We start from the raw sequence: 46,206 nt of genomic DNA on the forward strand, positions 1-46,206 counted from the left end.
CCTGGCGATACCGGCCTCCCCACCGCGTGCTCCGGCCCTGCGTCGTGAGGGCCAGTCAGGAGGATAGGGCGCGACCCGCGGGCTGCGGCGCATCGGCCCGTCGTGCCGCCCCCGGGCGCCGAGGCCGTGCCCGCCGCGGCGCGCGAGCAGGCGCTGGCCGCGCTGGCCGAGTTGCGGGCCGCCGCCGGGTACCTCGGTGACCCGGACCTGTTCCACCGCCCGCGGCCGCGGGCGCGGCTGCACCACGCCCTGGTGGCCGGCACCGACCCGGCCCGGCTGGCCGAGCAGCTCGCCGCGGCCGCCGAACAGCGCGTCGCGGCAGGCCTGTTGGCGGTCGGCTCGGTCCGTGCCGAGTTGCTGGAGCGGCCCGGGCGTCGGCCGTGCTTCACCCCGGACGCGCTCGCCGAGCTGCACCGCCTGCTGGTGGCGGCCGACCCGGACATCCCCGGTCCGGGCGGGTTCCGGCGCACCACCGCCCGGGTCACCTGGCCGGACGGGAGCCGGTTCGTGATCGCGGTGGCGCCCGGCCGGGCGCTGCACGGTCAGCTGGAACGCTGGTACCGGTGGGCGGTCGCCGGCGCCTCCCCGGCGCTGGACGCCGCCGCGTTCGGGATGCTGCGGCTGTTCACCGTTCACCCGTTCCCCGACGGCAACGGCCGGATCGCCCGGCTGATCGCCCAGTGCGACCTGGTGGGCACCGGCCTGCTGCCCGGTCTGCTGCTCGACCTGGACGGCTGGGCGCAGGTCCACCACGCGGCGCAGGACGAGGCGATCGTCGCGGCGGCGGACGGCGACTGGGCCCGCTGGGGCGAGCTGTTCGCCCGTGCCGTGACGGAGACCGCCAGGCACCGGAGCGCGACCATCGCCACCTACCGGCAGCTGCTCGGCGCGGCCGAGGAGCGGGTGGCGGGCGACCCGGCGGCCCTCGCCGTGCTCGGGCAACTGCGGTACGCCCCGGCGCTGTCGGCCGATCGGCTGCGCGGCCGGATCCCGTACGATCCCGCGCCCGCGCTGGCCGCGCTGCGGTCCGCCCGGATCCTTGCCCCGCACCCGCGGCTGCCGGGCGCACTGGTCCACCCGGGCCTGCTGGCGGTGCTGGATGCCCCGTACTGCGGCCCGGACGGGGATCAGGCCGGGTAGGCGCGGGTCTGGGCGGCCTTGACGGCGGCCCAGACCGAGGAGCCCGGGGCGAGGTCGAGTTCGGCGACCGCCGCCGGGGTGAGGTCGGCGGCCATCGGCAGGGCGCCCGAGAGGTCGACCCGGACCTGGTCGCCGTGCAGGTCGAGACCGTCCACGGTGGCGGGCCAGACGTTGCGGGCGCTGGAGTCGGGCCGCTCCCGGTGCAGGGTGACCGCGGCGGGCGGGAAGGCGACGAAGGCCGCGCCGGTGAGCTCCTCGGTGGTGACCAGTTCCGGGCCGCCGTCGGGCAGGGAGACGGTGTGGCCCGCGGCGGTGCCGCGGTAGAGGTTGAGGCCGACCAGCCGGGCGATGTAGTCGGTGCGCGGGTGGCGGGCGATCTCGGCGGGGGTGCCGGACTGCACCTGCCGGCCGTCCTCGATCACCACCAGCCGGTCCGCCAGCACCATCGCGTCCAGCGGGTCGTGGGTCACCAGCACCGCCACCGCCTCGAACTCCGCCAGGTGGCGCCGCAGCTGGGAGCGGACGTCGAGCCGGGTGCGGGCGTCCAGCGCGGCCAGCGGCTCGTCGAGCAGCAGCAGCCGGGGGCGGACCGCCAGCGCGCGGGCGAGCGCGACCCGCTGGGCCTGGCCACCGGAGAGCCGGCCGGGCTTGGCGGCGCTGTGCTCGGCCAGGCCCATCCGCTCCAGCCAGGGCAGCGCGGCGGCCCGGGCGGCCGCCTTGCGCAGGCCCTGGCAGCGCAGCCCGAAGGCGACGTTGTCGAGTGCACTGAGGTGCGGGAAGAGCAGGTAGTCCTGGAACACCACACCGACCGGGCGTTCCTCCGCGGGGGTGTGCAGCCCGGTGGCCGGCTCCTCGAGGGTGACGCCGTCCAGCCGGAGGTGACCGGAACCCAGCGGCAGCAGCCCGGCCAGGGCGCGCAGCGCGGTGGACTTGCCGGCGCCGTTCGGGCCGAGCAGGGCGACCGTCTCGCCGGGGGCGGCGGTCAGTGCCAGGTCGAGCCGGAAGGCGGTGCGTTCGACCCGCAGCAGGGCGTCGAGCGCGGGGCGGGCGTCGGGCGCGGTCGGCGTCATGGGTGCGGGCTCCTGGGGGAGGGGGCCGGGGGCCGGTTCACGTGGTCGACAGCCAGCGCTCGCGCAGCCCGGCGAGGACGGCGACGGACACCGCGAGCAGGACCAGGCTGAGCGCGATGGCGGCCTCCGGGTCGCGCTCCATGGCGAGGTAGACGGCCAGCGGCATGGTCTGGGTCCGGCCGGGGAAGTTGCCGGCGAAGGTGATGGTGGCGCCGAACTCGCCGAGCGCCCGGGACCAGGCCAGTACGGCGCCGGCGCCGATGCCGGGGGCGATCAGCGGCAGCGTGACCCGGCGGAACGCGGTCAGCCGGGAGGCGCCCAGCGTGGCGGCCGCCTCCTCGTACCGGGGATCGGCGGCCCGCAGCGCGCCCTCCACGCTGATCACCAGGAACGGCATCGCGACGAAGGCCTCGGCGACCACCACGCCGGCCGTGGTGAACGGCAGCGTGATGCCGAAGGCCGAGTCGAGCCACCGGCCGACGATGCCGTTGCGGCCGAGCACCAGCAGCAGGGCCACACCGCCGACCACCGGCGGCAGCACCAGCGGCAGGGTCACCAGGGCGCGGATCACCCGGCGGCCGGGGATCTCGGTACGGGCCAGCAGCCAGGCCAGCGGCACCCCGAGCACCAGCGACACCACGGTCGCCGAGGTGGCGCAGATCAGCGACAGCCGCAGCGCCTGCCACACCTCGGGGCTGGTCAGCTGCTCGGGCAGCGAACTCCACGGCGCCCGGACCAGCAGCCCCACCAGCGGCAGGACCAGGAAGACCAGGCCGAGCAGCGCGGGCAGCAGCAGCGGGTAGGGGATGCGGCGGGAGCGCCGGCGGCGGGTGGCCGCCGGCGCTCCGCCGGTGCTCGGTGCTGCCTTGCGCAGGGGTCCGGACAGGGTCACGGGGTCTGGAAGCCGGCCGCGGTCAGGACCTGGGTGGCCTCGGCGGACTGGATGTAGGCGACGAAGGCCGCGGCGGCCGAGGCGTTGGGGGCCTTGGTGAGTGCGGCGATCGGGTAGTCGTTCACGGCCTTGGCGGCCTCGGGGAAGTCCACGCCGTCGATCTTCGCAGCATCGGCCTTCACATCGGTCTTGTACACGAGGGAGGCGTCCACCTCGCCCAGCTCGACCTTGGTGAGGGCGCCCTTGACGTCCTGCTCCAGGGTGACCGGGGTCAGGTTGACGCTGCCCGCGGCGAGCGCGGTGACGGCCGCCGAGCCGCAGGGCACCTCCTTGGCGCACAGTGCGACCTTGACGCCGGTGAGGTCCGCCAGGCCGGCGATGTGCTTGGGGTTGCCCTTGGGGACCGCGATGGCCAGCGTGTTGCGGACGAAGACCTTGGGGCTCTCGGCTCCCTTGGCGTCGGTGACGGTCTTCATGGTGGCCGGGCTCGCGGCGGCGAACACGTCGGCCGGGGCGCCGGAGTTGATGCTCTGGGCGAGGGCGGAGCTGCCGCCGAAGTTGAAGGTCACCTTGGCGCCGGGGTTGGCGGCCTCGAACTTCTTGCCGAGCTCGGTAAAGGACTCCTTGAGCGAGGCGGCGGCGAACACCGTCAGCGCGCCGGTCGCCTTGGGGGCGGCGGCGGAGGCGGTGGAGCTGCCGGCCGGCGCCGACGCGGTCGCGGCCGGGGTGGCGGCGTCGCTGCCGCAGGCGGTGAGGCCGGCGGCGAGGGCGAGCACGGAGGCGGCGGCGAGCGCGGCGCGGAGTCTGATGGAGCTCATGGGATTTCCCCTTCTGCCGCGCCGGGGGTACGGCGCGGGGGTATGGCGGCAACGCTGATCATACTGTCGCAAATACCACCGGAAAATCCTCTGTTTCATCGCACAGGCCAGGACCACCGCGCCCGGATGATCGCATGTGCGATAGCGCAAGCCGAAAATCCCTGGCCACCGTGGTGGCCCGCCCGCGAGAGTGTCCGCACGGCGCGGCCGAGGGCCGCGCCCGGACGGGGAGGAGTACCCGGAATGTCGACACTGCGCGTCACCGCCGAACGGCTGACGATCCATGAGCACCCCAACGCGGACGCCCTCGAGCTGGCCCAGGTCGGGCTCTACCGCGCGGTGGTCGCCAAGGGCGCCTTCCGCAGCGGGGACCTCGCGGTGTACATCCCGGAGCAGGCGGTGCTGCCGCCCGCGCTGATCGAGGAGCTCGGCCTGACCGGCCGGCTGGCCGGCAGCCGGGCCGACCGGGTCCGGGCCGTACGGCTGCGCGGCGAACTCTCCCAGGGCATCGTCTGCCGCCCGCGCGCGGTCGGCGAGGACGACCTGGTGCAGGCCCTCGACTCCGGCGCGGACTTCGCCGAGCTGCTCGGCATCGTCAAGTGGGTGCCGCCGGTCCCGTCCTCGATGAGCGGCGACGTGGAGCCGGCCCCGGAGCTGCTGCCCTGGGTGGACATCGAGAACCTCAAGCGCTTCCCCGGCGTCTTCGAGCCCGGCGAGCCGGTGGTGGTGACCGAGAAGCTGCACGGCACCTGCTGCCTGCTCACCTTCCACGCCGGCAGCGGCGAGGTGCAGGTGTCCTCCAAGGGCATCGGCGCCCAGTCCCTGGCGCTCAAGGAGGACGGGCGCAACCTCTACTGGCGGGCGGTGCGCGCGCACGGCGTCCCCGAGGCGGCGGCCCGGCTGGCCGAGCGGCTCGGCGCCGACCGGGTGGGCGTCTTCGGCGAGGTGTTCGGCGCCGGGGTGCAGGACCTGGCGTACGGCGCGGTCGGCGGCGGCGAGCTGCCCGGCTACGCGGTGTTCGACGTCTCGGCGGTCGTCGACGGGCAGCTGCGCTGGCTGGACTCCGCCGAACTGCTGGACGGAGAACTGCCGCTGGTGCCCCGGCTTTGGAGTGGCCCGTTCGACGCCGACCGGGTGCTGGCGCTGGCCGACGGCCGGGAGACCGTCTCCGGGCGGGACCTGCACCTGCGCGAGGGCGTGGTGGTCCGTCCCGTCACCGAGCGGCACAGTCCGCTGCTCGGCGGCCGGGCCATCGCCAAGGTGGTCAGCGGCGCGTACCTGACCCGCAAGGGCGGTACCGAGTTCGAGTGACCGGGCGGGCCGGCGGGCGCCGGGCGCGCTCTTCTGCGGTGATGAACCGTCAGTTAGCGTGGTGCGGATACGTACATCCGTTCCAGCTCGGAGGTGTCATGCCGGCCACCCGCGCTCCCGGCCCGCCCGGTCTCCCGCTCCTCGGCTCGATGCTCGACCTCAAGCAGGACCCGTTGCGGGCATACCTCGACGCCCGGCGCGACCACGGTGACGTGGTCCGGTTCTCGGCCGGACCGCCCGGGCTGCGGGCCGAGTTCTACCTGGTCTGCTCCCCGGAGGGCGCCCAGCAGGTGCTGGCCACCCAGGCCGCCAACTTCCGCAAGGAGAACGTCTTCTACGAGGAGATCCGGCAGACCTTCGGCAACGGGCTGCTCACCTCGCAGGACGCCGACTACCTGCGCCAGCGGCGGCTGGTCCAGCCGCTGTTCACCCGGCGCCGGGTGGACGGCTACGCGCAGGCGGTCGCCGCCGAGTCCGCCGCGCTGGCCGAACGCTGGGAGCGGACGCCGCGCGGGGTGGTCGACGCGGCCGACGAGATGTCCAGGTTCGCGCTGCGCACGGTCGCCCGGATCCTGTTCGGCGCCGACGTGGAGGCCGCCATCGACGTGGTGCGCACGGCCTTCCCCGTCCTCGGCCGCTACGTGCGCGGGCGGGCGCTGTCCCCGCTGCGCACCCCCCGCAGCTGGCCGACCCCGGGCAACCGGGAGGCGGCGGCCGCCGAGGCGGCGCTCCACCGGGTCTGCGACGACATCATCGCCCGCCGGGCCGGGCGCAGCTCGGACGACCTGCTCGGGCTGCTGGCCGAGGCGCGCGGCGAGGGCGGCGAGGCGCTGGACGCCACCGAACTGCGCGAGCAGGTGCTGATCTTCCTGCTGGCCGGCCACGAGACCACCGCCACCTCGCTCACCTTCGCTCTGCACCTGCTGGGCCGCCACCCCGAGCAGCAGGAGCGGGCCGGGGCCGAGGCCCGGGCGGTGCTCGCCGGCGGCCGCCCGCCCACCGCCGAGGACCTGGCGTCCCTGCCGTACCTGACCCGGGTGCTCAAGGAGGCGATGCGGCTCTACCCGGCGGCCCCGGTCATCGGCCGGCGCGCGGCCGCGGCCTGCGTGGTGGACGGCGTGGAGATCCCGGCCGGTGCGGACGTGCTGGTCGCCCCGTACGTGACGCAGCGACACCCGGACCACTGGGAGGACCCGGAGCGCTTCGACCCGGAGCGTTTCACCCCCGAACGGGAGGCGCGCAGGCACCGCTACGCGTGGTTCCCGTTCGGCGGCGGTCCGCGGGCCTGCATCGGCCAGCACTTCTCGATGCTCGAGTCGGTGCTCGGACTGGCGGTGCTGCTGCGGGAGTTCGAGGTCTCGGCGGTCGACACCGAGGTGCGGCTGACGCACGGGATCACGCTGGAGGTCGACGGCCCGGTGCGGATAGGCCTGACCAGGAAGGGATGACGGGGGCGGGGCGTACGGGCCTGATGTCCGTGCGCCCTCGGTCGTTCCGCGCGGCCGTCGCACGCGGGGGCGCACAACGGCGGGGCCCGCGCGCCGCCCACAGGGGGGCACCATTCGAGCACAGCCGACCCTTGGCACGGGCGGCTTTTCGCATGTTCGGGTGAGCATCTTTCAACGCTCGGTAGCGTCCAGCGCATCCGAGAACGAAAGCGCACATGCGCCGGGCATATGACCCGACGTGCGGAGGCCCCGATGGGAACGATCGACCACCTGAGCGTCGGCTGGCTCACCCCGACCCTCTCCTACCTGATGGCCTGCACCGGCGCCGCGCTCGGCCTGCGCTGCACCCTGCGGGCGCTCGCCGCCACCGGCCCCTCGCGGCGGAACTGGCTGCTCACCGCGGCCGCGGCGATCGGCACCGGGATCTGGACGATGCACTTCGTCGCCATGTTCGGAGTCACCGTGGACGGCACCGAACTGCGCTACAACGTACCGCTCACCCTGCTCAGCCTGCTGGTCGCCGTCCTGGTGGTGGGCCTCGGAGTCCTCGTGGTCGGCCACGGCCGCCACCGCGGTCGCGCCCTGCTGGCCGGCGGCACCGTCACCGGCGTCGGCGTGAGCGCCATGCACTACCTCGGCATGGCCGCCGTCCGTCTGCACGGCACCCTCTCCTACGCGCCCGGGACCGTCGCGCTGTCCGTCGTGATCGCGATCGGCGCCGCCACCGCCGCGCTCTGGGCCACCCTCACCATCCGCACCCTGCCCGCCGCCGGCGGCGCCGCGCTGGTGATGGGACTCGCGGTCAGCAGCATGCACTACACCGGCATGGCCGCCGTCCACGTCCACCTGGACCCCGCCCGCACGGGTCTGGACGGCGCCACCCCGATGCAGTTCATCTTCCCGCTCGCGGTCGGCCTCGGCTCCTTCCTCTTCCTCACCTCCGCGTTCGTCGCCCTCTCCCCGAGCGCCCAGGAACGCGCCGCCTACCGGGAGGCCGGCGAACTCGCCGTCGAGGACCTGCGCGCCACCGGACTCGACCGCGCCGCCTGAGCCCGCCCACCCACCGCCACCCCGAAAGGCAGCCACCCATGCGTGTACGCCGCGGCACCTCCCGCAGCGCGCCGCCGGCCTCCCCGAGCGCGGCGCGCGGCCCCGTCCGGCCCGGAACCGGCGGACAGCGCCGGGGCGCCCACGCCGGCCCGCCGGCCCGCGAGGAGCGGACCGGCCGCCCGGCCCCGGCCCGGGCCGTCCCCCGGACCTCGCCGGGCCCGGCGCTGCGGCCCCGCACCGTCCGCGCGAAGATCCTCGCGCTGCTGATGGTCCCGGTGGTGTCGGTGATCGCCCTGTGGTCGTTCGCCACCGTGACCACCGCCCAGGACGTCGCCGCACTGCGCCGCGTCCGGTCCGTGGACCATGCGCTGCGCGTCCCGGTCGAGGCCACCGTGGCCGCCCTGCAGGCCGAACGGGCCGCCGCCGGGGACCTGCTGGCCGCCCCCGGCCCGGTCCGGGAGAGCGCCCTGCGCGACACCGCCGCCGCCACCGACCGGGCCGCCGCCCCGCTCGCCCTCGCCCCCGGCTACAACCGGGCCGACGCCGAGGGCCTCCCCGCCGCCACCGCTGACCGGGTGGACGCGCTCACCGCCGCGGTCGCCGGCCTCGCCGGTCTGCGGACCAGGCTGCTCGCCCGGACCGTCACCTGGGCCGACGCCTACGGCGCGTACGGCACCGCGGTGGACCGCGCGCTGGAGGTCACCGGCGCGGTCGCCGCCGAGGCGGACCGGCCCGGCGGCTCGGACGCCCGGGTGCTGCTGGAACTCGCCCGCTCCCGCGAACTGCTCGCCCGCGAGGACGCGCTGCTGCGGCCCGGCCAGGCACTCGGCCGCCTCCCCGACGACCAGCTCCGCGAGTTCGGCGCCGCCGCCTACGCGCGCCGGATGTTCGAGCAGACCGCCGCCGGCGACCTGCGGCCCGCCGACCGGGCCGCCCTGGTGGCGGTCGTCGAAGGCGGCGACCACCAGGACCTGGTCCGCTTCGAGGACGCCGTCCGCGACTCCGCCGACGGCCGGGCGGCCGCCGCCGCGGTCGCCCCCGACCGGTGGGCGGTCGCCGCCGACAGCACCGCCCGCCGGCTGGGGACCGTCCAGTCCGCGGCCACCGCCGCGGCCCTGGAACGCGCCGACCCGTACGCCGTCGGCCTGCTCACCCCGGCCGGGGCCGCCGTCCTGCTGGGTCTGTGCGCGGTGGTCGCCTCGCTGCTGATCTCGGTGCAGATCGGCCGCGGGCTGGTCACCGAGCTGATCGGCCTGCGGAACTCCGCCCTGGAACTGGCCGGACGCCAACTCCCCGCCACCATGCGGCGGCTGCGCGCCGGAGAGGAGATCGACGTGGAGACGGAGGCCCCGCTGGGGCCGCACGGGGACGACGAGATCGGCCAGGTGCACGGCGCGCTCGGCACCGTCCGGCGGGCCGCCGTCACCGCCGCCGTGGAGCGGGCCGAGGTGCTCTCCGGGGTCTCCGGGGTCTTCGTCAACCTCGCCCGGCGCAGCCAGGTCCTGGTCCACCGGCAGCTCACCCTGCTGGACGCGATGGAGCGCCGGACCGAGGACCCGGCCGAACTGGACGACCTGTTCCGGCTCGACCACCTGACCACCCGGATGCGCCGCCACGCGGAGGGCCTGATCATCCTCTCCGGCGCCGCCCCCGGCCGGGCCTGGCGACGGCCGGTCCCGCTGGTGGACGTGGTCCGGGCCGCCGTCGCGGAGGTCGAGGAGTACGCCCGGGTCGAGGTCCACCGGCTGCCGCCGGTGGCGCTGGCCGGCCCGGCCGTCGCCGACCTGACCCACCTGGTCGCCGAACTGGTGGAGAACGCCACCGGGTTCTCGCCGCCGCACACCAAGGTGCACATCCGCGGCGAACCGGTCGGCAACGGCTACGCGCTGGAGATCGAGGACCGGGGTCTGGGGATGGGCCCGGAGGCGCTCGCCGACGCCAACCGCCGGATCGCCGCCACCGAGCAGACCGACCTGTTCGACAGCGACCGGCTCGGCCTCTTCGTGGTCAGCCGGCTCGCCAAGCGTCACGAGGTCAGGGTCGCGCTGCGGCCCTCCGCGTACGGCGGCACCACCGCCGTGGTGCTGCTGCCCACCGTCCTGCTCCGGACCCCGGAACCGGCGGTGCGCCCGGACGCCCCGGTGGCCACCGCGGCGTCCGGCGGGCCCGGCCCGGTGGCCGCCGCACCGGCCCGGACCCCGCTCCCGGCCGGGCGGGCGGAGCCGACTCCGGTCCGGCCGCCCGCCACCGCGGTGCCGTTCGGCGCCCGGGGCGCCGAGCCCGGGGTGCTGCGGCCCACGCCGTTCCGGGCGGCCGTCGGGCGGACCGCCCGTCCGGTGGTGGTCCCCGCCCCGGCCGAGGTCCCGGCGGGCCCCGCCGCCGAACCGCCCGGAGCACCCGCGGAGGCCGGGGACGCCGGGGACGCCGAACTGCCGAAGCGGGTCCGCCAGGCCGGCCTCGCGCCGCAGCTCCGCGGGACCCCCGCCCGCCCGCGGTCCCGCAGCGGCGGCCCCGCACCGCTCGACCGCGACCCGGAGCAGGCCCGGGCCGCGATGTCCGCCTACCGGCAGGGCTGGGTCCGCGGCCTGGCCCCGCACCGGGCCGCCGCCGACCCGGACACCCCCACCGGCCCCACCGCCTCGGTCCGCCCGATCGGACCGGAAGGAGAGCACCGATGATCGGCACCACCCGCCCTGTGGGCGAACTGAACTGGCTGCTGGACGAGTTGGTGGCCCGGGTGGCCGACGCCCGGTTCGCGGTGATGCTGTCCTCGGACGGCCTGGCGATGGGCACCTCGGCCGGGATCGGCCGCGAGGACGGTGAGCACCTGGCCGCCGTCGCCTCCGGCTTCCACAGCCTGGCCAAGGGTGCCGGGCGGCACTTCGAGGCGGGCGAAGTCCGGCAGACCATGGTCGAGTTGGAACACGGGTTCCTGTTCGTCGCGGCCGCCGGCGAGGGCAGCTGCCTGGCCGTCTTCGCCGGGGCGGGTGCCGATCTCGGCCTGATCGCCTACGAGATGGCCCGGCTGGTCCGCCGGGTCGGCGAGCACCTGTCCACGCCGCCGCGCAGTCCGGCCGGGGACTGAGCGGGGTGCCGTACCCGCCGCGCCGCCCGCCAGGCCCACCGCCCGTGCCGCCGCCCCCACCGCATCCGCCCGGGCCCCCACCCGTACCGCCGCCCGCGCCGCCTGATGCGCCGTCGCCCGACCGCTGGTACGACGAGGACGCGGGTCCGATGGTCCGACCGTACGCCGTGACCCGGGGCCGGACCGGCGCCGGCGGCCCGGAGTTCGACCTGATCGCGCTGGTCACCGGGCACGTACCGGCGGGCGCCGACCCGCCGGTCGGCCCCGAGCACGCCGTCATCCTCGACCTCTGCCAGGGCGAGCCGCTCTCCGTCGCGGAGATCGCCGCCGAACTCGACCTCCCCCTCGGCGTGGTCCGGGTGCTGCTCGGCGACCTGCTGGACGCCGGCCACATCCGGGTCGGCCGCCCCGTACCGCCGGCCCTGCTGCCCGACGCACACATCCTCCAGGAGATCGTCCATGGACTCCGCGCACTGTGACCCGGCATCGCCCGGGACCCCCGCGCCGGTCGCGTACCCACGGCCCGCCGACACCCCGGACCTGGCCCTGAAGATCCTGGTCGCGGGCGGGTTCGGGGTGGGCAAGACCACCCTGGTCGGCTCGGTCAGCGAGATCCGCCCGCTGCGTACCGAGGAGCAACTCAGCGCCGCCGGGCGGGGCGTGGACGACCTCGGCGGGGTGGAACGGAAGACCACCACCACGGTCGCGATGGACTTCGGCCGGATCACCATCCGCGAGGGCCTGTCGGTGTACCTGTTCGGCACCCCCGGACAGGACAGGTTCTGGTTCCTCTGGGACGAACTGGCCCAGGGGGCACTCGGTGCCGTGGTGCTCGCCGACACCCGGCGGCTGACCGACTGCTTCCCCGCCGTCGACTTCTTCGAGCACCGCGGCATCCCGTTCGTGGTCGCCGTCAACCAGTTCGCGGGCAGCCGGGTGCACCGGGTCGAGGACGTCTCCGCGGCCCTCGACCTGGACCCGGCCACCCCGGTGGTGCTCTGCGACGCCCGGCGCCGCGACTCCGGCAAGAACGTGCTGATCAGCCTGGTCGAGCACGCCGGACGGGTGCACGCCGCCCGGCTGCTCGCGGAGGTGGCCGGCTAGGAATTCGGCTACCTTCCGGCCCGGTTGAAGGTCGGTCAGGCGCCGGGCCCGGGTCAAACCTGTACGGACAACCCTGTTTGTTTCGACGCCGTCCGCCCGGTGTTCGCGCGGTGTCGGCCTGATCGTGTGCCGGTGCCGTTTGGCTGTCGGCCGGGTGAGCGCGCTCCCGCGCCGCCCGCAGACCGACGAGGGCAGGCAGCATGAGCAGGCGGACCGTGGCGCCCGGGGACCGACCCGGCGAGGCCGCCCGGCGGACGCACGCGGGCCCCCGCGGCCGCGCGCGGCGCCGGGCCGCGGCCCTGGCGGCCGCCGCGGCCCTGCTCCCGGCGCTGCTGGCGACAACCGCCTGCGGCGGCCCGGCCGGTGCCTCCGACGGCGATGGCCAACTCACCGTCATGACCTGGGCGCCGTCCGGCACCGGCTCCGCCGACCGTCCCGGGGTGACCGCCCTCGCCGAGGAGATCGCCCGCGAGGTCAACGCCAAGGGCGGCCCGGCCGGACACCGGCTCAAGGTGCTCACCTGCAACGAGCACAACTCCGCCGCCGGCGTCACCGACTGCGCCCACCAGGCCATCGCGGCCCACGCGGTCGCGGTGATCGGCTCGTACAGCCAGTACGGCGACACCTTCATGCCGCTGCTGGAGGAGGCCGGCATCCCCTACCTCGGCGGCTACGGGCTCTCCGGCTCGGAGTTCAGCAGTCCGCTGTCCTACCCGGTGGCCGGCGGGACACCGACCCTGATCGCGGGCAGCGGCCGGCAGCTCGCCGCGGCCGGCTGCAAGGCGGTGGCCCTGGTCCGCCCGGACAACGGCATCGGCGACACCCTCACCCGCTACCTCTCCGGTGCGATCTCGCCCGCCGGGATCAAGCTCGCCGACGTCAAGGTGGCGGAGAACGCGGCCAGCGCGGCCGCCGTCCTGCCGATCGCCCAGAAGGCGGTCGGCGACGACCGGTCCGGCAACTGCGTCACCGTCGCGCTCGGACCCGAGCAGACCCTGCTGCTGCTCGACGCCTACCGTCAGCTGGCCCCCAAGCGCACCCAGCTGGCCTCGGTGATCGGCAGCATCCAGCAGGCCGTCATCGACACCACCGGAGGTGCGAAGAGCCCGCTCAACGGGTCCTTCGCGACCGGCTGGTACCCGCCCGAGTCGTCAAAGGTCTGGGACGACCTGCGCAGCACCGCGGGCAACGCGGCCGGCGCCGGCGGCCGGCCGATCGACACCTCGGACCTCGCCGTCCAGACCACCTGGGTCGCCTACCAGACGTTCCTGCAGGCCGTCGACCGGATCTCCTCGGCCGGCCAGCCGCTCACCGCCAAGGGCATGCGGGCCCAGCTGGACAGCGGCGACTCGATCGACACCGGCGGAGTCACCCCGCCGCTCAACTGGGGGCAGGGCGACATGCTGCCGAGCGCGGAGTCCCCCCGGCTGACCAACACCTGGGTGACCTTCCAGCAGGTCAAGGGCGGCCGCCTGACCGAGCAGCAGAGCGGCTTCGTCGACGTCCGCTGGGTCCTGACCGGCGGCAAGCCGCCGCAGTGACCCGGGGTGCGGGCGGGCCCCGGCCGCCGGCCGGACGGCGCCCCCGGCGGCGGTGCGTGGGCGACGCACCGAACCGGCCCGCTGTCGGCCGATGCGAGGACCGGCGTCGTACGCTCCAAACGTGATCACCTATCAGCACCGCAGGCTGGCCGCGCTCGCCGACGAGAGCCGTTGGCCGGAGCTGCTCGACGCCTACCGGCGGACCCGGGCGGCGGCCGTGGCGCGGCACGGGCAGGCGGTGGGGGCGGCCGAGGCGGCGCCCTTCGGTCACCTGATCGCGTACGGCGCGCCGCCCGAGCTGGCCGCCCGGCTGTTCGACCCGGACGGCGGACCGGACACCGCCGCCGGCCCGGCCGACCACGACGCCGGACCGCTCTGGGAGGTCCTGGCGACCCGTCACCCCTGGCGGCGGCTGGCCCCGCTGCTGGACGCCGCGCCCGTCCGGCGGCTGGTCACCCACACCCGGGTGCTGCTCGGCGAGGACCTCACTGCCGATGCCGAACCCGACCCGGAAGGCGTCCCACTGACCCTCGCCGGCTGGGAGGCGGCCGGCCGCCAGGAGGGCGGCCTGGTCCCCGAGTACCTCAGGGACGGCGGCGCCCTGCGGGTGCCCGCGGCCCTGCCGGCCACCCGCGAGGGCCTCGGCCAGGTCGACCTGCCCGCCCCCGGCGAACCGGTCCGCGGCCTGGCCGCCACCCGGCTGCTGGCCGTCCTGGCCCCATGGGCCACCGTCTCCTGCGTCCGCGGCACCGGCCGCGACGCCGCCGCCCGCACCGCACCCCCGGGCCGGGTCAACGGCGGCCACCTGCCGTTCGCCGCCGCCTACCCGGCCCTGGTCCGGGTCGGCTCGGAACACCCCGCCCAAGGCGCGGCGGACGGCCGCCTCGCCCTGTGGCGCGTCCTCGCCGCGATGACCGGCGGGCCCCGCCCGTCCCGTGCCGAGATCGACTCCCTGGTCGCCCGCCTGCGCTGCTTCACCTGGAGCGAACCCGCCGACGAGGTCCGCTACCTCCACCTCACCCTCGAGGACCCCGCCACCGGCCTCGCCTGGGCCGTCAGCGGCAACGCCGACATCTGACACCCCCTGCCCTCCCCGGCCCGTGCTTATTTCAAGGGCGAGGGGAACGGTCCCCGCCCCCGGCCCGGGTGGGGCTTTTCGGGGGCGCGGGGAACTGCGCCCGGCGGAAGGCCACCCACCTGTACCGCCGGGCACGGCCCCCTGCCCTCCGGCCCGGGCGGGGCCTTTCAGGGGCGCGGGGAACTGCGCGCACCGGAAGGCCACCCACCCGTACCGCCGGGCACGGCCCCCTGCCCTCCGCCCAGGGCCGGGCGCCAGGCCCCGTGCCCGTCGCCGCCCCGACGACCTGCCCCGCTACGACGCCGCGTCGCCCTCGCTCCGGTCCCGCTCCTGCGCGCGGGCGCCGACCGACCCCTCAGCCCTCCCGCCGCACCGCCACCGCCAGGTACCGCTCGTCGGTGTCGGTGTACGCGGTCAGCCCCCAGCCGCAGGCGTCCAGGAGCAGGCGGAGGTTGGGTTCGGCCCGCAGGTCGTCCGGGGTGATCCGGCGGCCGTGCCGGGCGGCGAGGGCGGTGCGGCCGATCGGGTGGTAGAGGGCGAGGCGCCCGCCGGGGCGGGTGATCCGGGCCAGTTCGCGCAGGCCGGTGCCGGGGCCGGGCAGGTGGGAGATCAGGCCCGCGCCGAAGACCAGGTCGACGACCGCGTCGCGCAGCGGGAGCCGGGCGCAGTCGGCCACCAGCAGGTCGGCACTGCCACGGTGGGCACGGGCCAGGTCGATCATCTCGGGCGTGAGGTCCACACCCAGGACGGTGCCGTGCGGCCCGGCGGCGGCCCGCAGCAGTGGCAGTGCCCGTCCGGTCCCGCAGCCCGCGTCCACGACGAAGTCGCCAGCTGTGATGCCGAGTTCGGCGATGGCCCGGGTGTAGCGCGGCCCGTCGTCGGGGAACTTCGTATCCCAGCCGGCTGCGCGCGCCGCGAAGAACTCCCGGGTGCGGGCCAGTTCGGCCGGTCCGTCCCCGGGCCGGGCGGCGGTTGCGTCGGACACGGCGTACTCCCTCGGTCGGTGCTGCCCGCAGCGTAGTCTCCGCCCCGCCACCCGCCACCCGCCACCCGCCACCCGTCACCCGCCACCCGCGCCGCGCGCCCACGCCCGACCGCCTGGCCCCGACCCGTCCACCCGCCCCCGTGTCCCCGGCCGCTCCCGCTCGTTGTCCACGCCGACGGCTGCCCTGCGGCCCGGGCCCCGCGCCTCGCCGCCCCGCGTCCTGCCCGGCCGGCCGGGCATCACCCGGTCGGGTGGAGTTCGGTGGCGGTGCGGGATCACCGAAGTGCGGTCGGTAAAGTTAGGCTTACCTAACTAAAGGGAGCCAGCCTGTGACCCTCGCCGTCGACACCGCCGCCACCGTCGACACCGCCGCCCCCGTCGGCGACGCGATCCTGCGCCGCCAGCGCATCCGCGAGTCGGCCGCCCGGACGTACGCCCGGTCCTTCCCGATCGTCCCGGTGCGCGCCAACGGCATGACCGTGGAGGGCGCGGACGGCCGCCGGTACCTGGACTGCCTGTCCGGCGCGGGCACCCTGGCCCTCGGCCACAACCATCCGGTGGTGCTGGAGGCGATCCGCCGGACCCTGGACAGCGGCGCGCCGCTGCACCTGCTGGACCTCGCCACCGCCGAGAAGGACGACTTCACCTCCGCCCTGTTCGCCAGTCTCCCGGCGGAGTTCGCGGCCGGCGCCCGGGTGCACTTCTGCGGCCCGGCCGGTACCGACGCGGTCGAGGCGGCGCTCAAGCTGATGCAGACGGCCACCGGCCGCCGCGGTGCGCTCGCCTTCACCGGCGCGTACCACGGGATGACGGCCGGCGCGCTCGCGGTCACCGGCAGTGTCGCGGTCAAGTCCCCACTGCCGAGCGGCGGCGAGGTCACCCGGCTGCCCTACCCGTACCCGTACCGCTGCCCGTTCGGGGTCGGCGAGCGGGGCGCGGAGCTGTCCGCCGCGTACACCGAGCGGCTGCTGGACGACCCGTCCGGCGGGGTGCTGCCGCCCGCTGCGATGATCCTGGAGGCCGTCCAGGGCGAGGGCGGCGTGGTGCCTGCGCCGGACGCGTGGCTGCGGGAGATGCGCCGGATCACCGCCGAGCGCGGCATCCCGCTGATCGTGGACGAGGTGCAGACCGGGGTCGGCCGGACCGGTGCGATGTGGGCGGTCGAGCACAGCGGGGTGCTGCCGGACGCGATGGTGCTGTCCAAGGCGATCGGCGGCAGCCTGCCGCTGGCGGTGGTGGTCTACCGCGAGCAGTACGACGGCTGGCAGCCCGGCGCGCACACCGGCACGTTCCGCGGCAACACGCTGGCGATGGCGGCGGGCGCGGCCACCCTGCGGTACGTCGCCGCGCACGGGCTGGTGGCGCGCGCCGAGCTGGTCGGGGCGCGGATGACCGCCCGGCTGGACGGGTTGAAGAGCAGGGTCCCGGCGGTCGGCGACGTCCGCGGGCGGGGGCTGATGATCGGGGTCGAGCTGGTCGATCCGTCCGCCGGGCCGGACAGCTGCGGTGCGCTGCCGCCGGACCCGGCGCTGGCCGTCCGGGTCCGGCAGGCCTGCCTGGAGCGCGGCCTGATCGTCGAACTCGGCGGCCGCCACGACGCGGTGCTGCGGCTGCTGCCGCCGCTCACCATCAGCGACGAGCAGGCCGAGGCGGTGCTGGACCGGCTCTGCGACGCGATCGAGTCCGCGGCCCGCTCCTCGACGGCGGACGCCCCCCGGTGAGCGACCGCCCCCCGGTGAGCGACCGGCCACCGTCTCCCGGCCCCGGAGCTCCCGCCGCCCTGTCCGGTGGCGTCCACGGCCCGGATGCCCTCCGCCCGCTGCTGGACCTCGTGCTGACGGCCCTGGCGGTGGGTGCCGAGCAGCGCGGCGGGCCGATCCCGGCCGGTCAACCCGGGCGGCTGGCCGAGCAGTTCGCGGGCGTGCTGCGGTACGGCCGGGACGAGCCGGACCCGGACGCGCTGCTGCGGCTGACCACCCATCTCGCCCAGGGCGCCGCCGACCCGGCGGATCCGGCGTGCGCGGCGCACCTGCACTGTCCGCCGCTGGCCGTCGCCGTCGCGGCCGACCTGGCGGTCGGCGCGCTCAACCCGTCCCAGGACTCCTGGGACCAGGCCCCGGCCGCCACCGCCTTCGAGACCGAGCTGCTGGCCGAACTCGCCGAACTGGTGGGCCATCCGCCCGGATCGGCCGCGGGTGTGGTGACCTCCGGCGGCACCGAGTCCAATCTGCTCGGTCTGATGCTGGCCCGCGACCGCACCCTCGGCGCCCCCGGCGCCGAGGTCGAGCTGCACGGTCTGCCCGCGGCGGTCCGGCCGGTGATCGTGGCGTCCCGGGCCGCGCACTTCTCGGTGCAGCGCGCCGCCGCCCTGCTCGGCCTCGGCGAACGGGCGGTGCTCGGAGTGGCGGTCGACCGCGGGCTGCGGATGGACCCGGCCGCGCTGGCCGACACGCTCGCCGGGGCGGTCCGCGACGGCCGCACCCCGATCGCCGTGGTCGCCACCGCCGGCACCACCGACACCGGTGCGGTCGACCCGCTGCACCGGGCGGCCGACCTGGCCGCCCGGTACGGCGCCTGGCTGCACGTCGACGCCGCGTACGGCGGCGGGGCGCTGTTCTCGCGCCGGCTCGCCCCACTGCTGGACGGCATCGACCGGGCCGACTCGCTCTCGCTGGACTTCCACAAGCTCGGCTGGCAGCCGGCCGCCGCCGGGGTGTTCCTGGTGCGGGAGGCCGCGAGTTACGCCTCGCTGGCCCGGCGGGCGGTGTACCTCAACCCGGCCGACGACGAGCGGGCCGGGTACCCGAGCCTGCTCGGCCGTTCGCTGCGCACCACCCGCCGCCCGGACGGGTTCAAGCTGGCCGTCACCCTGCGGACCCTCGGCCGGGACGGGCTCGGCCGCCTGGTGGACGCCTGCCACGACCTGGCCCGGGCGACGGCCCGCGCGGTCGACGCCGATCCGGCGCTGGAGCTGTTCTGCGAACCGGTGCTGACCACGGTGGTGTTCCGCTACCGCCCGGCCGGCGACGACCCGGCGGTGGCCGACCGGGTCAACGCGGAGCTGCGCCGGGTGCTGCTGCGGTCGGGCCGGGCCGTGGTCGGCCGGACCGAGCTGCCGGGCGACGGACCCGGCCGGGTGCGGCTGAAACTGACGCTCCTCAACCCGCACACCACCGTCGAGGACACCGCGGCGCTGCTGGCCGGGATCGTCCGCGCAGGCCGCGCCGTGGAACGGTCCGGCGGTGCCCCGGAATTCGGCTGAGGCCACAGCAGAAACTCCTTTCAGGGCGCAGGAATTGGGGGATTGTCCACTGGTGCCACCGGCCCCGACCTGCGGATACCGGTGGGACGCGTGGCGGCCGGGAAGTCTCCGTGAACAGACTTTCCCGGCCATTGTCCAGTCGATTTCGGCCGTACCGAAGCGCTTTTCCGCCATCCCCCGGATCTTGGCTTGCCGGGAAGCGGAACGGCGGCGGTAACTTCGGGTAGCCGCCGCCACACCGGGAGCACACGGCTCCCAGGGACTAGCGGCGCAAGGGGGATCCACCATGTGCCGCCGCGTCCGTGCGGTCACTTCGGCCTGTCGCCCCGGCACGTCCTAGGCCCTCGGGCCGGTCGGGCAGGGCCGTCTCCGGCTGATCTGCCGGTCCTGCCCCTCGTCCGTCCTCCCGCCGGTCCGGCGCGGCACCCTGCCCCGGTCCGGTGTTCGCCGCCGCCGTTCCCCCCCTGTCCCGGCCTCATCCCGGCCGGAGCCGTGTGCCGTGGCGGCCCGCACCCCCTCACCCACCTTGCACCGCCCCGACCCTCTCCGCCGTGCCCGGCCGCCGCCGGCCGGCGGAGCCAGCCCTGCGACGCGGAGGCCGCGGTATGAGCGACACACTTCTGACCACTCGGACCACTCGGGCCACTCCGGCCCCTCCGACCACCAGCCTCGGGGCCTTCGAGGCCGTCCCGTTCTCCGGCCGCTGCCGGGAGGTCTTCGAACGGGGCGACCACCTGCTGATCGGGGTCAGCCCCGGCAACAGCTACTTCAGTCATCAGCGCCTCACCGAACTCATATGCTGGGGGCGGGAGTTCTTCGCGGCCGTGGACGTGGTGCACGCCGATCTCCATGTCGCGGCACAGTTCGAGGCCGCCGGCTACCCGCTTGAGCAGGCCGAACGTCGCGCGGCCAAGGAGGTCAAGGCCACCCGGCGGCGGATCCGCCGGGCCGTCGAGGAGGCGGACCGCGACGGTGTCCGCACCCATGCGCTCTCCGAACTGACCGACCGGGCGGCCTACCGCGGCCTGCACGCCGCGGTGCTGGCCGCGCTCGGCGGCGACCCGGTGCTACGGGCCGCGACCGAGGGGATGGCCCGGGGGTTCCTGCAGGCCAGGCTGGTGGACGCGGACGCCCCGACACCGGCCCAACTGGCCGCCGGGGTCGCGTACATCGCCGCCGAGCTGCCCTTCTTCCTGGACACCCCGGCCCTGCTCGACGTGCCCTCCTCCATCTCCTGCTACCACCTCGAACTCCCGCTCACCCCGGTGCTGTTCGGCCGCAGCGAGGGCCTGCGCGCGGCGCCCGCCCAGGGCTACGCGGTGGTCCGGCCCCGCTTCGCGGCCGATCCGCTCGCAGCCTGAGACCCCGGCCCCACCACGCCTTCCCCCACGACCCGCACACCCCTCTCCGAAGGAGCGCACCCCGATGACCACCACCGCCGAACCCGAGTTCACCTTCCCGTTCTCCGCCCGCGGCGACGTGCTGCCCGAGGAGGCGGCACTGCTACGGGAGAAGCACCCCGTCGCCAGGGTCCGCACCATGACCGGTGACGAGGCCTGGCTGGTCAGCAGCCATCGGCTGGCCGAGCAGGTGCTGGAGGACGAGAGGTTCAGCCTCAAGGACACCGCCAACCCCGGGGTGCCGCGCCAGTACGCGCTGACCATCCCCCCGGAGGTGGTCAACAACATGGGCAACATCAACAGCGCCGGTCTGCGCAACGCCGTGATGAAGACCCTCAACCCGCGCGCCGACCGGGAGTTGGGCGGCTGGCTGGAGGCCGAGGCGCACCGGCTGCTGGACGTGCTGGTGGAGCAGGGCCCGCCGGCGGACCTGCGGGACGGCTTCGCCGAGCCGTACTCCGCCGCGCTGCACTGCCGGCTGCTCGGGCTGCCCACCGACGACTGGCGCCGGCTGATGTCCGGCATCGACGTCGCGTTCATCACCAGCCCGGCGCCGTTCGAGGGTTCGACACCCAACTGGTACAAGGACCTCGGCTACATGACGGCCCGGCTCACCGCCGATCCGGAGCCGACCGAGGGGCTGCTCGGGCGGTTTGCCGAGCTGCGCCGCTCGCCGGACCTCTCGGACCGCGTCGGTGACGAGTTGCTGGCCACCGTGGCGCTCTCGCTGTTCGGCGCGGGGGCGGTCTCCGCCTCGGCGTTTCTGCTGCACGCGATCATCGCGCTGGCCCGCCGTCCGGAGCTGGCCGAACGGCTGCGCCGGGAGCCGGCCGTGATCGACCGGGCGGTCGACGAGCTGCTCCGGTACAACCTGTCGATCGGTGACGCGCTGCCGCGGCTCGCGCTGGCCGACGTGCAGGTGGGCGAGGTGCTGGTGAAGCAGGGCGAGCTGGTGCTGGTGCTGGTCGAGGGCGCCAACTACGACCCGGAGGTGTTCCCGGACCCGGAGCGGATCGACTTCGACCGGCCGGCCGGCCCGCACCTGGCGTTCGGGGCGGGCCGCCACTACTGCCCGGCCTCCGCGCTCGGCCGCACCCACGCCGGGATCGCCCTGACGGCGCTGGTCGGGCGGCTCCCGGAGCTGCGGCTGGCGCTGCCGGCGGAGCAGTTGGCCTGGCGCCCGGGCTTCATCAAGCGGCTGCCGGAGCGGCTGCCGGTGGTCTGGTAGCCGGTTCGCGGCGGGGCCGGGGCCGGGCCCGGCGTCAGCCGTCGAGCCCGAGCAGGATGTCGCGGGCCCGGTCCCACAGGTCCGGGTCGGCGGCGACCAGCAGGCCGTCCTCGCAGCCCGGCGGCTCCGGCCGGTACGCGGTGCCGTCGAGGCGGGCGGAGACCCCGCCGGCCTCGGTCACCAGCAGGGAGCCGGGCGCGTGGTCCCAGGGCAGGGTGCGCCAGTACAGGATGAAGTCCACCCCGCCGTCGGCGAGCAGCGGGTACTCCATACCGGCCGACCGCAGGCCCTCCTCCAGCCGGCCGAAGGCGCGGGCCCGGCTGTGCAGCCGGTGGTGGGTGGCCGGGTCGAGGAAGCGGCTCTTGAGCAGGCCGTGCCACTTCTCGGGCAGCCGGCCGGCCGGCTCGCGGTGGATCCGGTGCCCGTCGCGCCAGGCGCCGGAGCCGAGTTCGGCGGCGTACGCGGTGCCGGTGACGGGCTGCCAGATCCAGGACGCGACGGTTCGCCCGTCCCGGACCAGGGCGGCCATCACCGCGAACTCCGGGCGCCCGGCGACGAAGTTGGAGGTGCCGTCGACCGGGTCGACCAGCCAGACGGCAGGCTCGGCGAGCAGCGCCCGGGCGAGGGCGGGGTCGGCGGATACCGCCTCCTCGCCGACCACGGGCACCGGCAGCAGTTCCTGCAGCCGCCGGGTGATGATCCGTTCGGCCTCCCGGTCGGCGACGGTGACCACTTCGCCCGGGGCCTTCTCCATCACCTCGCCGGCGGCCAGTGCCCGGAACCGGGGCTCCACCGCTTCGGCCGACGCCTCGGCGAGGATCTCCGCCACCTTCTCCATCAGCACCTGACCGCTCCTTTCGCCGGGTACCACTCTCGCACGCCCGTACGGTGCGGATCCGCGCCGGGACCTGCACCGGGACCTGTGCCGGGACCTGTGCCGGGACCTGAACCGGGACCGCCGGGCCGACGGCCGGACGGTCAGGTGGTGGCGGGCCGCTCCTGGATCACCCAGCTGTTGCCCTCCGGGTCGTCGAAGAAGATGAACGAGTTCCACGGCTCGCCCGGGCCGGGCCGCCACTCGCCCCCGCCGTCCAGGTGCCGGACCTCGGTGACGTCGACGCCCCGCTCGGCCAGCTCGGCGCGGGCCGCGGCCACGTCGTCCACGACCAGTTGCAGGCCGCGCAGCGAGCCGGGGACGGACTGCGGGATGCCGGTGCCCAGCACGATCGAGCAGCCGGAGCCGCGCGGGGTCAGCTGGATCACGCGGCTGTGCTCGCCGATCCGGGTGTCGTGGTCGAGCCCGAAGCCGACCTGTTCGTGGTAGAACCGCTTGGCGCGGTCGAGGTCCACCACGGGGACCACCACCACCTCGAGCTTCCAGTCCATGGCTGCCGTTCCTCTCGCTCCGGGGCCCGGCTCCCATCCTGCTCCCCGGTGCGGGCCGGTGACACGGCGCCGCCGCGGGTGCGCCCCGGGGACCGGCCCCCGTCCGGCCCGGTCCGGCCCGGTCCGGCCCGCGCGCCGGGGCGGGCGGCGGACCTCGTGCGGCCCGCTCCGGCGTACTCCGGACGGGTGAGCGGTGCCGGGCCCGGCGGTCAGGGGGTCAGGGGGTCAGGGGGTCGGGGGTCAGGGGGTGACCTCCCAGCGGTTGGCGGCCAGGAACCCGGCGACGGCGTCGTCGGCGGCCGCCTGGTCGGGGCCGATCGCCCAGGCGACGCCGAGGTAGTCGCGGTTGGTGCGGTAGTGCGCGTGCCGCTCGCCGACGGCGCGGGTCGGCCGGTAACTGAACCGCACGCCGTCGGCCTCCCAGGCCGTCGCGGCCGGGGCCGCGGCCAGCACCCCGGCGCGGTCGGCGCAGACCGCCTCGACCCGGGCCCGGCGGCCGGTGGCCGGGAGCGGGCCGGCCGGCAGCGGGCGGCCGAGGTGGGTGCCCAGCACCAGTTCGAAGTACGGGACGTCCAGCAGGTGTTGGAGCATCAGGTCGCACTGGTCGCCGATGGCGCGGTAGTTGACCTCGATCAGCCGGGCCCGGCCGTCCGGCTGGACCACGAACTCGGTGTGGCAGGCGCCGAGCCGGACCCCGACCGCGTCCAGTTGGGCGAGCACCTGCGCGGTCACGGCCGGCGGATGGGCGGGGGTGAACTCCAGGACCTCCTCGATGAAGTGCGGCGGCGGGGAGAGGCGGGTCCGGAAACCGCCGAGCACCAGGCGGCTGTCGCCGTCGCCGAGCGTCTCCAGGGTGTGCAGGTCGCCGGTCAGGAACTCCTCGACCAGCAGGGTGGCCGCCGGTCCCCGGCGCTGCCTGATCTGCGCACAGCGGGCGGCGAGTTCGGCGTGGTCGGCGACCAGTGACACGTCCTCGCTGGCGACCCCTTCACGCGGTTTGACGACGCACGGGAACGGCGGGTCCAGCTCGGCCGGCTCCTGGCCGGGCGCGAGTTCGGCGGACCAGACGGTGTCCAGTCCGGTGGCGGCCAGGTGCCGGCGCAGCTCGGCCTTGTTCTTGGCCCGCAGGGTGGCCCGCCAGTCCTTCGCGGGCAGGCCGAAGTAGGCGGCGGCCAGGGCGGTCTGGGTCTGCAGGTGGTCGCTGTTGCTGAACACGGCGTCGGGCGCCGGGTGCCGGGAGATCAGTGCCACCACCTCGCGGAAGTCCTGCACCGCGCACTCCAGCACCTCCGGCGGGTGCGCCAGGTCCGCGTACGCCTCGCGGTGCTCGCGCGGGCGGTCGGTGAGCACGGTGACGCCGAGCCCCATCCGGGTGGCGGCCGGGAGGAAGCCGAGTGTGACGGAGTCGGTCGGGTTGACCGCGAGCAGATAGAGCCGCATGGGTGATCCTCGCTGCTGGTCCGAAGTGGTGCGACGGCCCGTGGATCCTGGCCGGAACGGGCCTTCGGCACACCCTGATCGCGACATCACCCGGATGCGCGATCGATGGACCGTCGAATATGAACTAAGGTGAGCCTCACCTTAGCGCTCATGGGGAGTTCCGATGCTCCAACTGACGGCCGGTCAGCCCTGCCGGACGGACGAACTGGCCGAGACCTATCGGCTCCTGTTCGCCGCCTGCGACGGCGTGCTGCGGGTCGAACTCGCCCGGCGGCCGATGGCGGGCGGGAACTGGCGCAGAGCCGACACCCTCGCCTGCGCGGCCGAGGAGATGGTCGCCGCCGAGAGCGCCAGGATCACCGCCGAGCACGGCCGCACCCCCCGCGAGCACGTCGCCGCCTCCCGCGCCCTGCACACCTACCTCTGGGCCGCCTGCCTGCTGATCAGCGGCCCCTGGTACCTGGAGGGCCGGGTGCCCCGGCTGCGCGCCATGGACCTGTGGGTGGACCCGTCCGACGGCCGGCTCGCGCTGAGTCCGGGCGAGTGGGCGCCCGGCGGCGAGGCCGAGCTGCGCACGGCCGTGGCCGAGCACCTCGGCCCGGTTCTGGCGGCCTTCCAGCCGTACGTCCGGCGCGGGCCGCGGGCCCTGTGGGGGATGGCCGCCGACGACCTGGTCTCCGGGATCTGGTACCTCGGCCGGCTGCTGGGGGAGGAGGACCGGGCGGTGGAGGCGGCCGAGGCCGTGCTGCCGGGCGGCACCCCGCCGTTCCCGGGCGCCGCGGCCTTCCGCCGGCTGACCGGCACGGCCGGGCGCACCCACTGGACCAGGACCAGGGCCGGCTGCTGCCTCTACTACGCGATCCGCCCAGACGACGCCTGCGTCACCTGCCCGCGTACCACCGACGAGGAGCGGGTGCGCCGGCTGGAGGCCTGAGCGCCCCGCCGGTACCCGGCGCAGGGATGCTCAGCGGCGGCGGGAGACGGCGACGCCCGCCAGGCACAGCGCCCCGCCGGCCAGTGCGAGCGGGGTCGGCACTTCGCCGAGCACGGCCCAGGCCATCAGCACCACCAGCGCGGGCACCGCGTACGTGGTGGCGCCCATCCGGCCGGCGGTGGTGCGCGCCAGGGCGTACGCCCAGGTGGTGAAGGCGAGCGCGGTCGGGAACAGGCCCAGGTACACCACGCCGAGGGTCGCCGACAGCGGGGCGGTGCCGACCTGGGCGACCAGCTGCGGGGTGAACGGCAGACAGGCCGCCGTGCCGACCAGGCAGCCGAAGGTGGTGGTCTGCAGCGGGGACGCGTGCCGCAGCGCGGGCTTCTGGGCCACCACCCCGCCGGCGTAGCTGACCGCGGCCAGCAGGCACAGGGCGATGCCGAGCAGCGAGCTGGAGCCGCCGCCCGAGGTCGACAGGCCGACCACCACCGCGCCGGCGAACGAGACCGCCATCCCGGCGAGCAGCCGCGGCGGGAATCCCTCGCCGAGCAGCTTGCCGCCGAGCAGGGCGATCAGCACCGGGCCGATGTTCACCACCATCGCCGCGGTGCCCGCGTCGACCTGCTGCTCGCCCCAGTTGAGCACCACCATGTACGCGCCGAACCAGAGCAGCCCGCTGACCGCGATCCCCGGCCAGGCCGCGCGCGGCGGCAGCCCCTCGCGCCGGTGCAGCAGCAGCGCGACCAGCGCCACCGATCCGGCCAGCAGCCGCCCGAGCGCGAGCGCGCCCGGGCCGAAGTGCGTCCCCGCGCCGCGGATCGCGACGAACGCGGAGGCCCACAGCACCACCGTGGTGGTCGCCGCGGCGAGCGCTCTGCGGTCGGGTCGGGCGGTGGCGGGCACGGAGTCGGAGAGAGCCATCCGGCCAACCTACGGCGCGGGCCCGGCCGTGAACAGCGGGTTTCCGCCGTCCACCTGCGGCCGGCCGGGACGGGCCTCAGCCGGCCCGGGCCCTGGTCAGCGGGCGGTGTCCCGCCCCGGTGCGGCGCCGGTAACGGGCCTCGGTGGCGGTGGTCAGGGCGAGCACCGCGGCGAGGCCGGCCGCGGCGCAGGTGACCAGGAACGGTGCCGCCGCCCCGGACCGGTCGGCGAGCCATCCGGCCAGCAGAGTGCCGGCGGACTGGGCCAGCGTGATGCTGCTGACCAGCGCCGCCATCGCCTCGCCGAGGCGGTCGGTGGGGACGGCACGCTCGGTCAGACCGAACATCGTGATCATCTGCGGTGCGACGGCCACCCCGAGGCAGCCGACGCCGACGGCGAGTCCGGTCATCCCGGCGGCCCCGGGCAGCAGCAGCGAGGCGGCGAGCAGCAGGACCGTGGCGGCCTTCAGCCGTGCAGCCAGGGCGAACCCGGCCGGCAGGGCCGCGGTGGCCACCCCGGCGAAGGAGCTGGTCAGGCCGATCAGGCCGTACAGGAGTCCGGCCGCGCCGGGGTGGCCGAGCCGCTCGGCGGTGGCGGTGACACCGACCTGGACCGAGCCGAAGCAGACGCCGAGCAGGGCCATCCCGGCCAGCAGCAGTGCGAACGGTGCGGTCAGCAGCGGTGCGCCGCCGTGCCGGCGGGCGGCCGGGGTGCCGGGCGGGGCGGTGGGGTGGCGGGCGAAGAGGGTCCCGCAGACGCCGACCAGGGCGGCGGCCAGCAGCAGTCCGGCGGCTGGGTCGGCGAGCGCCGCCAGGATGCCGATCACGGCCGGTCCCGCGGTGAAGCTGATCTCGTCCATGATGCCGTCGAGCGAGATCGCAGCGCCGGTGGCCTCCCGGTCGCCGCCTGCCAGCCGGACCCAGCGGCTGCGCGAGAGCGGCCCGACCAGCGGGACCGACAGGCCGATCAGCGCGGCGGGTACCAGTTGGAGCCACAGCGGCAGCCCGCTCCGGGAGGCGGCGACCAGGGCCAGGATCGCCAGGGCGTTGACGGCGGCCGCGGCGAGGCCCACCGGACGCTGGCCGCGGCGGTCGGCGAGCCGGCCGACCAGCGGGCCGGCCACCGCCTGGGCCACCGCCAGCGTGCCGGCGGCCGCCGAACCCCGCCACACGCTGCCGGAGTCGTGGCTGACCAGCAGCAGGCTGCCGATCGGGCACATCGCGTTGGGCAGCCGGCCGAGCAGCGACCAGAGCAGCACGCGGCGGCCGGTCAGGTGGACTGCGGTGCGGAACGTTGCGACAGCGGCCACGGCCGCCACCCCCCGGGCTCGGCCGCGTCGGGGTGCCCGCCTCCCGTCCGTCGGCCCTGGCTGGTCCGGCAGCTGCGGGTGAGCCTCGACCGTACGGGGACGGCGGGTGCGGCCGGAAGCGTCGGATCGCCCAGCGGCGCCGGGGCGCCGTCCGAGGGCGGATTGGAGGAGCAGCCAACCGGGACTGTGCGAAACGCCCACGGCCCCGCCCGCCCTGATGGACCGTCACCGGGCGGGCGGGGCCGTGGGATCGCCGGCGCCCGCGAGACCCCTCGCGCGGACGCCGATGCCGTTGGACCGGGGCCGCGAAGGCTCCGGCCGGCCGAGCTTAGGTAAGCCTAACTTGATAGGTCGTCATGCGGCAAGCTCCCGCGCCGGGCCCGTTCGGTGGCTCGTTCGGTGGCTGGTTCAGTGGCCGCTGAGCCGCTCGTACTCGGCCCGCACCCGGCGGTCCATCGCCAGGGTGAACTGGGTGTCCGCGACCGCCCGGGCCAGCGGCCGGATCCGCAGCACCTGGTCGCGCAGCCGGGCCGCCTCGGCCGGCGTCAGCCGGTCCACCTGGTCGAGCGGCTGCAGCAGTTGGTCGGCGATCAGCGTGATGAAGGACTCGGCGATGGCGTCGGCGTGCTCCTGTGCGGTGCGGCTGGCCGCGAGCACGGCCGCGAGCGGCACCCCCTCGTCGACCAGCGCGATGGTGGCGTCCATCAGCCGCCGGCTGATGTGGGTGATGCCGTCGTCCTCGACGGTGATGTAGCCCTGGGCGATGGACTCGGCGGTGTTCTCCTCGGTCAGCTGGTCGCCGAAGGAGGCCTTCAGCTCGGCCCAGTCGAGGTGGACCGGGGTCTCGTCGGACCAGGGCGCTGTGATCGCGTCCTGCAGCCCGATCAGCTCGGCCACGTCGCGGCCGCTCTCCCCGGCGCCGATCAGCTCGGCGATGCCGCCGAGGGCGTGCCCGCGCTCCAGCAGTTCGGCGATCACCCGCAGCCGGGCCAGGTGCTCCTCGCCGTACCAGGCGATCCGGCCCTCCTTGCGGGGCGGCTGGAGCAGCTTGCGCTCGCGGTAGAAGCGCAGCGTGCGCACGGTGATGCCGGCTGCCTCGGCCAGCTCCCCGACCCGGAACCGGCGCGCCGCCGAGGCCTCCCGTTCGATCTCCTTGTCCGCCACGCCGCCAGCATAGGGCGGGCCGGCGGCGGAACCGGTGCGGTCGGGCTTCTTCCATGAACTGTCAGCAAGGACTACCCTGCCAATCGTGCCAGTGATTACTGGCAAGGTTCTAATGGTCATGCACCCCCCACCTCGCCCAGGAGGTCCGCCCGCATGGTTCCTCGCACCAAGCAGCCCGCCACGCCGCCGCCCGCCACGACCCCGCACGTCAGGGTCGCCGTGGTCGGCTCGGGCTTCGGCGGGCTCGGGGCCGGCGTCCGGCTGCGCCGGGCCGGCATCACCGACTTCGTCATCCTGGAGCGCGCCTCCTCGGTCGGCGGTACCTGGCGCGACAACAGCTACCCCGGCTGCGCCTGTGACGTCCCCTCGCACCTCTACTCCTTCTCCTTCGCGCCCAACCCCGAGTGGCCGCGCAGCTTCTCCGGCCAGCCCGACATCCGCGCGTACCTGGAGAAGGTCACCGACGTCTTCGGGCTCCGCCCGCACCTGCGCTTCGACACCGAGGTGGTGGAACTGCGCTGGGAGGAGGAGCGGACCCGCTGGCGGATCCGCACCACCCGGGGCGAGTGGACCGCCGACGCAGTGGTCTCCGCGGCCGGTCCGCTGGCCGACCCGCAGATCCCGGACCTGCCCGGCCTCGCCGACTTCCCCGGCAAGGTCTTCCACTCCTCCCGCTGGGACCACGACTACGACCTCACCGGCAAGCGCGTCGCGGTGGTCGGCACCGGCGCCTCCGCCGCCCAGATCGTCCCGGCGATCCAGCCGAAGGTCGGCCGGCTGACCGTCTTCCAGCGCACCCCCGGCTGGGTGCTGCCGCGCGCCGACCGGGAGATCTCCGCCCTGGAGAAGTGGCTGCACACCCGGATCCCGCCGACCGGCCGGCTGCGCCGGGCCACCCTGTTCGCACTGCGCGAGCTGCAGGTGGACGCCTTCGTCCGGCGCCCCGGCGCGCTGCGGCTGGTCCAGCAGATGGCCGAGCGGCACATCGCCCGCTCGATCGCCGACCCGGCGCTGCGCGCCAAGCTCACCCCGGACTACCGGATCGGCTGCAAGCGGATCCTGCTCAGCAACACGTACTACCCGGCGCTCGCCGCCCCCAACACCGAGGTGGTCGCGTCCGGCCTGCGCGAACTGCGCGGCTCCACCCTGGTGGCCGCCGACGGCAGCGAGCACGAGGTGGACGCGATCGTCTTCGGCACCGGTTTCCACGTCACCGACATGCCCATCGCCCAGCGGGTGTTCGGCGTCGGCGGCCGGGCGCTCGCCGAGGAGTGGAAGGACGGCATGGAGGCGCTGCGCGGCTCGACCGTCCGCGGCTTCCCCAACCTGTTCTTCGTGATCGGCCCCAACACCGGCCTCGGCAACAGCTCGATGATCCTGATGATCGAGTCCCAGCTGAACTACCTGATCGACGCGCTGGCCGCACTGGACGCCGTCGGCGCCGCCGCCCTCCAGCCGACCGCCCGGGCCCAGCGGCACTGGAACCTCGAACTCCAGCACCGGATGGACCGCACGGTGTGGAGCACCGGCGGCTGCAAGAGCTGGTACCTGGACGCCTCCGGCCGCAACACCGTGCTGTGGCCCGGCTCCACCAGCGCCTTCCGGCGTGCCACCCGGCGGGTGGACCTGGCCGAGTACGAGCTGATCAAGCGCCCGGCCGAGGCCGCGGCCGCGTCCCCCGCCGTCGAGGAGGCCCGCGCATGAGCGCCGACCCGCCGGCCTCCGCCGGGCCCTGCGCCCCCGCCGACCCGTACGCCCCCGCCGACCCGTACGCGCTGCCCGACCCCGCCGGCACCCGGCTGGTGCGCTCCGCCGACGGCACCCGGCTGCACACCGAGTCGTACGGTCCGGTCGGCGCCCCCGTGGTGGTGCTGGCGCACGGCTGGACCTGCTCGGTGGCGTTCTGGGCGCCGGTGATCCACCGGCTGGCCGGCGACCACCGGGTGATCGCCTACGACCAGCGCGGCCACGGCGGCAGCGACCGGCCCGCCACCCCGGCCGGGTACTCCACCGGCAAGCTCGCCGACGACCTGGAGGCGGTGCTCACCGAGCTGCTGCCCGCCGGACGGCGGGCCGTGCTGGCCGGGCACAGCATGGGGGGCATGACCGTGATGGCCGCCGCCGACCGCGCGCAGGTCGCCGCCCGGACCGCCGGCGCGGTGCTGGTCAGCACCGGCCCGAGCGACCTGGTGGCGGAGCTGGACCTGGTGCCGGCCGCCGTCCGGCCGGTGCAGCTGCGCCGGGCGCTGCACCGGCTGGTGCTGGAGTCGAAGCTGCCGCTCGGCCCGGTCAACGGACTCAGCAAGGCGGTGCTGAAGTACGCCACCATGGGCCCGGGAGCGACCGCCGACCAGGTGGCGGCCTGCGCCAAGGTGGTGCACGCCTGCCCGACCAGCACCCGGCACAGCTGGTCGCAGGTGCTCGGTACGGTCGAACTCACCGCCGGACTGGCCGCGTTGGCCGTGCCGACCGCCGTGGTGGTGGGCAGCCGGGACCGGCTCACCCCGCCGGTGCACTCCCGCCGGATGCTGGCCGCCCTGCCCGACCCGCGCGGTCTGCTGGAACTGCCCGGGGCCGGGCACATGGCGCCGGTCGAGCGGCCGGCCGAGGTGGCCGGCGAGATCCGGCGGATCGTCAATCTCGTCTCCGTGGACCAGAGGAGTGATGTCGGATGAGCCCGTCGATCGCGAACCAGGTGGTCGTGGTGACCGGCGCCGCCCGTGGCGTCGGTGCGCTGACCGCCCGCAAGCTGGCGCAGCAGGGGGCCAGGGTCGCCCTGGTGGGTCTGGAGCCCGAGGAGCTGAAGGCGGTCGCCGCGCAGTGCGGGCCCGAGGCCTCGTTCTGGGAGGCCGACGTCACCGACCTGGAGGCGCTGAGCGCCGTCGCCGGGCAGATCGAGGAACGGTACGGGCGGATCGACACCGTGGTGGCCAACGCCGGGATCGCCATCGGCGGCCCGCTGCTGGACAGCGACCACCGGGCGTTCACCCGGGTGATCGAGGTCAACCTGCTGGGCAGCGTCGCCACCGCCCGGGCGTTCCTGCCCGCACTGGCGAGGAGCCGCGGCTACCTGCTGCAGATCGCCTCGCTGGCCGCCATCACCCCGGCGCCGCTGATGGCCGCGTACTGCGCGAGCAAGGCGGGGGTCGAGGCCTTCGCCCACTCGCTGCGCGCCGAGGTCGCCCACCAGGGCGTCAAGGTCGGGGTCGGCTACCTGAGCTGGACCGACACCGACATGGTGCGCGGCGCGGACCAGGACACCGTGCTGCGGCAGATGCGCGCCCGGCTGCCCTGGCCGGCCAACAAGACCTACCCGCTCGGCCCGGCGGTCGACCGGCTGGTGGCCGGTATCGCCCGGCGTTCCGCGCACGTCTACGCGCAGGCCTGGCTGCGCGGGATGCAGCCGGTCCGCTGGGTGCTGCCGAGCCTGATCGCGGCCGTCGGTGCGCGCGATGTGGCCCGGCTGGCACCGGAGTTGAAGGCCACGGCGGGGGACCGGCTGCGCCCGGTGGGCGCCGGGGGCGAGGCCGACTCGGCGGTGCGCCGCAGCTGAGGCGCGTGGCGGGGGCGGGGATCGGCTCCCCGCCCCCGCCGTGCTGTCCGGGGGCGGTTTCCGGCCACGATGGCGATGTTCCGGTGGGGTTGCCCGGATGTAAAGCCTCCATCTGGGGTGCCCCAATGGCCGGTAAACCTGCGGTAGTTGGGGGATTTGTCCGGAGTATTTCGCGGCCGGAACGGATCTGACGCGTACACGGCGGCAGTGCTTAACCTCTGCTCGGCGGCCCCAATCCGCCACCCCCCACACCCCCACGGGAGAGCAGATGTCTCGTCCTGCCCGCTCCGCCATGCGCATCGCCAACCGGATCCTCGGCGTCACCGCGCTGGCCGCCGCGCTCGGCACCGCCCAGTTCGCGGTGCCCGCCACCTTCTCCGCGGCCACCGCCGCACCCGCCGCCGCGTCCACCTGCGTGGACGGCTCGTCGGCCGGGCACACCGACGCCGCCGCGCGCCAGGCCGAGGGCTCCACCGCGCACGACCCCAACTCGCTGACGGCCGGCCAGGTCAAGGCGATGGACGCGGACCTGAAGTCCACCGTCGAGCAGCTGCGCCGCTCCTCCGACTCCCGGAGCATGGTGGACGGCGGCCTGGCCGCGACCACCATCCCGGTCTACTTCCACGTGATCCACAGCGGCTCCACCGGCAAGCTCAGCGCCAGCGCCATCAACAGCCAGATCGCCGTCCTGAACGCGGCCTACGGCGGCCAGGGCTCGGGCAACACCGCGACGCCGTTCAAGTTCCAGCTGGCCGCCACCGACTACACCGACAAGGCCGCCTGGTACAACGGCATCACCGACGGCACCAGCGCCGAGAAGGCGATGAAGACCGCGCTGCACAAGGGCGGGGCCAACGCCCTCAACCTGTACACCGCCAGCCTCGGCGACGGCCTGCTCGGCTGGGCCACCTTCCCGAGCTCCTACCGCTCCCAGCCGACCATGGACGGCGTGGTCATCCTGGACACCTCGCTGCCCGGCGGCTCGGCGGCCAACTACAACGAGGGCGACACCGCCACCCACGAGATCGGCCACTGGCTCGGGCTGTACCACACCTTCCAGGGCGGCTGCAGCGGCAGCGGCGACTCGGTCGCCGACACCCCCGCCGAGGCCAGCGCGGCCTTCGAGTGCCCGACCGGCCGCAACACCTGCAGCTCCACCGGTGTGGACCCGATCCACAACTTCATGGACTACACCTACGACTCCTGCATGACCCAGTTCACCCCGGGCCAGGTCACCCGGATGACCAACTCCTGGGCCTCGTACCGCGCCTGACCCCGGCTCGGCGCCACAGGGCCGGCACCGGACCGCTCCCCGCGGTCCGGTGCCGGCCCGCGTCGGCGCACCGGTGCGCGGCGCCGCTACCAGCCAGTACGGTCTCCCCATGACGACAGCTCTCATCACCGGCGCCACCGCCGGCATCGGCGCCGCCTTCGCCCGCCGCCTGGCCAGGGACGGCCGCGACCTGGTCCTGGTCGCCCGCGACCGTGAGCGCCTGGCGGCCACCGCGGAGGAACTCGCCAAGAAGTACGGCGTCCAGGTCGAGACGCTCCCCGCGGACCTCGCCACCGACCATGGCATCGGGGCCGTCGAGGAGCGGCTGCGCGACGGCGGGCGGCCGGTCGACATCCTGATCAACAACGCCGGCTTCGGCAACCGCGGCGCCTTCCTCGACGTCCCGGTCCAGGACGAGCTGGACATGCTGAAGGTGCACGTGGAGGCGGTGCTACGAACCACCACCGCCGCTCTGCCCGGGATGCGCGAGCGCGGCCGCGGCGGCATCGTCAACGTCGCCTCGGTCGCCGCCTTCCTGCCGCGCGGCACCTACGGGGCGACCAAGGCGTGGGTGGTCAGCTTCACCCAGGGCATCGCCCGCGACCTCGGCGGCAGCGGGGTGCGGCTGCAGGCGCTGTGCCCCGGTTTCACCCGCACCGAGTTCCACCAGCGGGCCGGGATGGGCACCGGCAACGTGCCGGCCTGGGGCTGGCTGTCGGCGGAGCGGGTGGTCGACGAGTCGCTGCGCGACCTCGCGCGCGGCCGCTCGCTCTCCGTCCCCGGCAAGCGCTACAAGCTGGCGGTCGCGGTGGCCCGGCTGCTGCCCAGCGGTGGTCTCGGCGGTGTCTCGGCCAAGGCGGCGCGCACCTACCGCACCACCGACTGAGGCGCTGAGGCGCTGAGTCGCTGAGGCGCTGAGGCGCCGGGGCGCGGGCGGGGCCGGCCGGAATACACCGAGGCTCATTATTAGTTTGGCTAACCATGAGCCAAGCTCGGTATGCTGGCTCCCCACCCGCCCGCGCCCGACGGAGGCTGCCCTTGCGACCCGACCGAGGAACCGACTGGACCCCGCCCGAACGCGCCAAGGGCGAGCCCGCACCGCCCGCCCAGCTGCGCCGGATCGCCGCGCTCTTCCGCCCCTACCGCTGGCAGCTCGCCATCGTCGGGCTGCTGGTCGCCGCCTCCGCCGTGGTCTCGGTGGCCACCCCGTTCCTGCTGCGCGCCGTGCTGGACACCGCGATCCCGCAGGGCCGCACCGGCCTGCTCACCCTGCTGGTGCTCGGCATGATCGCGGCCGCCGTGGTGAACAGCGTCTTCGGCGTGCTGCAGACGCTGATCTCCACCACCGTCGGCCAGCGCGTCATGCACGACCTGCGCACCGCCGTCTACAGCCACCTGCAGCGGATGTCGCTGGCCTTCTTCACCCGCACCCGCACCGGCGAGGTGCAGTCCCGGATCGCCAACGACATCGGCGGGATGCAGTCCACCGTCACCTCCACCGCCACCTCGCTGGTGTCCAACCTGACCGCCGTGGTGGCCAGCGTGGCGGCCATGGTCGCGCTGGATTGGCGGCTGACCGTGGTCTCGCTGCTCCTGCTCCCGCTGTTCGTCTGGATCAGCCGCCGGGTCGGCAACGAACGCAAGAAGATCACCACCGAGCGGCAGAAGCAGCTGGCCGCGATGAGCTCGGCGGTCCAGGAGTCGCTCTCGGTCAGCGGCATCCTGCTCGGCCGCACCATGGGCCGCTCCGACTCGCTCTCCCGCGAGTTCACCGGGCAGTCCGACCGGCTGGCCGACCTGGAGGTGCGCTCCAGCATGGCCGGGCGCTGGCGGATGTCCACCATCGGCGTGGTGATGGCCGCGATGCCCGCGCTGATCTACTGGGCGGCCGGGCTGACCGCGGCCGGCGGCGCGCCGATCGTCTCGATCGGCACCCTGGTCGCCTTCGTCTCGCTCCAGCAGGGACTGTTCCGGCCCACCGTCAGCCTGCTCTCCACCGGCGTCCAGGTGCAGACCTCGCTGGCGCTGTTCCACCGCATCTTCGAGTACCTCGACCTGCCGGTGGAGATCGCCGAACCCGCGCAGCCGGTCCGCCCGGCCGCCGTCCGCGGCGACGTCGCCTTCGACGGCGTCGACTTCCGCTACCACCCGGACCAGGAGCGGCCCACCCTGGCCGGTATCGACCTGAAGATCCCGGCCGGCGGCTCGCTGGCGGTGGTCGGCGAGACCGGTTCCGGCAAGACCACCCTCAGCTACCTGGTGCCGCGGCTGTACGACGTGACCGGCGGGCGGGTCACCATCGACGGCACCGACGTGCGCGACCTCTCCTTCGCCACCCTGGCCGACACGGTCGGCGTGGTCTCCCAGGAGACCTACCTCTTCCACGCCTCGGTCGCCGACAACCTCCGCTTCGCCAAGCCGGACGCCACCGACGCCGAACTGGTCGAGGCGGCCCGCGCCGCCCAGGTCCACGACATGATCGCGGCCCTGCCGGATGGCTACGACACGCTGGTCGGCGAGCGCGGCTACCGGTTCTCCGGCGGCGAGAAGCAGCGCCTCGCCATCGCCCGCACCATCCTGCGCAACCCGCCGGTGCTGATCCTCGACGAGGCAACCAGCGCCCTGGACAACCGCACCGAGCTCGCCGTCCAGCAGGCCATCGACGCGCTCGCGGCCGGCCGCACCACCATCACCATCGCGCACCGCCTCTCCACCGTCCGCGACGCGGACCAGATCGCCGTGCTCGACCGCGGCCGGATCGCCGAACTCGGCACACACGACGAGCTGCTGGCGCTCGGCGGGCGCTACGCCGCGCTGCTGCGCCGCGAGGGCGCCCCGGTCTCAGTCTGACCCGGGCGCCCCGGCGGCGCCGTCCGCCCCGCGGGCCCGGGCCACCGCCTCGCCCATCGCCCCGAGGAACCGGCGGGCGGTGTCCAGCTCGGCCGGGTCGAACCCCGCCATCGCGGTGACCAGTTCACCGATCACCGGTCCGAAGAAGGACCGGCCCAGCTCGACCGCCCGCTCGTCGACGGCCAGCAGCACCCGCCGCCGGTCGGCGGTGTCCCGGCCGCGGCGGATCAGACCGAGCCGCTCCAGCCGGTCGACCAGGGCGGTGGTGCCGGCCGAGTTGAGGCCGAGCCGCTCGCCCAGCAGGCCTGGGGTGGCCGCCGTGCCGGCCCGGTCGGCGTCCAGCAGCTCGATCAGCGCCCGCAGATCGGTCGGGTGCAGCCCGTGCAGGGCGGCGAACTCGCCGCCGAAGCGGTCCAGCTCCACGGTCAGGGCGCGCAGCAGGTGCACCAGCCCCATCGCCCGGTTCCCGTCGTCCATCCGTCCCGCCTTCCGTCCGTTCTGTCGCTTGCCCAGTATCTCGCTCAGCGAGAGTATTGGCCGGCGAGAATATTGGCCGACAAGGGAACACCGACCGGGAACGGGGACCCGCCATGTCCGTGGACGACTTCCACACCGCGTACGACACCGTGCTCGCCAAGTGGCCGGCCGGCACCACCGCGCTCGACCTCCGCTCGCCGTACGGCACCACCCGGGTGCTGGCCCACGGCCCGCAGGACGCTGAGCCGCTGGTGCTGCTGCCCGGCGGCGGCGCCGGCGCCACCGTCTGGTGCGCGCTGGCCGCCGAACTCGGCGACCGGTACCGGGTGTACGCCGTCGACCCGCCCGGCGATGCCGGCCGCGGCGTGGCCGGGGACCGTCCGCTCGCGCGGCCCGCGGACCTGACGGCCTGGCTGACCTCCGTGCTCGACGGCCTCGGCCTGGACCGCACCAACCTCGGCGGCCACTCCTACGGCGCCTGGCAGGCGCTGGGCCACGCCCTGCACGACCCCGGGCGGATCGGCAGGCTGGTGCTGCTCGACCCCACCCGGTGCTTCGCGGGACTGCGGCCCGGCTACCTGCTGCGCGCCCTGCCGATGCTGGCCCGTCCGAGCGCGGAGCGGGTCCGCGCCTTCCTGGCCTGGGAGTGCGAGGGTGCCGCGGTCGACGAGGACTGGCAGCGCCAGTTCGCCCTCGGCGCCGCCGAACTGCCCCGCCCGAAGCCGGTGATCGGCCGGCGGCCGGGCCCGGCGGCGCTGCGGGCGCTGGACGTGCCGACCCTGGTGCTGCTGGCCGGGCGGAGCCGGGCGCACCACCTCGGGAAGGTCGCCGCGGGCGCCCGGGCGCTGCCGGACGTCCGGCTGGCGACGCTGCCCGGGTCCTCGCACCACTCGCTGCCCGCCGCGGGCGCCGGGGAGGTCGGCGCGCTGCTGCGGGAGTTCCTGGGCGGCGGGGCGGCGCCGGCTCAGGCCGCCTTGGGCAGCTCGTTGTAGCCGTCGGCGGTCTGCTGGCCGGACAGTTCCTGGATGGCGGCCATCACCTCGTCGGTGACCTGACGGCGGGCCTTGGCCGAGCGGGCCTGGCCGTGCAGGGCGGAGAAGTCCAGCGGCTCGCCGAAACGGACCGTCACCTGCCGGATCCGGGGGATCCGCCGGCCGACCGGCAGGATGTCCTGCGGCCCCTCCAGTGCCACCGGCACCACGGGGACGCCCGCGGTCAGCGCCAGCCAGGCCACGCCGGTCTTGCCGCGGTAGAGCCGGCCGTCCAGCGAACGGGTGCCCTCCGGGTAGATGCCGAAGGCCTTGCCGTCGTTCAGGATGTCCAGCGCCTGCTCCAGCGAGGCGGCCGCCGACCGGTAGGTGCCGCGCTCGACCGGGACCGCGTTGATGACGCTGGTGAAGAAGGACCGGACGATGGCGCCCTTGAGCCCGGTGCCGGTGAAGTACTCGGCCTTGGCCAGGAAGAACACCTGGCGCGGCGCGGTCAGCGGGATCACCACGCTGTCGATGAACGAGAGGTGGTTGCTGGCCAGGATCACCCCACCCTTGCGCGGCACGTTCTCCAGCCCCTCGATGACGGGACGGTACACCGTCCTCGCCAGCGGCTTGAGCACGAGCTTGGTGATGAGGTTGATCATGGGCCCTCCCCGGCCGGCCGACACATGGGCTCGGCCGTACCCGGACCGAGGTCAGCTGGCAGATTACGACACCGCCCCCCGGGCCCGTCCACTCCTTCCGGCCCTTGGACCGGTGCGATTCCCGTCACGCCCCGCACCGGGCCGGCCACGCGGCGCCCACGGTGCGGGGCCGTGACGTGCCGTCGGCACCGTCCGCCCGGTGGGTGCCGGATCCGGCGGAAGCCGGACCGGGCGGGCCCGCGACGGGTTAGCGTGTAACGGCGGAGCACCGAGCCGCGCCGAGTCACGGGGGGTGGCCATGCCGATCCGTACTGCCCTGGTCCCGGTCCGCACCGCGCCGGACCGGCACACCGAGACGGTCCGTCTCTACCAGTCCGTCACCGGCGCCGCGGCGGGCCCGACCCGGACCGTCGAGGCCACCGGCCTGACCGTCACGGTGGTGGGACCGGTGCTGGTGCTGAGCGGCGCCGAGGAGGCGCTCGCCGCCGAACGCGAGGTCGGCGTGGTGTTCACCGTCGACTCGCTGGCCGGGACCACCGAACTGCTGCTGGCCCAGGGCGCCGAGCTGGTCCGGGAGCTGCCGGCCATGCCGCACGGCCGGGGGCGGCAACTGCGGCACCCGGACGGCCTGGTCGCGGAGTACCTGGAGCTCGGCCCCCAGCCCTGAGCCCCCAACCCTGAGCCCCCAGCCCTGAGCCCCGAGCGGTCAGCCCCGGACCGTCAGCCCTGGACCGGGAACACCCGCCGCACCACCCGCTCCGCCGCCCGGCCGTCGTCCCACGGGCAGAAGCGCTTGCGGAACGCCGCCCGCGCGTCCGGCTCCGGGTCACCCGCCCGCACCGCCGCCACCAGCTGGTCCTGGTCGGTGGCGACCGCACCCGGCGGCTCGGCCAGCAGGTCGAAGTAGACGCCGCGGGCGTGCCGGTACTCGTCCCAGTCCGGCGCGAACACCACGATCGGACGGTCCAGCACCGCGTAGTCGAACATCATCGACGAGTAGTCGGTGACCAGGGCGTCCGAGGCCAGGAAGAGGTCCTCCACCACCGGGTGGTCGGAGACGTCCAGGATCCTGGCGTCCTGCGGACCGGCCGTCAGGTCGCCCGCGCCGCCGTCGTGGAAGTAGTGGGTGCGCACCAGCAGGGTGAAGCCGGGGCCGAGTTGCCCGGCGAGTTCGCGCAGGTCGGCCAGCGGCACGTAGCCGCCCTGGGCCTCGCGGTGGGTCGGGGCGTACAGCACGGCGGTGCTTCCCGGCTCGATGCCGAGCCGCTCGCGCAGCGCGGCGCACTCCTCGGGTGTGGCGAGCGCCAACCGGTCGTTGCGCGGGTAGCCGGTGTCCAGCATCTCGTAACGGCCGGGGAAGGCGCGGGCGAAGTGCTCGCTGGTGTGCGGGTTGGAGGAGACCAGGAAGTCCCAGCGGTCGACCGCCTCCTGCAGCCGCTCGAAGTCCATGCCGTCGGCGGCGACCGGGTAGTCCCGCAGGTCCATGCCCATGGTCTTGAGCGGGGTGCCGTGCTGGGTCTGCAGGTGCACCGTGCCGGGCCGCTTGGCCATGGTGTGCGGGAAGTTGACGTTGTTGACGAAGTACTTGGCGGTGGCCATCGCCCGCAGGTACGCGGGGGTGTTGAGGATGACGTACGGCACGCCGGGCGGCAGGGTGGCGGCCCGGGCGCGGTTCTCCACCACCCACACGCCGCGCACCTGCGGTGCCAGCTCGCGGGCCTTCTCGTAGATGGCGGCCGGGTTGCAGGCGTACCCGCGGTGCCAGTACGCCGCGTACACGGCCAGGTTCCGGTCCACGGGCAGCCGGCGGAAGGTGTTGTAGGCGGTGAAGCGGGCGCTGCCGCGGACCGCCTTGCGGACCGCGGGCGCTACCGCGCGGGTGCCGCGCTTGACCGATCCGGGCAGCCGGCCGCCGCGCCGCAGCTCCGCGTACGAGCGGCGGGCGCCGCGGGCCACCAGCCGGTACTGCAGGCCGCGCACCCCGCCGGGGAAGCGGTAGCCGGCGGGGCGGTGGCGCTCGAAGTGCTCGCCGATCCGGCGGAAGAACTCCGCGCGCATCCCGGTCGGCACCAGCCCGGGGGTGTCGTGGACGGTGAGGGCCTGCTTGACGGTGCGGTCGAACACCAGCGTGCGCAGCTCCGGCCCCACCTCGGGGTGCCGGCCGAGGAAGGCGAAGATCGCGTCGTACTGGGCGAAGGCGTCCGCGTGCTTGGGGGAGGCGGTCGCGGTGATGGCGCCCGGGCGGCCGCGCCGGTAGGCGTAGCAGGGGCGGTCGAGGTAGCGCAGCCGTCCGGCGGCGAGCAGCGCGGGGTAGGTGACCGAGATGTCCTCGTAGTAGCCGCGGCCGAAGGCGACGCCGAGGCCCTCCAGGAAGTCGCGGCGGAAGACCTTGTTCCAGACCGACATCACGGCGGTGAGCAGGGCGGGGTGCTCGGCCAGCGTGCAGCCCTCGACCAGCGGGGAGCCCGCGAGCAGGTGCCGCCAGGGGTTGGGCTCGGTGCTGCCGTCCTGGTAGACGTGGGTGAAGTCGGTGAGCAGGACGTCCGCGGGCCGCCCGCCCGCCCGCTCGGTCTCCTGCTCGCGGCGGAGCTCGGTGAGGACGGCGTCCAGGCTGCCCGGCGGCAGCGAGTCGTCGCTGTCCACGAACCAGACGTAGTGGCCCGTGGCCTCGGCGAGTCCGACGGTGCGGGCGCCGCCGAGTCCCTGGTTCTCGGTGAGGTGCAGGACCTGGAAGCGGTCGTCGCCGGCGGCGTGGGCGTCCAGGATCGCGCCGCAGCCGTCGGGGGAGAGGTCGTCGACCGCGATCACCTCGACCTCGCCGGGCCGGGCGGCCGTGGCGGAGAGCGAGTCGAGGCAGCCGGGCAGGTAGCGCTCGACCCCGTGGACCGGCAGGACGATGCTCAACAGGGGGCTCACGCGTGGGTTCTCCGCGACGGGTGCAGGTGGCTGTCGGCAGGTGCGCCGGTACGGCCAACTCTAGCGAGCCCGGCTGCGCGTTCGATCACCGCCGACGCGGCGGTCGGGGGAACGGGAAACGCGACCGCCGGTGCCGCGCCGTGCGAGCGGCGGCACCGGCAGTCCGGTGTGGCGGTCCGGCCGACCCTCAACGACCGACCGCCGGTCCCGTTCACTGCGGGGGAGTCGAACCGTCGCAGCGTCGAGACGGCCAAGCAGTGACTCACTGCAGTGTCGGAAGACTATTCATATGTCGAACACATTACTTCCGGATCTTGGGGTGATGTCCCTCGAAACGGTGCTGATACAGATACTGCTTGGAGGTTTCGGCGGAGTCAATCCCTCGGATGTGTTCAGTTTCTGAATGATGTCCCAACCATTGCCGCAGGTGTCCCCGTGCTCCTATATTGACGCGAAGTCTCATAAAGGAGCGCCCATGGGCCGGCCGCCGCTGCCTGCCAGGCCGGTCAGTCCGGTCCTGCGGCTGCTGATGCTCGGGCCGCTCGCGGTCGCCGCCGGCGCGGTCTTCCTCGCCCTCACCTTCTTCGGCGGCTCCACCGACGCGCTGTTCGCCTGGCGGATGTCGCCGGTCACCGCCGCCCTGCTGGGGGCCGGGTACGGCGGCTCCTGCGCCATGCTGGTGCTCGCGCTGCGGGCCAGGACCTGGGAGAAGGTCCGGGTCGCCACCGCCGCGAGCGCCCTGTTCATGCTGCTCATGCTCGGCGCCAGCCTGCTCGGCCGCCGCACCCTGCACCTCACCGGCGGCACGCTGCCCGCCTTCGCCGCCGCCTGGACCTGGCTCGGCGTCCACCTGCTGGCGCCGCTGATCGGCCTGGTCGCGCTCGGCGCGCAGTGGCGGACGGCCGGCCCCAAACCGCCGCGCGTGCCCCGGCTGCCCTGGTGGGTGGCCGCCCCGATCGTCACCAGCGGCCTCGCCGTCGCCGTCACCGGACTGCTGCTGTACGTCCTGCCGGACCCCGCGGCCCGGCACTGGCCGTGGGCCGCCCGGCCGCTGGACGTCCGGGCGCTCGGTGCCTGGTGCGTCGCCTTCGGCGTCGCCCTGCTGCTCGGCTGGCGCGAGGCGGAGCTGCGCCGGGTGCGCAACGGGATGGCCGCGCTGGTCATCAGCGGGCTGCTCGGCCTGACCGGGTTGATTCTGCACGGCGGACAGGTCGACTGGGACGGCCCGGGCGCCTGGCTGGTCGTCCTGGTGCTGGCCGGCTTCACCGGGCTCGGCCTCTCCGGGGTGGGGGTCTCGGCCCTGCTCGACCCCCCGGAGCTCCCGGACGGTCCGGAGGTGCAGCTCCAGTAGTGGAGATCCGGTGACAACCGGAGCGTTAGCAGGTGCCCGGGGGTAAAGGGAAGAGGGCGTCCGGCGCGCGCCGCGGACCCGCGATACCCGGGTGCGCCCGGCGCGACCTGCGAAGAGAGCGCGCGGCCGGAGCGCGGCCGACCGGCTTCGATGCCTACTCGTGACCCAGGCCACTGACACCTGGTGATGTGTCAGTTCCTGTCGCACGATACGGTGGCAGAACACCAGGACGGTTGCGCGGACTCCGTCTCACACGGATAGTCTTCGCCTCACGGCCCTGGCGCCTCGTAGGGGTGGGAAATTGATGGAACACATGCAAGCACGGACACGGGCACGAGTGCCGGCGATCCAGTGCGGTGTCGGCACGACCGGCCGCCGGATCGAGCGCCACCTCGCCGTGCTGGGCGCGCCCGCGCTCCCGGTGGTGGACACCGCCGAGGCCCTCGGGCTGATAAGGGAGCTGACGCCGCGCGGCGCCGGCACCTCCACCACGCGCCGGCGGACAGCCCGGGTGCGGCTGCTGACGCCGCTGCGCCGGCTCCGCCGCAGCCTCTTCGGCAGCCGCGGCTAGACCAGGCCTCGGCGCCGGGCGCGCCGCAGGTCCAGGGGGATGGCAGCAGGACGCAGCCATCCCCCTCCAGGTCGTACCCGGGTCCGGCCGGGCCGTGCGCCACGCCGCGGACACCGCCGCCCGCCCGGACGACGATCCGTCAGGATGGCGCCATGGCAGACAACTTCCACTCCATCGTCTTCGAGATCACCACCGGCTCCGACGAGGCTGCCGTCGACATCACCGAACGCTGCACCTCGTTCCTGGCCGGGGCGGCCGCCGGGCGGGACGGTCTGCTGAACGTCTTCGTTCCGCACGCCACCGCCGGTGTGGCCGTGATCGAGACCGGCGCGGGCAGCGACCAGGACCTGCTGCACGCGCTGCGCCAGCTCCTGCCCTCCGACGACCGCTGGCTGCACCGGCACGGCAGCCCCGGCCACGGCCGGGACCACGTGCTGCCCGGCCTGGTCGCGCCGCACGCCACCCTCCCGGTGATCGGCGGCCAGCTCGCACTCGGGATCTGGCAGTCCGTGGTGCTGATCGACACCAACGGTGACAACCCCCGCCGCTCGGTCCGGCTCTCCTTCCTCGGCTGAGCCGCGGCCCGGGCCCCTCGCTCTGCCCGGCGCCCGGCTGACCCACTGGCCCGCCCGGCCGACCCGCCGGCCGACCCGGCCGCTCCTTGCGGGCAGCCGGGTCCGGCGGGTAGGAAGGCGGTATGACGGACCCGGACACCCCCGAGCCGACTGCCCGCCCGGCCGGCGCCGCGGCCTGCGAACTCGCGCCCGCCGGTGACCCGGCCGCAGGCCTGACCCCCGACCCCGCGCCCACCGGCCCGCGCGCCGACTGCGTGCTCTGCGGCGAGCCCACCGAGTACCCCGCCGACCACCCGGGCAGCACCCTCTGCCCGGTCTGCACCTGGCAGCAGGCCCAGCGGATCGCCTGCTCGGGCTGACCCCTCCGCCCGGCCCTCCCGCCGGCCGGGTCCGCCCCGGCCGGGGATCCGCTCAGGCGTCCTCGCGCCCGGCCAGCCGGAGGGTCGAACCGTGCCGGTGCTTGCGCACCAGCAGCTGGGCCGGGATCCGGCTGCGCAGATCGGCGACGTGACTGACGATCCCGACCGCCCGGTCGCGCTCCCGCAGGCCGTCCAGCACGTCCATCACCTCTTCCAGGGTCTGCTCGTCGAGGCTCCCGAACCCCTCGTCGATGAAGAGGGTGTCCAGCGGCATCCCACCGGCCTCGTCCGTCACCACATCGGCCAGACCCAGTGCGAGGGCCAGCGAGGCGAAGAAGCTCTCTCCGCCGGAGAGGGTGGCGGTGTCCCGCTCGCTGCCCGTCCAGGCGTCGACCACCCGCAGCGACAGCCCCGAACGCTTGTTGCCCGCCACCAGCCCGTCGCTGTGGACCAGGGTGTAGCGGCCGCCCGACATCTTCACCAGCCGGTCGCTGGCGGCCGCGGCGACCTGCTCCAGCCGGGCCGCGAGCACGTACGACTCCAGCCGCATCCGCAGCGCGTTGTCCGCGGGCGCGCCCGCCACCAGCGCGGCCAGCCGGCTGATCCGGCCGTACCGGTCCAGCGCCGGCGCCAGGTCGGCGGCCAGCGTGGTGAGCGCCGCGCCCAACCGGGCCAGGGCGGCCGAGCGCTCCCGGGCGGCGCTCTCCTCGGCGGCGGCCCGGCGCAGCCGCTCCGTCGCCCGCCCGAGCGCGGCCTGCGCCAGCTCCTGGTCGACCGGCGGCTGCGCGGCGGCGGCCATCAGCTCCGGATCGGCCAGCCTGGCCTCGGCGGCGGACCGCTCCGCCGCCAGCCGCTCCAGCCGCTCGCGCAGCGCGGCACGCTCGGCGGCCGGCAGTACGGCCGCCTCCGCGGCGCCAGCACCGGCGAACCCGGCCGCCAGCGCGGCCGCACCCAGCTCCAGCTCGGCCTCGGCCAGCCGGGCCGCGGCCCGTTCGGTGGTGTGCGCCGCGGCCAGCGCGGCCGCCACCGCATCGGCCAGCCCCGCCAGCGCGGCCGCCCGGGCGGCGACCGACGGGGCGTCACCCCGGGCCGCGGCGAGCCGCCGGTCCAGCTCCTCGCCCTCGGCGGTGAGCGCCTGCAGCCGGGCGGACAGCGCGGCGGTCCGCTCGCCGGCCTCCCGCAGCCGCTCCTGCCGGGTGCGCTGCTCGGAGGCCAGCTGGTCGATCCGCTGCCCGAGCTGACCGAGCCCGTCGGCGGCCCGCAGCGCCTCGGCCCGGCCGTGCTCGACCCCGGCCAGCTCGGCGGCCAGCTCGGCCACGGCGCGGGTACCGGCCGTACCGGCGGCCGCCGCCTCGTCCACCCGCAGGGCGGTCAGGGCGTCCTCGGCGTCCTCGGCCGCCGCCTCCGCCTGCTGCTGGGCCGCCCTGGCCTGCCGTTCGTCCGCCGCCGTCACCGGGGTGCCGGCCGGGCGGGCCGGCGCCGGGTGCTCGGCCGAGCCGCACACCCGGCAGGCCTCGCCCGGGGCCAGCTGACCGGCCAGTTCGGCGGCCATACCCGCCAGCCGGCGTTCTTGCAGGTCCAGGGTTCTGGCCCGGGCGTCCTGGGCGCGGCCGCGCAGGTCGAGTGCGGTGCGCTCGGCGTCGGCGAGCTCGGCCAGCAGCGCGTCGCGGCGCCGGGCCGCGGTGAGCCGGCCGGTCAGCTCGGCCCGGCGCAGGTCCAGCTGCTCGACCCGGGCCTCGGCCGCCCGGGCGGCGGCCTGCTCCTCCTGCAGCACCTTGAAGCGGCCGTCGTAGTCGACCAGCCACTCCTGGGCGTCCTCGGCGAGGTCCTCGGCCCGGGCCCGCTCCTCGGCCAGTTCGGAGCGTTCACGGGCGAGCCGGCAGCGGCGGACCTCGTCCGCCTGCGCGGCCTCCAGACGGCCGAGCGTGGCCCGCAGACCGTGCTCGGCCTCGGCCAGCCCGGCGGCCGGCGCCCCGCGCAGCGCCTCGTCGGCGAGCAGCGCGACCAGGGCGTGACGCCGAAGTTCATGGTGGCGTGGGTGAGGTGGAGCGGGGCGCCGCTGCGCCGGGAGACCTCGAT

At 75.4% G+C, this 46,206-nt stretch carries 41 protein-coding genes; 27 read left to right on the top strand and 14 right to left on the bottom strand.

Annotated features, from left to right (window positions below; translation table 11 throughout):
• The first annotated feature begins 102 nt into the window (after positions 1-102).
• Complete coding sequence (locus tag AB0D08_RS23800) at positions 103-1,140, top strand: Fic family protein (RefSeq protein ID WP_359891376.1); 1,038 nt, start codon at positions 103-105, stop codon at positions 1,138-1,140.
• On the opposite strand, the gene AB0D08_RS23805 is transcribed toward AB0D08_RS23800, so the two are convergent.
• Genes AB0D08_RS23805 through modA form a run of 3 tightly spaced genes read right to left on the bottom strand, consistent with a single transcriptional unit; the run spans position 1,128 to position 3,920 of the window.
• Positions 1,128-2,210: an ABC transporter ATP-binding protein gene (locus AB0D08_RS23805; RefSeq protein ID WP_359891379.1), complete on the bottom strand. Its 1,083-nt coding sequence runs from the start codon at positions 2,208-2,210 to the stop codon at positions 1,128-1,130. The genes AB0D08_RS23800 and AB0D08_RS23805 overlap by 13 nt on opposite strands.
• 37 nt (positions 2,211-2,247) lie before the next feature.
• On the bottom strand, positions 2,248-3,096 hold the full coding sequence (locus AB0D08_RS23810) for an ABC transporter permease (RefSeq protein WP_033821731.1): 849 nt from the start codon (positions 3,094-3,096) through the stop codon (positions 2,248-2,250).
• A 2-nt stretch (positions 3,097-3,098) separates the two neighbouring features.
• Positions 3,099-3,920 (bottom strand): molybdate ABC transporter substrate-binding protein, encoded by an 822-nt coding sequence (modA, locus tag AB0D08_RS23815; RefSeq protein ID WP_033821727.1) that lies wholly within the window; start codon positions 3,918-3,920, stop codon positions 3,099-3,101.
• Between the two features lie 243 nt (positions 3,921-4,163).
• On the opposite strand from modA, the gene AB0D08_RS23820 reads away from it, so the two are divergent.
• The 9 genes from AB0D08_RS23820 to AB0D08_RS23860 all read left to right on the top strand — a co-directional run bounded on the left by AB0D08_RS23820 (position 4,164) and on the right by AB0D08_RS23860 (position 14,537).
• Complete coding sequence (locus tag AB0D08_RS23820; RefSeq protein ID WP_359891381.1) at positions 4,164-5,231, top strand: RNA ligase (ATP); 1,068 nt, start codon at positions 4,164-4,166, stop codon at positions 5,229-5,231.
• Positions 5,232-5,329: 98 nt separating this feature from the next.
• The gene (locus AB0D08_RS23825) at positions 5,330-6,679 is read left to right on the top strand and encodes a cytochrome P450 (RefSeq protein WP_359891384.1); all 1,350 of its coding nucleotides are present in this window, start codon (positions 5,330-5,332) and stop codon (positions 6,677-6,679) included.
• A gap of 252 nt (positions 6,680-6,931) precedes the next feature.
• Positions 6,932-7,729, top strand: a complete 798-nt coding sequence (locus tag AB0D08_RS23830; RefSeq protein WP_359891386.1) for an MHYT domain-containing protein — start codon at positions 6,932-6,934, stop codon at positions 7,727-7,729.
• A gap of 38 nt (positions 7,730-7,767) precedes the next feature.
• Positions 7,768-10,407, top strand: coding sequence for a nitrate- and nitrite sensing domain-containing protein (locus tag AB0D08_RS23835; RefSeq protein WP_359891389.1), 2,640 nt, complete (start codon positions 7,768-7,770; stop codon positions 10,405-10,407).
• Positions 10,404-10,814: a roadblock/LC7 domain-containing protein gene (locus AB0D08_RS23840; protein ID WP_033824805.1), complete on the top strand. Its 411-nt coding sequence runs from the start codon at positions 10,404-10,406 to the stop codon at positions 10,812-10,814. Before AB0D08_RS23835 ends, AB0D08_RS23840 begins: the two co-directional genes overlap by 4 nt.
• Before the next feature lie 149 nt (positions 10,815-10,963).
• The gene (locus AB0D08_RS23845) at positions 10,964-11,293 is read left to right on the top strand and encodes a DUF742 domain-containing protein (RefSeq protein ID WP_359891392.1); all 330 of its coding nucleotides are present in this window, start codon (positions 10,964-10,966) and stop codon (positions 11,291-11,293) included.
• Positions 11,274-11,918, top strand: coding sequence for an ATP/GTP-binding protein (locus tag AB0D08_RS23850; RefSeq protein WP_082527107.1), 645 nt, complete (start codon positions 11,274-11,276; stop codon positions 11,916-11,918). The genes AB0D08_RS23845 and AB0D08_RS23850 overlap by 20 nt, the downstream gene beginning before the upstream one ends.
• Before the next feature lie 200 nt (positions 11,919-12,118).
• Complete coding sequence (locus AB0D08_RS23855; protein WP_359891395.1) at positions 12,119-13,459, top strand: ABC transporter substrate-binding protein; 1,341 nt, start codon at positions 12,119-12,121, stop codon at positions 13,457-13,459.
• A 121-nt stretch (positions 13,460-13,580) separates the two neighbouring features.
• Positions 13,581-14,537, top strand: a complete 957-nt coding sequence (locus tag AB0D08_RS23860; protein ID WP_033819430.1) for a hypothetical protein — start codon at positions 13,581-13,583, stop codon at positions 14,535-14,537.
• A 355-nt stretch (positions 14,538-14,892) separates the two neighbouring features.
• Here the strand turns inward: AB0D08_RS23860 and AB0D08_RS23865 are convergent, their stop codons facing one another.
• Positions 14,893-15,522 carry a class I SAM-dependent methyltransferase gene (locus tag AB0D08_RS23865; protein ID WP_359891399.1) on the bottom strand — a complete coding sequence of 210 codons (630 nt, stop codon included), beginning with the start codon at positions 15,520-15,522 and terminating at the stop codon, positions 14,893-14,895.
• Between the two features lie 329 nt (positions 15,523-15,851).
• Between AB0D08_RS23865 and AB0D08_RS23870 the strand changes: the two genes are divergently transcribed.
• The 4 genes from AB0D08_RS23870 to AB0D08_RS23885 all read left to right on the top strand — a co-directional run bounded on the left by AB0D08_RS23870 (position 15,852) and on the right by AB0D08_RS23885 (position 21,412).
• Positions 15,852-17,243, top strand: a complete 1,392-nt coding sequence (locus AB0D08_RS23870; RefSeq protein ID WP_033821549.1) for a diaminobutyrate--2-oxoglutarate transaminase family protein — start codon at positions 15,852-15,854, stop codon at positions 17,241-17,243.
• Positions 17,240-18,784 (top strand): pyridoxal-dependent decarboxylase, encoded by a 1,545-nt coding sequence (locus AB0D08_RS23875; RefSeq protein WP_359891402.1) that lies wholly within the window; start codon positions 17,240-17,242, stop codon positions 18,782-18,784. Before AB0D08_RS23870 ends, AB0D08_RS23875 begins: the two co-directional genes overlap by 4 nt.
• A gap of 605 nt (positions 18,785-19,389) precedes the next feature.
• Positions 19,390-20,145, top strand: a complete 756-nt coding sequence (locus AB0D08_RS23880; RefSeq protein ID WP_359891404.1) for a tRNA-dependent cyclodipeptide synthase — start codon at positions 19,390-19,392, stop codon at positions 20,143-20,145.
• A 64-nt stretch (positions 20,146-20,209) separates the two neighbouring features.
• Positions 20,210-21,412: a cytochrome P450 gene (locus AB0D08_RS23885; protein WP_359891407.1), complete on the top strand. Its 1,203-nt coding sequence runs from the start codon at positions 20,210-20,212 to the stop codon at positions 21,410-21,412.
• Between the two features lie 34 nt (positions 21,413-21,446).
• Here the strand turns inward: AB0D08_RS23885 and AB0D08_RS23890 are convergent, their stop codons facing one another.
• From AB0D08_RS23890 to AB0D08_RS23900, 3 genes are all read right to left on the bottom strand, one after another.
• Entirely contained in the window at positions 21,447-22,250 is an 804-nt protein-coding gene (locus tag AB0D08_RS23890; RefSeq protein ID WP_033821554.1) for an inositol monophosphatase, read from the bottom strand.
• 140 nt (positions 22,251-22,390) lie between these two features.
• Positions 22,391-22,798 carry a VOC family protein gene (locus AB0D08_RS23895; protein WP_033821551.1) on the bottom strand — a complete coding sequence of 136 codons (408 nt, stop codon included), beginning with the start codon at positions 22,796-22,798 and terminating at the stop codon, positions 22,391-22,393.
• Positions 22,799-23,038: 240 nt separating this feature from the next.
• Positions 23,039-24,238, bottom strand: coding sequence for an ATP-grasp domain-containing protein (locus AB0D08_RS23900; RefSeq protein ID WP_359891411.1), 1,200 nt, complete (start codon positions 24,236-24,238; stop codon positions 23,039-23,041).
• Between the two features lie 163 nt (positions 24,239-24,401).
• Here AB0D08_RS23900 and AB0D08_RS23905 point away from each other — a divergent pair, with 163 nt between their 5' ends.
• On the top strand, positions 24,402-25,172 hold the full coding sequence (locus AB0D08_RS23905; RefSeq protein ID WP_359891414.1) for a (2Fe-2S)-binding protein: 771 nt from the start codon (positions 24,402-24,404) through the stop codon (positions 25,170-25,172).
• A gap of 30 nt (positions 25,173-25,202) precedes the next feature.
• Here the strand turns inward: AB0D08_RS23905 and AB0D08_RS23910 are convergent, their stop codons facing one another.
• The 3 genes from AB0D08_RS23910 to AB0D08_RS23920 form a co-directional block, all read right to left on the bottom strand.
• Complete coding sequence (locus AB0D08_RS23910) at positions 25,203-26,093, bottom strand: DMT family transporter (protein WP_359891416.1); 891 nt, start codon at positions 26,091-26,093, stop codon at positions 25,203-25,205.
• Positions 26,094-26,169: 76 nt separating this feature from the next.
• Positions 26,170-27,402 (bottom strand): MFS transporter, encoded by a 1,233-nt coding sequence (locus AB0D08_RS23915; protein WP_359891418.1) that lies wholly within the window; start codon positions 27,400-27,402, stop codon positions 26,170-26,172.
• A 408-nt stretch (positions 27,403-27,810) separates the two neighbouring features.
• Positions 27,811-28,566: a MerR family transcriptional regulator gene (locus AB0D08_RS23920; protein ID WP_359891421.1), complete on the bottom strand. Its 756-nt coding sequence runs from the start codon at positions 28,564-28,566 to the stop codon at positions 27,811-27,813.
• Positions 28,567-28,719: 153 nt separating this feature from the next.
• Here AB0D08_RS23920 and AB0D08_RS23925 point away from each other — a divergent pair, with 153 nt between their 5' ends.
• From AB0D08_RS23925 to AB0D08_RS23950, 6 genes are all read left to right on the top strand, one after another.
• A complete protein-coding gene (locus AB0D08_RS23925; RefSeq protein ID WP_359891422.1) occupies positions 28,720-30,270 on the top strand; it encodes an NAD(P)/FAD-dependent oxidoreductase in 1,551 nt (516 codons plus the stop codon).
• The gene (locus AB0D08_RS23930; protein WP_359891424.1) at positions 30,267-31,241 is read left to right on the top strand and encodes an alpha/beta hydrolase; all 975 of its coding nucleotides are present in this window, start codon (positions 30,267-30,269) and stop codon (positions 31,239-31,241) included. The genes AB0D08_RS23925 and AB0D08_RS23930 overlap by 4 nt, the downstream gene beginning before the upstream one ends.
• Positions 31,238-32,119 (top strand): SDR family oxidoreductase, encoded by an 882-nt coding sequence (locus AB0D08_RS23935; RefSeq protein WP_359891426.1) that lies wholly within the window; start codon positions 31,238-31,240, stop codon positions 32,117-32,119. The genes AB0D08_RS23930 and AB0D08_RS23935 overlap by 4 nt, the downstream gene beginning before the upstream one ends.
• Positions 32,120-32,387: 268 nt before the next feature.
• Positions 32,388-33,392 (top strand): zinc metalloprotease, encoded by a 1,005-nt coding sequence (locus AB0D08_RS23940; RefSeq protein WP_033821356.1) that lies wholly within the window; start codon positions 32,388-32,390, stop codon positions 33,390-33,392.
• A 109-nt stretch (positions 33,393-33,501) separates the two neighbouring features.
• Positions 33,502-34,278: an SDR family oxidoreductase gene (locus AB0D08_RS23945; protein ID WP_359891429.1), complete on the top strand. Its 777-nt coding sequence runs from the start codon at positions 33,502-33,504 to the stop codon at positions 34,276-34,278.
• 152 nt (positions 34,279-34,430) lie between these two features.
• Positions 34,431-36,242 carry an ABC transporter ATP-binding protein gene (locus AB0D08_RS23950; RefSeq protein WP_033821355.1) on the top strand — a complete coding sequence of 604 codons (1,812 nt, stop codon included), beginning with the start codon at positions 34,431-34,433 and terminating at the stop codon, positions 36,240-36,242.
• Here AB0D08_RS23950 and AB0D08_RS23955 read toward each other — a convergent pair.
• Positions 36,234-36,719: a MarR family transcriptional regulator gene (locus AB0D08_RS23955; RefSeq protein WP_359891432.1), complete on the bottom strand. Its 486-nt coding sequence runs from the start codon at positions 36,717-36,719 to the stop codon at positions 36,234-36,236. The genes AB0D08_RS23950 and AB0D08_RS23955 overlap by 9 nt on opposite strands.
• Before the next feature lie 113 nt (positions 36,720-36,832).
• Here AB0D08_RS23955 and AB0D08_RS23960 point away from each other — a divergent pair, with 113 nt between their 5' ends.
• The gene (locus tag AB0D08_RS23960; protein WP_359891434.1) at positions 36,833-37,711 is read left to right on the top strand and encodes an alpha/beta hydrolase; all 879 of its coding nucleotides are present in this window, start codon (positions 36,833-36,835) and stop codon (positions 37,709-37,711) included.
• Here AB0D08_RS23960 and AB0D08_RS23965 read toward each other — a convergent pair.
• Positions 37,684-38,355 carry a lysophospholipid acyltransferase family protein gene (locus tag AB0D08_RS23965; RefSeq protein ID WP_033821352.1) on the bottom strand — a complete coding sequence of 224 codons (672 nt, stop codon included), beginning with the start codon at positions 38,353-38,355 and terminating at the stop codon, positions 37,684-37,686. The two genes, AB0D08_RS23960 and AB0D08_RS23965, sit on opposite strands and share 28 nt — an antisense overlap.
• Before the next feature lie 298 nt (positions 38,356-38,653).
• Between AB0D08_RS23965 and AB0D08_RS23970 the strand changes: the two genes are divergently transcribed.
• Complete coding sequence (locus AB0D08_RS23970; protein WP_033821351.1) at positions 38,654-39,022, top strand: hypothetical protein; 369 nt, start codon at positions 38,654-38,656, stop codon at positions 39,020-39,022.
• Between the two features lie 53 nt (positions 39,023-39,075).
• Here the strand turns inward: AB0D08_RS23970 and AB0D08_RS23975 are convergent, their stop codons facing one another.
• Complete coding sequence (locus AB0D08_RS23975) at positions 39,076-41,271, bottom strand: bifunctional glycosyltransferase/CDP-glycerol:glycerophosphate glycerophosphotransferase (RefSeq protein WP_199520358.1); 2,196 nt, start codon at positions 41,269-41,271, stop codon at positions 39,076-39,078.
• Positions 41,272-41,746: 475 nt separating this feature from the next.
• On the opposite strand from AB0D08_RS23975, the gene AB0D08_RS23980 reads away from it, so the two are divergent.
• The 4 genes from AB0D08_RS23980 (at position 41,747) to AB0D08_RS23995 (ending at position 44,127) form a co-directional block, all read left to right on the top strand.
• Positions 41,747-42,622: a hypothetical protein gene (locus AB0D08_RS23980; protein WP_033821350.1), complete on the top strand. Its 876-nt coding sequence runs from the start codon at positions 41,747-41,749 to the stop codon at positions 42,620-42,622.
• Positions 42,623-42,926: 304 nt separating this feature from the next.
• Positions 42,927-43,193, top strand: a complete 267-nt coding sequence (locus AB0D08_RS23985) for a hypothetical protein (protein WP_033821349.1) — start codon at positions 42,927-42,929, stop codon at positions 43,191-43,193.
• 152 nt (positions 43,194-43,345) lie between these two features.
• A complete protein-coding gene (locus tag AB0D08_RS23990; protein WP_033821348.1) occupies positions 43,346-43,768 on the top strand; it encodes a YjbQ family protein in 423 nt (140 codons plus the stop codon).
• A 122-nt stretch (positions 43,769-43,890) separates the two neighbouring features.
• Entirely contained in the window at positions 43,891-44,127 is a 237-nt protein-coding gene (locus AB0D08_RS23995) for a hypothetical protein (protein WP_033821347.1), read from the top strand.
• Positions 44,128-44,179: 52 nt separating this feature from the next.
• On the opposite strand, the gene AB0D08_RS24000 is transcribed toward AB0D08_RS23995, so the two are convergent.
• The coding region (locus tag AB0D08_RS24000) for an SbcC/MukB-like Walker B domain-containing protein (protein ID WP_359891440.1) at positions 44,180-46,206 on the bottom strand (2,027 nt) is incomplete at its 5' end.

This window comes from Kitasatospora sp. NPDC048540, assembly GCF_040651175.1.
Classification (GTDB): domain Bacteria; phylum Actinomycetota; class Actinomycetes; order Streptomycetales; family Streptomycetaceae; genus Kitasatospora.

Bases quoted from the DNA above. Each gene is read 5' to 3' on its own strand.
- AB0D08_RS23820 (WP_359891381.1), top strand. From the start codon at position 4,164: ATGTCGACACTGCGCGTCACCGCCGAACGGCTGACGATCCATGAGCAC.
- AB0D08_RS23935 (WP_359891426.1), top strand. From the start codon at position 31,238: ATGAGCCCGTCGATCGCGAACCAGGTGGTCGTGGTGACCGGCGCCGCC.
- AB0D08_RS23910 (WP_359891416.1), bottom strand. From the start codon at position 26,093: ATGGCTCTCTCCGACTCCGTGCCCGCCACCGCCCGACCCGACCGCAGA.
- modA (WP_033821727.1), bottom strand. From the start codon at position 3,920: ATGAGCTCCATCAGACTCCGCGCCGCGCTCGCCGCCGCCTCCGTGCTC.
- AB0D08_RS23995 (WP_033821347.1), top strand. From the start codon at position 43,891: ATGACGGACCCGGACACCCCCGAGCCGACTGCCCGCCCGGCCGGCGCC.
- AB0D08_RS23840 (WP_033824805.1), top strand. From the start codon at position 10,404: ATGATCGGCACCACCCGCCCTGTGGGCGAACTGAACTGGCTGCTGGAC.
- AB0D08_RS23945 (WP_359891429.1), top strand. From the start codon at position 33,502: ATGACGACAGCTCTCATCACCGGCGCCACCGCCGGCATCGGCGCCGCC.
- AB0D08_RS23880 (WP_359891404.1), top strand. From the start codon at position 19,390: ATGAGCGACACACTTCTGACCACTCGGACCACTCGGGCCACTCCGGCC.
- AB0D08_RS23900 (WP_359891411.1), bottom strand. From the start codon at position 24,238: ATGCGGCTCTATCTGCTCGCGGTCAACCCGACCGACTCCGTCACACTC.
- AB0D08_RS23905 (WP_359891414.1), top strand. From the start codon at position 24,402: ATGCTCCAACTGACGGCCGGTCAGCCCTGCCGGACGGACGAACTGGCC.
- AB0D08_RS23970 (WP_033821351.1), top strand. From the start codon at position 38,654: ATGCCGATCCGTACTGCCCTGGTCCCGGTCCGCACCGCGCCGGACCGG.
- AB0D08_RS23830 (WP_359891386.1), top strand. From the start codon at position 6,932: ATGGGAACGATCGACCACCTGAGCGTCGGCTGGCTCACCCCGACCCTC.
- AB0D08_RS23965 (WP_033821352.1), bottom strand. From the start codon at position 38,355: ATGATCAACCTCATCACCAAGCTCGTGCTCAAGCCGCTGGCGAGGACG.
- AB0D08_RS23890 (WP_033821554.1), bottom strand. From the start codon at position 22,250: ATGGAGAAGGTGGCGGAGATCCTCGCCGAGGCGTCGGCCGAAGCGGTG.
- AB0D08_RS23855 (WP_359891395.1), top strand. From the start codon at position 12,119: ATGAGCAGGCGGACCGTGGCGCCCGGGGACCGACCCGGCGAGGCCGCC.
- AB0D08_RS23835 (WP_359891389.1), top strand. From the start codon at position 7,768: ATGCGTGTACGCCGCGGCACCTCCCGCAGCGCGCCGCCGGCCTCCCCG.
- AB0D08_RS23925 (WP_359891422.1), top strand. From the start codon at position 28,720: ATGGTTCCTCGCACCAAGCAGCCCGCCACGCCGCCGCCCGCCACGACC.
- AB0D08_RS23955 (WP_359891432.1), bottom strand. From the start codon at position 36,719: ATGGACGACGGGAACCGGGCGATGGGGCTGGTGCACCTGCTGCGCGCC.
- AB0D08_RS23990 (WP_033821348.1), top strand. From the start codon at position 43,346: ATGGCAGACAACTTCCACTCCATCGTCTTCGAGATCACCACCGGCTCC.
- AB0D08_RS23845 (WP_359891392.1), top strand. From the start codon at position 10,964: ATGGTCCGACCGTACGCCGTGACCCGGGGCCGGACCGGCGCCGGCGGC.
- AB0D08_RS23850 (WP_082527107.1), top strand. From the start codon at position 11,274: ATGGACTCCGCGCACTGTGACCCGGCATCGCCCGGGACCCCCGCGCCG.
- AB0D08_RS23985 (WP_033821349.1), top strand. From the start codon at position 42,927: ATGGAACACATGCAAGCACGGACACGGGCACGAGTGCCGGCGATCCAG.
- AB0D08_RS23960 (WP_359891434.1), top strand. From the start codon at position 36,833: ATGTCCGTGGACGACTTCCACACCGCGTACGACACCGTGCTCGCCAAG.
- AB0D08_RS23895 (WP_033821551.1), bottom strand. From the start codon at position 22,798: ATGGACTGGAAGCTCGAGGTGGTGGTGGTCCCCGTGGTGGACCTCGAC.
- AB0D08_RS23805 (WP_359891379.1), bottom strand. From the start codon at position 2,210: ATGACGCCGACCGCGCCCGACGCCCGCCCCGCGCTCGACGCCCTGCTG.
- AB0D08_RS23885 (WP_359891407.1), top strand. From the start codon at position 20,210: ATGACCACCACCGCCGAACCCGAGTTCACCTTCCCGTTCTCCGCCCGC.
- AB0D08_RS23980 (WP_033821350.1), top strand. From the start codon at position 41,747: ATGGGCCGGCCGCCGCTGCCTGCCAGGCCGGTCAGTCCGGTCCTGCGG.
- AB0D08_RS23940 (WP_033821356.1), top strand. From the start codon at position 32,388: ATGTCTCGTCCTGCCCGCTCCGCCATGCGCATCGCCAACCGGATCCTC.
- AB0D08_RS23825 (WP_359891384.1), top strand. From the start codon at position 5,330: ATGCCGGCCACCCGCGCTCCCGGCCCGCCCGGTCTCCCGCTCCTCGGC.
- AB0D08_RS23930 (WP_359891424.1), top strand. From the start codon at position 30,267: ATGAGCGCCGACCCGCCGGCCTCCGCCGGGCCCTGCGCCCCCGCCGAC.